The following is a 56,706-nucleotide window of genomic DNA, read 5'->3' on the forward strand; positions in this document are numbered from 1 at the left end:
CAGCAGGTTCGGGGGCAGGGCGGGGGCGGGGTCTCCGCCGGTGCGCCGCGCGTCCCCGGGGACGTCGTGGGTCATGGGACGAGTGAACGTGGCGGGTGTGTCCGGGTCGTGAACGCGCACGGGCGCGGGACGGATCGTCCCGCGGGTCGGGACGCGGGCCGACGCGCGCGCCGGGCGGCCCGGGCCTACCGTGGCAGGCATGATCTCGTGGGACCTCGCGCTCGCCCTGCGCGACGCGGGCGTGCGGTGGTCCCCCGCGTCGGGCGACCGCTTCCGCCTCCTGGCCACGGGCCGTGACGGCGACGTCTTCACCGTGAGCGACATGACGATCGAGCCCCACGAGTTCGACACGGGCGTCGTGCTCGGGTTCAACGGGACGACCGAGTGGGCGCTCGACTCGGTCGCCCTCGAGGACGCCCTGTGGCACCCGCTCGAGGGCCAGCTCCGGGAGCTGCTCGGCGGCACGTTCCGGCGGCTCGAGCGGACGACGGGCGGGTACGTCGTCGGCACCGAGGTGCTCGACGACGTCGGGACCTTCGCCGCGGCGGACGCCTCCGACGCCTACGCGCGCGCCGTGCTCGCGCTCGTCGCGGCGAGCGCGGAGGGCACGCCCTGACCCGGCGGCGGCACGCGAGCTGGCTCGACGACGTGCGCCGCGCCCCGTCCGTCGTGCGACGCGTGCTGCGCGCGCTGGGCGACGAGCCGCCTCCCGCCGTCGACCCCGAGCCGCCCGAGGTGTCGCCCGACCTCGTCCCCCTCCTGCGCGAGCTCGGGACCGCGCTGCTCGACTCCGGGCGCTCCGTGACCGACGTCGAGGACGACCTGGAGGCCGTCGCCCGGCGCTCGGGCGCGTCGACCGTGGGCACGCTCGTCCTCCCGACGGGCGTCTTCGTCCGGGTCAGCACGGCGGGCGGCACGGTCGCCGACTTCGCCGCCGCCGCCGCGAGCGGCCTCAACCTCGACCAGATCGGGGCGCTCACGACCCTCGTGCGGCGCCTGCGGACGACCGACGTCCCGCTCGCCGACGCGCGCGCCGAGCTGCGCGCGATCGTCGAGCGCCCGCCGCGGTTCGGCGCGGTGCTCACGGTCGTGGGCCACGGGCTGCTCACGGTGGGGTTCGGCCTCGTGCTCAACCCGACCGCGCGGCTCCTGCCGGTCTACCTCGTGCTCGGGATCCTCGTGGGCGCCCTGCGCTGGCTCGGGACCCGGTGGCCGACGCTCGCGACCGCCCTGCCCGTCGTCGCGGCGTTCGTCGTCACCCTCCTGGCGATCGACGTCGTCCACCCCTGGCTCGGCGACGACCCGCTCAGCGTGCTCGTGCCGCCGCTCGTGTCGTTCCTGCCGGGCTCGGTGCTCACGGTCGCCGCGATCGAGCTGACGAGCAACCAGATCGTCGCCGGCGCGAGCCGGCTCGTCTACGGGGTCGCGCAGCTCCTGCTGCTCGTGTTCGGTGTCGTCGCGGGAGCCGCGGTGGCAGGCCCGCTCGTCGCCGCCCCCGCCGCGGACCAGCTCGGCTGGTGGGCGCCGTGGGTGGGGATCCTCGCGGTCGGGCTCGGGCAGATGTACTTCGCGTCGTCGCCGCGCGGCTCGCTCCCCTGGGTGCTGCTCGTCCTGCTCGGCGCGTACGCGGCCCAGCTCGTCGGGGCGCTCGCCGCGGCGCCGCTCGCGGGGTTCGTGGGCGCCCTCGTCATCGCGCCGCTCGCCGCGCTCGTGGAGCGGACGCCGCACGGACCTCCCGCCGCCGTCACGACCCTCCCGGCGTTCTGGCTCCTCGTGCCCGGGGCGCTCAGCCTGCTGGGCCTCTCCGACCTGGTGAACGGCGGCCCGGAAGCCGCCCAGGAGATCGCGAACGCGGTCGTCGCCGTCTTCGGGATCGCCCTCGGCACCCTCGTCGGCTCGGCGGTCACCCGGGACGCAGGACGCGTGACACGTACCCTCTTCACATCCTGACCACACGGTCGGCACGTCATTCCCGAGGCTTCCCCCCGTCACGGCACCCCGCTGGACACGTGTCTAGTTGAAGATGGAACAGCCGACAGGCCTCCTGGGTCCACCTTGCGACCAGGCCTGCCGGCGTCGTGGTGAGAGGGCGCGCGTGCGTCCCGCCCCGACCGCACGCCGTCGTGGTCACCCAGCGCTCCGTCCTGCGCAGGTGCACCAGGGATGGGAGCGCTTCCGTGCTCGACCGCCCGCGACCACGGCCCGATGATCGGATCGTTCGCTTGACCACTGCACAGCACCGCACGACCGCCCGCACCACGACCAGCACGACCGGCGCGCGAGCCGCCGCCCGCGGCGAGGCGCGCTAGATGGGCCGCCACACCGCGAGCCGGGCCTCGCTCACCGCCGCCCTCGCCTCCGCCGCGCGCCGCGGCGCGCACGGCGCTGCCCGCGTCGCGCCCCGCCGCCGCACGCTCGGTGCCGGCGCCGCGGTGGCCGCCGTCGCGCTCACGGCGAGCACCGCCGCGGCGGCCTTCGGGAGCGGCACCGCGCCGTCGGCCGCCGGGACCGGCACCACGGCGGACGCGACCCCGGCCTCCGGCGAGACCGCCGCGAGCGCCACGCCCGCGTCCGCCACGATCGGTACCGTCGCCGCAGACCCGGAGACGGTCGAGGCTGCGGGCGACGCGCTCCAGCGCGCGCAGTTCCTCACCGGGGAGGGCGCCGCGGGGCTCACCCCCGAGCAGGTCGCCCAGATCGAGGACGCCCGCACGCGCCTCAGCGAGGCCGTCACCGAGGTGTCCTCCGCCGACCGGACGCCCAGCCTCTCCGGCCTCCCGGCCGTCTCGGTCGGGACGCAGCCCGCGGACCCCGACGCCCCGTCGAGCGCCACGCCCGACGAGCAAGAGGCCGAGGCGGACGACGCCCCCTCCGCGGTGGACGTCCTCGCCGAGAGCGTGCCCGCGCTCGACGAGCGCGGCAGCGACCGCGCGAGCCGCACCTCGGCGCGCACCCCGCTCGGAGAGCTTGCCGCCGCGGCGCCCGCGCTCGACGCGGCGCTGCCCGACCTCACCGCGTCCGACGAGCCGGCGACGTCCTTGTCGGCCGAGAGCGCTGCTGACCCCGACGACGCCGCTCCTGACGCCTCCGCGTCCGCCGAGACCGCGACCGAGTCTCCCGAGGAGGACGCCGCGGCCGCCGACACGGCCACCGCGTCGCCCGACCTCGCGACCGGCTCCACCGACGACGCCGCGACCACGCCGGCCGGCGACGCGTCCCCCACCGGCGTGCCGACCTCCGAGGAGATCGCCTCCCTGACCACCGAGCTGTCGACGCTGCTCGACGCGGCCGGGTCGGGCGTGACCGTCGAGGTCGTGCCCGGACCGCCGTCGGCCGCGGAGATCGCCGCACAGCTCGACAAGTGGGCGACCTCCACGGCGGGCTACGGCAACGGGCAGATCCCCGCGAGCGCCCTGTGCGAGCTGTCGTTCGCGCCGGGCGAGCAGCTCCGCTGCGACGCGGCGCACCAGATCGAGGCGCTCAACGAGAAGTTCCGCGAAGCGTTCGGCGTGAACCTCTCCGTGACGGACTCCTACCGCTCCTACGCCTCGCAGGTCGCCGTCAAGGCGTCGCGCGGCTACTTCGCCGCGCCCCCCGGCATGTCGAACCACGGCTGGGCGCTCGCGCTCGACCTGGGCGGCGGCATCCAGGGCTACGGCACCGCGCAGTACGAGTGGATGCGCGCCAACGCGCCGGCCTACGGCTGGGACAACCCCGAGTGGGCCCGCGCCGGCGGCTCGAAGAACGAGCCCTGGCACTGGGAGTACGGCGACCTCTCCTGAGGCCCCCGCTCCCCCGACCACGGCCCCGGCACCGCGACGACCTCGCGGACCGGGGCCGTCGTCGTCCCTCCCGCGACGCGCCCTGCGCCGCACCCGCGGTCGAGCCCGGCGGTCAGGCGAGCGCGGTCACGATGAGGAGCATCGTCACGAGGAAGCCCGTGACGAGGTTGAGCCACATGAACGTGCGCCACCCGGCGTTCGCGCGCTCGCAGTCGTCGTCGCGCACGTGGCGGAACCGCAGCACGTTGGCCGCGTACGGGAGCGGCAGCAGGGCGGCGAGGACACCGGGCCACGGCAGGACGGCGAGGACTGCCGCGGCCGCGACGTACGCCCCGGCTGCGCCGAGCACGGTCGCGTGGGCGCCGACCGCCGTCGCGACGGACGCGATGCCGCCCTCGCGGTCCGCGCGCACGTCCTGCACCGCACCGAACGCGTGCGACGCCATCCCCCACAGGACGAACCCCACGAGCACGGGCCACACGGACCGCGCCGACAGGTCAGCGTCCACGAGGACGAGCGCGTAGAGCAGCGGCCCGGCGAAGTGCATCGCGGACGTGAACGAGTCGAGGAACGGGCGCTCCTTGAACCGCAGTCCCGGGGCGGAGTACGCGACGACGCCGAACACGACGAGCGCGAGGACGACGGCGGCGAGCGGGTCGCCCAGCAGAAGCAGGGCGACCAGGAACGGCACGTTCGTCACCACGCACGCGCGCAGGATGCGCCGGTGGGTCGCGCGCGCGGTCGCCGGGTCGGCGAGCGCCCCCTCGATCCCGCCCTTGCGCGGGTTGCGCAGGTCGCTGGCGTAGTCGAAGACGTCGTTCACGCCGTACATGAGCAGGTTGTACGGCACGAGGAAGTAGAGCGTCCCGACGACGAGCGCGAGGTCGACCCGGCCACCGGTCGCGACGAGGTAGCCCGCGGCGAACGGGTAGGCGGTGTTGATCCACGAGAAGGGCCGCGACGCGGCCAGCACGTCCTTCACCGGGCACCCTCGTCCGCGCGGCCGTCGGAGGCCTGGCCGGGAACGGCACGGTCGTCGGCGGCGCGGTCGCGACCGCGCGCCCCGAGCGCCGTCCAGAGCACCGGCATGCCGAGCGCCGCGGCGAGCGCGTAAGCGAAGTCCTCGAGCGGGGCGCCCCAGAGGTACACGCCGAGGATCTTGTCCGGGTCGTAGACATAGAGGTCGGCGGCGATCATGAGCGTGTCGAAGACGAGCGTGAGCACGCACATCACGACGGCGGTCCACACGAGCGGGCCGGGTCGCAGGCGCCGCAGCACGCGCCACGACACCACGACGAGCACCACCAGGACGATCACGTTGAGCACGATGTTCGTCATGCGTCGCCCTCCGCCCGGGCACGGCGGGCGGCGAGCACGCGCTCGGCACCTCGCCAGACGAGCAGCGCGTTGTAGCACAGGAGCGTCAGGAAGACCGCCTCCTCCACGGGAAGGTCGGGCGCGAGCAGGAGCCCGGTCATCCAGGGGCTCTCGCCCCGCGCGAAGATGCCGAGCACGAGGCCCGCGACGTCCCAGAGGAGGAACCCGACGACGCCCAGCCCCACGGTGAGCGCGGCGCGGCGCCAGTCCGCCCAGAACGCGAGGCGGAAGCGCCGGTCGAGCACCGCGAGGCCCCCGAGCGAGACCGCGAGCGCCCCGAGGTAGACCAGACCCGTCACCGGCGGACCTCGACCGGCTGACCCCCCACGGGTCGCAGACGCTCCGGCCTCCGGCTCGCCGCCAGGAACCCGGAGCGCAGCGGCACGGGCAACGGGCGCGACGACGTCTCGCCGAGCAGCCGCTTCGCGACGAGCTCGGCGCTGATGAGGCACATCGGCAGTCCCACGCCCGGGATCGTGCCACCTCCCGCGTGGTACAGCCCGTCGACACGGCGGGAGACGTTGCCCGGCCGCCACAGCGCGGACTGCCGCAGCGTGTGCTCCATGCCGAGCGCGCCCCCGCGCCACGAGGAGAGCTCGGTCGAGAAGTGGGCGGGCCCGAGCACGCGCCGCGTGACGACCCGGCCCGGGAGGTCCTCGATCCCCGCCCAGCGCCCGACCTGCGCGAGGTAGCGGTCCGCGAGCGCGTCGAGCGTGCGCTGCGACGGGGCGTCGGCGCCGAGGCTCGGGTCGGCGGGGAACGGGACGAGGAGGAAGAGGTTCTCGTGGCCGGGCGGGGCCGCGGGGGCGCCCGACGACGGCCCGTCGGTCGCGGACGTGCGCGACACGTAGAGCGAGGCCGGGTCGGGGACGCGCAGCCCGCGCGGGTCGCTGCGGCGGTCGGTGCCGAGCACGGCGTCGAAGTTCGCGGGCCAGTCGCGCGTGAAGAAGAGCGAGTGGTGCGCGAGCTCGGGCAGCTCGCCCCGGACCCCGGCGAGCACGAGCAGGGCGGAGATTCCCGGCCCCTTCTCCTCCCACGCCGCGGCGGGCAGGTCGGCCCAGCGGGGCTCGAGGAGTGCGGTCTCGGTGTGGTGCCGGTCGGCGGCCGACACGACGACGTCCGCCTCCACGATCTCGCCCGAGGCGAGGCGGACGCCCGTGACGCGCCCGCGCCGCCCGGCTCCTCCGGCGACCTCGATGCCCGCGACGTCGGCCCCGGTGCGCAGCTCCGCACCCTCGTCCTGCGCGAGCCGCGCGACGGCCTCGATCAGCCTGTACATCCCGCCGCGGGGGTACTGGACGCCGTCGACGAGGTCGAGGTGGCTCATGAGGGAGTAGAGCGCGGGCGCGCGGTACGGCGACGAGCCGAGGAAGACGGCGTGGTATCCGAGGAGCTGGCGCAGTCGCGGGTCCTCGACGGCGCGCGCCGCGCGGTCGGCGAGCGACTCGCGCAGCAGCGCGGCGAGGCGCGGCAGCCGCCGCAGCACCGCGGGCGAGAGCGCCCGGTCCGGACGCTCGAACGTGGTGTACAGGAAGTGGTCGAGAGCGAGCCCGTACGCCTCGCTCGCCTCCGCGGCGTAGGCCGCGAGACGTCCGCCGGCGCCGGGCTCGACCGCGTCGAACCGGGACCGGTTCACGCCCGGGCTCGCCGAGAGCTCGAACGTGGACGTGGCGTCGGTACCGTCCGGCTCGAAGAAGACGCGGTAGGCCGGGTCGAGCGGGACGAGGTCGAGGTGGTCCTCGACGCGCGTGCCGAGCAGTGCGAAGAAGTGCTCGAACACCTCCGGCATGAAGTACCAGGACGGGCCGGTGTCGAAGCGGAACCCGTCGAGCTCGAGGGTGCCGGCCCGGCCGCCCAGAGCCTCGTGGCGCTCCAGCAGCGTGACGCGCGCGCCCCCGCGCGCGAGCAGCGCCGCGGTCGCGAGCCCCGAGATCCCGCCCCCGACGACGACGACGCGCGGTGCCCTCACGCGAGCACCTTCCGCGGGCGCGGGGACCGACCGGACGCCACCTGGCCGAGGAGCTGACCGCCGGCGGCGCGGGCCGCGAGCGCGACCTTGACGGTGTCCGGGACACGCACGCGCGCCCGCAGGATGTCCTCCGGAGGCGTCGCCGCGAGGCGGGCGAGCAGCCGCTCGTAGACGGCGACCGTCGCCGCGACGGCGATCCGCGGCCGCACCGGCAACCCGGGGAGCGCGGCGCGCGCCGCGGCGAGGTCCTCCTCGACCTCGCGGCAGAAAGCCTCGACGTCGCGCCGCCGCAGGCGGCCGGGGACGACGCCGGGCAGGTACGCCCGCCCGAGCTCGTCGTGGTCCGTGCGCAGGTCGCGCAGGAAGTTGATCTTCTGGAACGCCGCGCCGAGCGCTCGCGCGCCCCGCACGAGCACGGGGTCGGGCACCCGGAGCGGCTCGCCCGGGCGACGCCGCGCGTTGAGGAAGACCGCGAGACACATGAGGCCGACGACCTCCGCCGAGCCGTAGACGTACCGCTCGTAGCTCTCGCGGTCGTGCACGCGCACGGTGAGGTCGGTCCGCATCGACGCGAAGAAGGGATCGACCTCGGCGCGGCCGAAGCCGCAGCGGCGCGCCGCGAGCGCGAACGAGTGCACGACGAGGTTCGTCGACCACCCGCGCTCGAGCGCCCTCGCCGTCTCGGCCTCGAGCTCGTCGAGGAGGTCGGCGGCGCCGTCCCCGCGCCGCGTGTCGACGACCTCGTCGGCGATGCGGACGAGGCCGTAGACGGCGTCGATCCCGTCGCGCGTCGGCGCGTCGAGCAGGCGTGCGCCGAGCCCGAACGAGGTCGAGTAGGACGCGAGCACGACCCGGCTCGTGCGCGCTGCGGTCAGGTCGTACAGCCGTGCCGGGTCGTTCTCGTCGCCCACGTGCTGGTCCCGTCGTCCGTCGCCGGGGCACCTCCCCGGTCATTCCTCAGCATGCTGAGGAATAGAGGATCGCACGAGACGCCGTCGTTCACACCTCGGCAACGCCCTCGGCACCGCCGGACGCGGCGACCTCGATGCGGCGGGGGCCGGCCTGCCAGGCGTCCCAGGCCGAGGAGATGATCTCGGGCAGCCCCTTGGTCGCCGTCCAGCCGAACAGCTCGTTGATCCGGCGCGGGTCACCGACGAGCTGCGGCGGGTCGCCCGCACGGCGCGGGAGGACCTCCGGCGTGACGTCGAGCCCGCTGACGCGCCCGATCTCGTCGATCACCTCCCGCACCGACGACCCCTGACCGGTCCCGACGTTGAACACGTCGAACGGGCGCTCGTCGACGTCGAGGTACCCGAGCGCCGCGAGGTGCGCGTGCGCGAGGTCGAGGACGTGGATGTAGTCGCGGATGCACGTGCCGTCCGGCGTCGGGTAGTCGTCGCCGAAGATCTTGGGCTGCTCGCCGCGCTCCAGACGGTCGAGCACCATGGGGACGAGGTTGAGCACGGCGGGGTCGCCGAGCTCCGGCCAGCCGGCGCCGGCCACGTTGAAGTAGCGCAGCGCGACGAACCGCAGGCCCCACGCGCGACCGGCCGCGCGACCGAGCCACTCGCCGACGAGCTTGGTCTCGCCGTAGGGGTTGATCGGCTCGGCGTGCAGCTTCTCCTCGACGAGGGAGACCGACGGCATGCCGTACGTCGCCGCGGACGACGAGAAGACGAGCCGGTCCACGCCCGCCGCCTGCATCGCGGTGACGAGGTTCGTGAAGCCGCCGACGTTCTGCTGGTAGTACCAGGCCGGCTTCTCGACCGACTCCCCCACCTGCTTGCGCGCCGCGAAGTGGATGACCGCGCGCACGTCGTGCTCGGCGAGCGCGCGCGTCAGCACGTCCACGGCCTCGGGCGCCGCGACGTCGACCTCGACGAGCGTCGCGCCGCCGACGCGCTCCGCGCGACCGGTGCTGAGGTCGTCGACCACGACCACCTTCTCGCCGCGCTCCTGGAGAAGGCGCACCACGTGCGCGCCGATGTACCCGGCTCCGCCGGTCACGAGGATCGTCATGAGACCCACCCTAGTGGGGCCGCGCACCACCCCCGCGGCGTCGAATCCGTGGTCGTCGCCGGGCTCGGGCGGCGAGCCCGAGGTCGTCGCCGGGCTCGGCACGTCGTGCCACGCCCTCAGGCGTGGCCGTGCGCCTCGCGGTCGCGCAGGGCGGCCGTCTCGAGCTGGAACGTCGAGTGCTCGACCGAGACCGGGAAGTGGTGCGCGACGCACGCGCGGACCCGCTCGGTAATCTCGAGCGCGTGCCCGTCCCGGAAGCACGCGTCGTCGACGACGACGTGCGCCGAGATGGTCGGCAGTCCCGTCGCGACGGTGGACGCGTGGAGGTCGTGCACGTCCTCGACGTGGTCGAGCGAGAGGATGTGCGCCCGGACGTCGTCGAGGTCCAGCCCTTCCGGCGTGAACTCCATGAGCACGGCCGTCGCCTCGCGCAGGAGGCGGAAGGCTCGGGGGACGATGAGGAGCGCGATGAACAGGCCGGCGATCGCGTCCGCCTGCTGGTACCCGGTCGTCGCGATGACGACGGCGGCCACGATCACCCCGACCGACCCCAGGGCGTCGTTGACGACCTCCAGGAACGCCGCGCGCAGGTTGAGGTTCGCCCGACGTCCGGACGCGAGGACGGCGATCGCGACGACGTTGCCGACGAGGCCGACGATCCCGAAGACGAGGAGCTCCGACGAGGGCACGTCCGGCGGCGAGAACAGCCGCCGGACACCCTCGACGACGGCGTACGCGCCGACCGCGAGGAGGAGCGCGGCCTGCGCGAGGGCCGCGAGCACCTCGACGCGGCGAAAGCCCCAGGTCCGCCGCTTGGTCGCCGGCCGGAGCGCGAGCGACGCGGCGACGAGCGCCACAGCCAGCCCCGTCGCGTCGGTGAGCATGTGCGCCGTGTCCGTGAGGAGCGCGAGGCTCCCCGTGAGGACCGCTCCGACGGCCTGCGCGACGAGGATCGTCGCAGTGATCCCGAAGGCGACCGCGAGCCGCGCGCGGTGGTCGGGCGCCGCACCCCCCGCGCCGTGGTCGTGCCCGGCTCCCATGACCCCTCCATTCATCGTTCAATGGCGATGATATCGGTGATCGACGATGAATGCCAGGCCGGCTGCACCGCGGGGCGCGTCACCGCGCGAGGTCAGGGAGCGAGCGCGACGTGCTCCGCGTCGGCGAGCAGGTGCGCCACCTCCGGACGCACGAGCCGGTACCACGACGAGCGCCCCTCGCGCCGGACGGCGACCACGCCCACCTCGCGCAGGGTCGTCAGGTGCGCGGAGACCGTCGACTGCGCGAGCCCGAGCTCGCGCGTGAGGTCGACGACGCGCCGCTCGGCGCCGGTGAGCAGGTGCACGATCGCGAGCCGGCTCGGGTCGGCGAGCGCGTGGAGCAGGCGCGCGACGGCCTCGTGGTCGTGCGCGCCGTCGTGCCGGGGGTCGCTCGCGGCGCTCGTCGTCACCACCCGATCGTAGCGAGCGGCACCCGCGCGCCGCCCAGGCTCAGTCCCAGCCGAGCTCGTGCAACCGGTCGTCGTCGATGCCGAAGTGGTGCGCGATCTCGTGGACGACCGTCACCGCCACCTCCTCGACCACGTCCTCGCGCGTGTCGCAGATCGCGAGCGTCGGGTTGCGGAAGATCGTGATGCGGTCGGGCAGGGCGCCCGCCGCCCACATGTGGTCCCGCTCGGTGAGGGGGACGCCCTCGTAGAGCCCCAGGAGGTCGGGGTCGTCGGCGGGCGCGTCGTCCTCGACGAGCACCACGACGTTGTCCATCTGCGCCGCGAGGTCCTCGGGGACGAGGTCGAGCCCGTCCCGCACGGCGTCCTCGAACTCGGCCCGCGTCATCTCCACCACGCGACCATCCTCCCCCGTCCCCGGCACGGGCAGCGGCACCGTCCCGGCAGCGGGTGCGGCGCCGCCCCGGCCGCGACGCCGACCGGGAAGCCACGGCCCCGCCGCTGTACACTGGCGCACGTTCCTGAGCCCCCATCGTCTAGCGGCCTAGGACCCCGCCCTTTCACGGCGGTAGCACGGGTTCGAATCCCGTTGGGGGTACGCGAGATCGCGCCGGGACCGGCGGCCACCAGCGGATTTACGGATCGGCTCATCGGTACGGTACGATCCTCTCGGTTCGAAAGCGGGCCACCACACCACCAGGTTCACTGGTGAAAACCACCGGGTCCTCTGGTGTTAAGGTGTGTCTCGCGAAGAACAGCAAGGCCCTGTAGCGCAGTTGGTTAGCGCGCCGCCCTGTCACGGCGGAGGTCGCGGGTTCAAGTCCCGTCAGGGTCGCGTGAGGCGAAGAGCCCGGTCGGCATCGGCCGGCCGGGCTCTTCCCCCATGGCTCTGTAGCTCAGTTGGTAGAGCGTTCGACTGAAAATCGAAAGGTCACCGGATCGACGCCGGTCGGAGCCACCGAAGAGACCCCCGCCCGGGATCCGGGCGGGGGTCTTCTGCATCCCCGCGACGACGTCGCACGGCTCCCCCTCCGCGCCCGGACCGGCCCGCGGAAAGTTGCGCGCCGCCCCGGGTGCCGGTTGAGTGGTGGGGTCACCTGCGGAAAGGCGGAGAGATGAGCGACTGGATCGACGGGCGCATCCCGCCCGAGGAGCAGAAGCCGACGGTCGGGCAGCTCGTGGAGCGCTTGTCCGAGCAGGCGACGCGCCTCGTCCGCTCCGAGATCGCGCTCGCGAAGGCCGAGCTCACCACGAAGGCCAAGCACGCCGGCATCGGCATCGGCCTGCTCGTCGTGGGCGGGGTGCTCGTCCTCTACGGCCTCGGCTTCCTCCTCCACTCGGCGATGGAGGGTCTCGCGACCGCCATGCCGCTGTGGCTCGCCGCACTGATCGTCGGCCTGGTGCTCGTGCTCGTCGCCGGTACGCTCGCGTTCGTCGGCGTCAAGCAGCTCCAGCGCGGCGTCCCGCCGACCCCGACCGGAGCGGTCGACAGCATCAAGGAAGACGTGGCCACCATCAAGGAAGGACTGCGCCCGTGAGCGAAACCGACGGGGCCTCGGCGCCCCCGCTGTCCCAGTCCCAGCTCGAGGACGAGATCGCGCGCACGCGCGCCGAGCTCGCCGGGACGATCGACGAGCTCACGACCCGCCTGGACCCGCGCGTCCAGGCGAAGGCGGCGGCCCAGCAGGCGAAGCAGGCGGCCTCGGACACGGGTGCGTTCCTCACCGGTGGCGGGTTGCCGGAGGAGGACCCCGACCGGTCGCGCAACGTCAAGCTGCTGCTGGGTGCCGTGGTGGCCGGCGTCGCGCTCGTCACGGCGGCCATCCTGCGCCGGCGCTCGTAGCCTCCGACGAGCGCTCGCCCCGGTGCATGCGCGCCGGGGCGTTCGTTCTGTCTGCCGATCCGACGCGCCGGCCGTGCCGGCGGCGCGGCGCGCGGTCGGCTCAGGACTTGTCGGTGCCCTCCGCGGGCTCGCTGGCGGCGCCGAGCAGCGCCCGCACCTCGGACTCGCGGTAACGGCGGTGCCCGCCGAGCGTACGGATCGACGAGAGCTTGCCCGCCTTCGCCCAGCGGGTGACCGTCTTGGGGTCGACGCGGAACAGGCTGGCGACCTCGGCGGGCGTGAGCAGAACCTCGGACTCTCCGTGCATGGACATCACGACACCTCCTCCTGGTACGCGCTGGTCCGGCAGATACCCCGGATCACGACGACAGCACGACGCCAGTACCCTCCATTGTCGCAGCATGCGGATTTCGGGCGACTTGACGGACGGGTGAATTAGGCCGCCTATGGTCGGATCGGCCGGATAGGCGCTCGTGCGGCTTACGAGGCGTGCGGGCCGGGCTCCTCGGCCACGCAACGCACCTCGCCCGACGCGGACCCGCTCGCCCGCACGTGGAGACTGTGTGACGGTAGGCACGTCCTCGGCCTGCCACGGTCTTCTGAGTGGATGGAATAGGCCCCGAGCATGTACCGTTGGACCCTGAACAGACGAAACTACACCCCGGGGCCGCACGTCTGAGTACGTAGCCGCCCCGCTTCTACGTTGAGGGGGTCGGAGCCATGGGCCGCGGCCGTCAGAAGGCAAAGCAGACCAAGGTCGCTCGCGCGCTGAAGTACTACAGCCCCGAGACGAACTACAGTGCGCTCGAGCAGGAGCTCACCGGTCACAGCCACACGGAGGTCGTGACGGACTCGCGCTTCGGCGCCGAGTCGTCGGACGACCTCGAGCGCTACGACCAGCGCTACAACGACTGGTCCGACGACCGCTGACGGTCGTCGACCACCTCTAGTCGCCGCGGTCTGCCGCGGAAGCGTCTCGACCTCGACTGCGCCGTCGCCTGCCCCCGGTAGGCGACGGCGCGGTCGTCGTTCGTGACCCGGGGACCCTCCGCGCACCGGCCCGCCGTGGCCGTGCTCGCCCCGAGGTCGTGGCGCTGCGCCCCTGGTCCGGTCTCCGCACCGCACCCCTCGTCGTGCCCTGACGTCGTCGTGCTCGGCCGCGGGTGCGCCTCCCGGGCGGGGGCGGCAACCGCTCACCCGCCCGGGAACACCGGAGGTCAGGCCCGGTAGTCACCGACGAGGCGCACGGCGCCCGCCTGGACGCCCTTGGTGCCCGCGACGAGGTCACCGTCCGCGACGTCGGTGACCGCCGTCGGGTCGAAGGCCTCGACCGTGCCGAGCACCCACGCGGGGACACCGAGCGCGGCGCAGCGCGCGAGCGCGGCGTCGACGCCGTCGGCACCGACCACCGCGACCATGCCGACGCCGAGGTTGAGCGTGTGCTCGAGGTCGCCGCGCGGCACACCGCCCAGCTCGCGCACGAGGCGGAAGACCGGCGGGACGTCCCAGCTCGCGCGGTCCACGACCCCGACGAGCCCGGCGGGCAGGACGCGCGCGAGGTTCGCGGCGAGCCCGCCGCCCGTGACGTGCGTGAACGCGTGGACCTGCGCGGCGTCGTCGGCGGCCAGCGCGAGGCAGTCGCTCGCGTACACGCGCGTGGGCTCGAGGAGCTCCTCGCCGACCGTGCGCCCGAGCTCGTCCACGTGGCGCTCGAGGCCCCAGCCCGCGTGCTTGAGCACGGCCCGCACGAGCGAGTACCCGTTCGAGTGCAGACCCGACGAGGCCATGGCGACGAGCACGTCGCCCTCGCGCACGCGGTCCGGGCCCAGCAGCCGGTCGGCCTCGACGACCCCCGTGGCGGCACCGGCGACGTCGTACTCGTCCTCGCCGAGCAGACCCGGGTGCTCGGCCGTCTCGCCGCCCACGAGTGCGGTGCCCGCGACCTCGCAGGCCGCCGCGATGCCGCGGACGATGCCCGCGATGCGCTCGGGCACGACCTTGCCGCACGCGATGTAGTCCGTCATGAACAGCGGCTTGGCGCCGACCACGACGATGTCGTCCACGACCATGCCCACGAGGTCGAACCCGATGGTGTCGTGGACGTCGAGGGCCTGGGCGATCGCGACCTTGGTGCCCACGCCGTCGGTCGACGTCGCGAGCAGGGGGCGGCGGTAGGTCGCGACCTCGGAGAAGTCGTAGAGCCCCGCGAAGCCGCCCACGCCGCCGAGGACCTGCGGGCCTTGGGTGCGACGCACGGCGTCCTTCATGAGCTCGACGGCCTTGTCACCGGCCTCGGTGTCGACGCCCGCGGCGGCGTAGGTGAGGCCCGTCTGGGGCGAGTCGGCAGTCACGGTGTCGGCTCCAAGGAGGTCTCGCGGCGCACGCGCCGGTGGTGCTGGTGGTCTCGGGTCGGGTGCGGGGACGAGCTCACGGGTGCTGGAGCGCGCCGGCCCCGCCGGCGGTCACCGACAGGCTGCGCAGCCCGTCCTCGGGCGCGCCGAGCGGGAGCTCGGCCTGCTCGAGGAGGTGCTTGCCGAGCTGGTCGTCGGGCGGCAGCTCGATGGGGTACTTCCCCGTGAAGCACGCCGTGCAGAGCTGCGACGACGGCTGCTCGGTCGCCGCGATCATGCCCTCGGTCGAGATGTAGCCCAGGCTGTCGGCGCCGAGCGACTGCCCGATCTCGTCGGGCGAGAGGCCGTTGGCGATGAGCTCGGCGCGGGAGGCGAAGTCGATGCCGTAGAAGCACGGCCACTTCACGGGGGGCGAGCTGATGCGCACGTGCACCTCGGCCGCCCCGGCCTCGCGCAGCATGCGGATGAGCGCGCGCTGCGTGTTGCCGCGCACGATCGAGTCGTCGACGACGACGAGGCGCTTGCCGCGGATGACGTCGCGCAGCGGGTTGAGCTTGAGCCGGATGCCGAGCTGGCGCAGCGTGTCCGACGGCTGGATGAACGTGCGGCCGACGTAGGCGTTCTTGGTCAGCCCCTGGCCGAACGGGATGCCCGACTCGGCGGCGTAGCCCACGGCGGCGGGTGTGCCGGACTCCGGGACGGGGATGACGAGGTCGGCCTCGACGGAGTGCTCGCGCGCGAGCTGGCGGCCCATCTCGACGCGGGCGGCGTGCACGGAGCGGCCGTTGATCGACGTGTCGGGGCGCGCGAGGTAGACGTACTCGAAGACGCAGCCCGCGCGCTCGGCGGGCGCGAAGCGCTGGGAGCGCAGGCCGTCCGCGTCGATCGCGATGAGCTCTCCCGGCTCGACCTCGCGCACGAACGACGCTCCGACGATGTCGAGCGCCGGGGTCTCGCTCGCCACGACCCAGCCGCGCTCGAGCCGACCGAGGACGAGCGGGCGCACGCCCTGCGGGTCGCGCGCCGCGTAGAGAGTGCGCTCGTCCATGAAGACGAGGGAGAAGGCGCCGCGCAGACGTGGGAGGACCTCGAGCGCCGTGGCCTCGAGCGTGTGGTCGGCGTCGCCCGCGAGGAGCGCGGTGACGAGCGCGGTATCCGTGGTGTTGCCGCGCGCGAGCTCGCCGCGGCGCTGGTTCCCGTACCGCTCCGCGACGAGGTTGACGAGCTCTGCGGAGTTGGTGAGGTTGCCGTTGTGCCCGAGCGCGACGGTCCCGGACGCGGTGGCGCCGAGCGTCGGCTGGGCGTTCTCCCACGTCACACCGCCCGTGGTCGAGTACCGGCAGTGCCCGACGGCGATGTGCCCCGTCAGGGCGTTGAGCGCCGTCTCGTCGAACACCTGGGAGACGAGTCCCATGTCCTTGTAGACCAGGATCTGCTCACCGTTGCTGGTGGCGATGCCGGCCGACTCCTGGCCTCGGTGCTGCAACGCGTACAGCCCGAAGTAGGCGAGCTTGGCGACCTCTTCGCCGGGCGCCCAGACACCGAAGACGCCACAGGCGTCCTGGGGGCCTTTCTCGCCGGGCATGAGGTCGTGGTTGAGAAGTCCATCTCCGCGGGGGGCCACGTACCTCAGTGTCCCACAGCAGGCGCGTCCGGACCGAAGCGCGAGGTCATGCGGACGGGGGCCGGCGCGCGCGACCACGACGCCGTCGAGACAGCCGTTCACGATGGCGTTACGTCGTCCCACCTGTCGGTCAGGGGTTTCGCTGCGTGGGAACGCCGCGCTTGAATCTCGACTTACCCGATCGCGGCAGTCCAGTATCACGCCGGCTGCCCCGGCCGCCCCGCTCGATCGCTCGATCGATCACCCGCTCCCGGCCTCCGGGACCCCGACGAAGGACGACACCATGCGACGCCTCCGGACGACGATCACCCTCGCGGCTGCCGCGGCAGCCACCGCCCTGGTCCTCACCGCCTGCGCGCCGACCGCCGTCGACGGGTCGGGCGGGGGCGACGACAGCGGCGACGCGGGCTCCGACGTCGAGCCCACGACGCTCTCCCTCGTCGGCTTCGCCGTGCCCAAGGCGGGCAACGACGCCGCGCAGGAGCTGTGGGGCGAGACCGAGGACGGCCAGGGCGTCACGTGGGAGACGTCGTACGGCGCCTCCGGCGACCAGAGCCGCGCCGTCGCCGACGGCCTGGAGGCCGACTACGTGCACTTCTCGCTCGAGGGCGACGTCACGCGCCTCGTCGACGCGGGCCTCGTCGCCGAGGACTGGAACGCGGGCGACAACAAGGGCATCGTCAGCCAGTCCGTCGTCGTGCTCGTGGTGCGCGAGGGCAACCCGAAGAACATCCAGAGCTGGGAGGACATCGTCCAGCCCGGCGTCGAGATCGTCACCCCGAACCCCGGCTCGTCGGGCTCGGCCCGCTGGAACATCCTCGCCGGGTGGGGCAGCGTCATCGCGAACGGGGGCTCGGAGGAGGACGCGACCGAGTACCTGCGGAAGTTCTTCACCAACGCCGTCGCGCTCCCGGGCAGCGGCCGCGACGCGACGACCGCCTTCACGTCCGGCACCGGCGACGTCCTGCTGTCGTACGAGAACGAGGCGATCCTCGCGCGGCAGAACGGCGAGACGTTCGACTACGTGGTCCCCGACCAGACGCTCCTCATCGAGAACCCGGCCGCGGTGACGGTCGACGCCGACCCCAAGGCCCAGAGCTACCTCGACTTCGTCCTCACGCCCGAGGGCCAGGAGGCGTTCGCGCACGTGGGCTTCCGGCCCCTGACCGGGGACGTCGACTTCGAGGTCGAGGGTGCCAACGACCCGAGCGACCCGTTCCCCACCGTCCCGACGCTCCTCACCATCGCCGACGACTTCGGCGGCTGGTCCGCGACCAACGACAAGTTCTTCGGTGACGAGGGCCTCGTGACGAAGATCCAGGCCGAGACCGGGAAGCAGTGACCCGTGTCCTCGACCCTCGCTGAACGACCGGGCCGGGCGGCGCGCGAGCGCCGCCCGGCTCCGGCCGCGTCCCGGCCGCGCCGGGTCCGCCGGGCACGCCGGACGCCCAACGGCCCCTACCGCCTGACCGCGGCCTCGGGCCTCGGGCTCGGCGTCGCGCTCGTGTGGTTCTCGGCGCTCGCGCTCGTCCCGCTGGTCGCCGTGCTCGTCGAGACGTCGGTCGGCGGCTGGCCCGCCTTCGTCGCCGCCGTCACGCAGCCGCAGACCGCCGCGGCGCTGACGCTCACGGTCACGCAGGCGCTCGCCGTGACCGCCGTGAACGTCGTCATGGGCACGCTCATCGCGTGGGTCCTCGTGCGCGACCGGTTCCCCGGCAAGCGGCTCCTCGAGGTCCTCATCGACATCCCGTTCGCGCTCCCGACGATCGTGGCCGGCCTCGTGCTGCTCGCCCTGTACGGGCCGTCGGGACCGCTCGGGATCGACGTCGCGAACACGCGCGCCGCCGTCTTCCTCGCGTTCCTCTTCGTCACGCTGCCCTTCGTGGTGCGCAGCGTGCAGCCCGTGCTCGCCGAGCTCGACCGTGACGTCGAGGAGGCGGCCGCGTCGCTCGGCGCGACCCGGCTCACGACCTTCCGTCGCGTGATCCTCCCCGCGCTCGCCCCGGCGATCACCGCGGGCGCCGCGTTGTCGTTCGCCCGCGCGATCAGCGAGTACGGCGCGCTCGTCCTCCTCTCCGGGAACCTGCCGATGCGCACGGAGGTCGGCTCGGTCCGCATCCTCAGCTACCTGGAGAACGGCCAGCCGGAGCAGGCGGCGGCGGTCGCCTCGGTGCTCCTGCTCGTGTCCCTCCTCGTCATCGCCACGATCCAGCTCCTCCAGCGAAGGGTGGCCCGCCGTGGATAGCTCCCCCTGGGTGCGGCGCACGCTGCGCACCGTCGTGGTCGTCTACCTCGTGCTGCTCGTCGGGTGGCCGGTCTCGCTCGTCGTGCGCGGCGCGTTCGCGGACGGGCTCGAGACGTTCCAGCGGGCACTGTCCGATCCGTCCGTCGTCTTCGCGCTCCAGCTCACCGCGGCGGTCGCGGTGCAGGTCGTGCTGATCAACACGGTCTTCGGCGTCGGGATCTCGATGCTCATCGTGCGCTACGACTTCCCGGGCAAGGCCCTGCTCAACGCCCTGCTCGACCTCCCGCTCTCGGTCTCGCCGATCGTCGTCGGGCTCTCGCTCGTCCTCGTGTACGGCAAGAACGGCTGGTTCGGGGGCGCGCTCGAGGACGCCGGGTTCCAGGTGATCTTCGCGCCGCCCGGCATCGTGCTCGCGACGGCGTTCGTGTGCCTCCCGCTCGTGATCCGCGAGGTCGTGCCCGTGCTCACCGAGCTCGGTACCGACGAAGAGCTGGCCGCGACGAGCCTCGGGGCGAGCTGGTTCCAGACCTTCCGGCGCATCACCCTGCCCGCCATCAAGTGGGCGGTGGTCTACGGCGTCGTGCTCACGCTCGCCCGGGCGCTCGGCGAGTTCGGTGCCGTGAAGGTGGTGTCCGGCAACTTCGAGGGTCGCACCCAGACGTCCACGCTCCTCGTCGAGCAGCGCTACCAGGACTTCGAGCAGGGCACGGCCTACGCGGTCGCGTTCCTCCTCGCGTCCGTGTCCGTCGCGTGCATCGTCGCGGTGACCTTCCTGCGCTCCGACGACGCCGCCGGGCCCCGCACCCGCCGCACCGCCCGCCCCTCCCCTCGCACCGCCGCCCCCACGGAGGCCGACGCATGAGCATCGAGATCCGCAACGTCCGCAAGACCTTCGGCGACTTCGTCGCGCTCGACGACGTCTCCGTGTCCGTCCCCACCGGGCGCCTCACCGCGCTGCTCGGCCCGAGCGGCGGCGGCAAGTCGACGCTCCTGCGCGTCGTCGCCGGGCTCGAGGTGCCCGACTCCGGCGAGATCGAGATCGAGGGCCGCGACGCGACGAACCTGCCGGCCCGACGCCGCAACGTGGGCTTCGTCTTCCAGCACTACGCGGCGTTCAAGCACCTGAGCGTCGCGCGGAACGTCGCGTTCGGGCTCGAGATCCGGCGCACGCCGAAGGCCGAGATCGCCGAGCGCGTCGACGAGCTCCTGCGCCTCGTGCACCTCGAGAGCTTCGCGCACCGCCTGCCGTCCCAGCTCTCCGGCGGGCAGCGCCAGCGCATGGCGCTCGCGCGCGCCCTCGCGATCCGGCCGAGCGTCCTCCTGCTCGACGAGCCGTTCGGCGCGCTCGACGCCAAGGTCCGCAAGGAGCTGCGCGACTGGCTGCGCCGCCTGCACGACGAGATCCCCGTGACCACGGTGTTCGTCACGCACGACCAGGAGGAGGCGCTGGAGGTCGCCGACGAGATCGTCGTCGTCAACGAGGGGCGCATCGAGCAGGTCGGCACGCCCGACGACCTCTACGACCGCCCCGCGAACGACTTCGTCATGAGCTTCCTCGGGCCGGTGACGCGCCTCGGGGGTGTGCTCGTGCGACCGCACGACGTGCACGTCGAGGTGCTGCCCGCCGACGCCCCGGACGGCACCGTGGACGGCGCGACGCCGTCACGCGCGGGCGGGCCGGTGCCCGGCGTGGTGACCCGCACGACGCGAGTGGGCTTCGAGGTACGCGCCGAGGTGACCACCGAGGACGAGGTGGTGTCCGTCGTCGTGACCCGCGCGGAGGCCAGGTCGCTGGGGCTCGCGCCGGGGGTCGCCGTGCGGCTCGCCCCGGCGGAGGGCGCGCCGACGTCCGCCGCTCCCCGGCCGGTCGGTGCCCCGGTCCCCGGCTGACCCGGCGCCGCCCCCACCGCGCCGCCCCGACGACGACGCCCCGACCGCGGACGACCGCTCGCTATCCTGCCCGCGTGGCTCCCTCCCGCGTCGACCGCTCCCCCAGGGACCGCGACGACCGTGCCCGCGACGACCGACCGCGGCACCGCCGCGAGCGGGCGGCCTACCGGTTCGTGGAGGTCCGCGCCGCCGCAGGCCCGGCCCGGCTCGACGGACTCGTGGCGGGCGGCGGGGCGTTCCTCGTCGGCACGGTCCTGGGCTTCCTCGTCCTCCTCGGGCTCGGGCTCGTCGGCGGTGAGCTGGTCTCCGGCGGGAGGTACGACGCCGACGAGGTCCTGCGCTCGACGCTCGGCTGGTGGATCCTGACGCTCGCGGTCGCCGTGCCGGTCTTCGTGCCGGCGCACGCCGCGGCGACGCTCGCCGTCACCGGCGCCCTGCTGGCCGAGGGCCGGCCGCGCACCGACGTCCCGCCGCACTCGGTGCGGAAGCGCGTCGCGGAGTCGAGCCCGGCGGGAGCGCTCGCCGGGCTCACCTGGACGTACCTCGTGCTCGCGCTCCTCGCCGGGGCGGTCGGGCTCTTCACGATGGACCGCGACGACGCCGAGCGCACCCCGACCGTCGCGGTCTCCGCCGTCGTCGGGGTGGTCACCGCGGTCGGCCTGCTGCTCCTGCCCGGGCTGCGCGCGCGCTGGTCCGCCTGGCAGGACGTCGTGCGCACGACGTGGGGGCCGAACGAGGTGCGCTTCGCCGAGGAGGCGGAACGGCGGCGGCGCGCGGCGCTCGGCCCGTCCGCGCCCTCGCGGACCGACCGGCGGGCCGCGCTCCGGAACGACCGGGTGGCGGCCGTGCTGGGCGGCGTCGGCATGGTCGGCCTCGTCCTGTTCCTGATCGGCCTGTGGATGCGTCACCCGCGCAAGTTCGGCCCGGACCGGTACTACGGGCCGGTGGGCGAGGTGTCGATCGACGTCCTCGTCGGCGTCGGCGGTGCGCTCGTCGGGGCGGCGCTGCTCCTCGGCGCGGTGTGGCTCCTGCTCCCGGTGTCACGACAGGGACGGCAGCGCCGGGCAGGGCTCGCGCTCCTGCGCTCCCCCGAGCCGTCCGCACCGCCCGCCGACGACGTCGTCCGGGAGCTGCTGTCCCCCTGGTCGGCGTCCACGACGTTCGCCCTCGTGCTCCTGGCCGGCTCCGGGATGCTCGCGCCGTCCGTGCTGGCCGGCCTGGCGGGCGGTGGCGTCGCGCTCCTGGTCGACGGGGTGCCGTTCGCCGCCACGGCGGCGGTCCTGGCCGTCGGGACCCTCGCGGCGCTGTGCGTCGTGGTGGTCGGCGTGACCCGGTCGGCGCGGTACCGCACCCTCGTGCGCGAGCGCTGGCACATGGGCGACGACGGACCCGCCTGAGGGGTCAGAGCGTGCGATGCATGATGTGCAGGCCGACGAGGCCGGCGGTGGGATGGTCGAACGCCTCAGGAACCGTGGCCAGGATGGTGAATCCGAGGGACTGCCACAGACGGACGGCACGGTCGTTGGTCTCGACGACGGCGTTGAACTGCATGGCGCGGTAGCCGTCTGCACGCGCGCCGTCGAGCACCGCCCGGGCGAGCACGCGACCGACTCCGCGACCGCTCGCCTCGGGGTCGACGACGAAGCTGGCGTTGGCGACGTGGGCTCCGGCGCCCGGGTGGTTGGGGAGGTACTTCGCGGTGCCGAGCACCGCTCCGTCGATGGGGTCGACGGCGACGAGCACGCGCGCGGCCGGAGACTCGGTCCACGCGGCGCGCGCCTGGTTCTCGGTGATGTCGCGCGGGTACGTGTAGGTCTCCCCGGCACGCAGCACCGGTTCGAGCGTGTGCCACATCCCCGGCCAGTCCTCACGGGTCGCTGGTCGCACGGTGACCTGGTCGCTCATGGGGCGAGGGTAGCCCGGCGGCGACCCGACGTCTGGCCCGTCGCTGAACGCGCGCGTCCCGCGACCGGTGACGGCGTGTCAGCGGCGCCCGCGCAGGCTCCGCCGGTCAGCGACGACGGCCCACAGCCCGGCGACGGCGGCGCCCAGAGCGGCGCACGTGACGAGGATGACGGTGAAGTAGACCCCCGGCTTGAAGACCGGCTCCGAGACCTCCGACTGGAGCCACGCACCACCGACCCCGAGCCCGAGCACCGCGCCGAGCACGATCCCGACCGCGAAGAACCTGCCGTAGCGCGGCGCACGGCGGACCGTCGCGGGGTCGACGACGTCCTCAATCTCGACCTCGTCAGCGGCCGGTGCGGTGGCGTCGGCCTCAGGCGCCTCAGCCGCCTCGGCCGCTGGGGTCTCGTGGCCGTGGGCGACAGACGTGTCGGGGGTGTCGTCGTCGGGCACGGGGGACTGCTCGGAGCTCACGACCACGACCCTACCCGCGGTTGCTGGGAGCTCCGTGCCCCGGGAGCGCGACGGCGGACCCCGGCGTCGGCCCCGCACGCACCGCGACCCGGGCCCGTCGGACGGGACCCGGGTCGCGGGACGCGGCGCCGCCTCGTCGGCGGCGCCGCACGGCGTCAGCGAGGCGTCAGCCGCAGTTCTGGCCCTCGAACGGGACCTCGTACTCCTGCGTCACGCCGTCGAGCGTGGCGGTGACGGTGACCGTCCCGCCCTCGACCGACGTGGCCCGGGTGTTGAACGACTGGTACGCGTTCTTGCCCGGCTGGAGGTTCGGGAACCGCTTGGAGCCGAAGGGCGTCTCGACGACGACCTCGACCGGGACGTCCTCGCCGTTGGTCGCCCGGACCGCGACGTGGACGAACTTGCCCATGCAGCGGGCAGAGGCCTCGAGGTTCTCGAGCACCACCGTCGGGGTGGCGGCCTCGACCGTGACCGGGATCCGGGCGGTCGTGCCGCTCGGCGACGCCACGACCCAGAGGTCGTAGTCGCCCGCCGCAGCGTCGGCCGGGACCGACGCCGTCAGCGTCGCGGCCCCGCCCGTCACCGTGGCGGTGCCCGCCGGGGTGCCCGGGTTCGCCGGGTCGAACGTGGCGTCCGCCGCGACGAGGTAGCCGTCCACCGAGGTGTTCAGCGGGGAGCCGAGCGAGGTGAGGTCGAGATGCGAGAGCCCCACGCTCACGTCGGAGCCCGCGGTCACGGTGCCGGGGAGCGAGTCCACCACCACGCGCGAGCGGTCGAACGACGGCGACACCGGCGAGCTGTCCTTCAGGTACGCGATCCACGCGTCCCGGTCGACCAGACCGGAGTCGCGCGGGTCCGTGCCCTCGGTGAACACGCGGAAGTTGTCACCGCCGGTGGCGAGGAAGGAGAACGTCGCCACGCGGTACTCGCCCGCGAGGTCGATCGGCTCCCCGTTGATCGTCACCGACGAGACGTTGCTCCCCGGGGCCGCGTTCGGGTCGGCGGTCTCCGCCGTCCACGACACGTTGTCCGAGAGCCCCAGGGCGAGGTACGGGCGCGACGGGCGGTTGCCGTTCGCGTCCGTCTGCCACTGCTGCTCGAGCATCTCGACGACCTGCTCGCCCGTGAGGGTCACGGTCCACAGGTTGTTGACGAACGGCAGGACGGCGTTGGCCTCGGCGTACGTGATGACGCCGTCACCGTTGTGGAACAGCTCGCTGCGCAGCCCGCCCGGGTTGACGACACCGATGTCCGCACCGCCGCGCGCCGGGTCGGACAGCGTCGCGAGGAGCGAGTCGGCGACGAGGTTGCCGAGCGTCGACTCCGACGCGCGGTCGTCACGACCGGACGTCGGGTTCGGGCCGGGGCCCACGTACGTCCCGCCGGGACCCGTGTACGCGCCGCCCGCGAACGCGGTCGTGATGTCCGCGGTGACCTCGCCGATCGGCTGCGCGCCGATGATCTCGGCCTGCTGGAGCGCCGCGTCGACGATCGTCTTGACCTCCGCGACGCGCGGGTACGTCGCGACCAGGGTCGCGTCCTCCGCCGTCGTGCGGGCCACGTTCTGCGCCGTGTACGCCGTGACCTCGTGGGTCGCGGTGTCCACGGTGAGCGACACGTGCCCGATGAACTCGCCGTAGTTGCCGGTCTGGACGATCGGGCGGGTCTTGCCCGGGACGCCCGGGACGGGCGCGTCCCACGCGTACTGCTTGTGGGTGTGGCCCGTGAAGATCGCCGCGACGCGCGCGTCGGTCTCGTTGACGATGTCCGCGAAGGCGCCGCCCGCGGCGACCTCCTCCTCGAGCGTCGCGCCGTCCGGCGTGCCCGCCGACGCGCCCTCGTGGACGAGGCCCACGACCACGTCGGCCTCGCCGTTCGCCGGGTCGCCGTCCTGGAGCTGGGCGGTGACGCGGTTGAGCGCCTCGACCGGGTCCCCGAAGTCGAGGTCCGCGATGCCCGACGGCGTGACCAGCGTCGGGGTCTCTTCGGTCACGACGCCCACGAAGCCGACGTCGAGGCCGTCGATCTCGACCACCTGGTACTCCGGCAGGGCCGGGTTCGTCGTGCCCTTGTCGTAGACGTTCGCCCCCAGGTAGGCCCAGTCCGCCTCGTCGGACACGCGGCCCGTGAGGTCGTCCATGCCCTGGTCGAACTCGTGGTTGCCCACGGCCGAGGCCGCGAGGTCGAGCGCGTTCAGCACGTCGATCGTCGGCTGGTCCTCCTGGAGCGCCGACGCGAACAGCGACGCGCCGATGTTGTCGCCCGCGGAGACGAACGCCGTCCCCTCGGGGTTCGCCGCGCGCAGCTGCTCGATCGTGCCCGCGAACTTCACGGTGTTGGCGTCGATGCGACCGTGGAAGTCGTTGATCGCCAGCAGGTCGAGCTGCGTCGTCCCCGGCGTGGCGTCGCCGAGCTGCAGGCCGACGAGCACCGGGTCGTGGTCGGAGGACCGGAACGGCGTCGTGTCGTAGAGGATCGACGCGTTGTAGTTGTACCGGCTGTACTCGTTGGCGATGGGCTCGACCGAGTTGATGTTCCACACGTCCGTGCCGGTGACGGCGCCGGCCGCCCCGGCCGAGGCGAACACGTGGTCGAGCGAGCCGACGTACCCGTCGAAGAGGTAGGTGTGCTCGCCGGTCGTCTCGCCGAGGTCCGTGTAGCCCGCGTCCTTGAGGACCTCGAGCGGGTCCTCCTGGGAGTACGAGTTGAAGTCGCCCGCGAGCAGGACCTTGTCCGTGCCCGCGTCCGCCGCGACGTCCTCGGCGAAGCCGACTAGCGCCGTCGCCTGCGCGACGCGCGACGCGTTGAACGCGCCCTGGCCGTCGCCCGAGTCCTCGTCGCCGGGCAGCACGGGCGTGCCGGAGCCCTTCGACTTGAGGTGGTTCGCGACGACGAGCACGTCGTCGCTCGCGGCGTCGTCACCCTCAGAGACCCCGCCTGCCGGCTGGAACACCTGCGCGAGGGGCTCGCGCGCGTTGACGAACGCCGGGTCGTCGAGCAGGATCCGCGAGTCCCCGACCGGCTCGGCCGCGTCCACCTGGTAGATGTACGCGAGCCGGATCACGTCCTCCTCGTCCGGCAGCGCGGCCGGCGACGGGACGAAGGCCCACTCGTCGGCACCTGCGGCGTCGTTGAGCGCGTCGACGAGGTCGGAGAGCGCCTGGTCGCGGTCCTTGCCGAACGGCGTCGAGTTCTCGATCTCCATGAGCGCGACGACGTCGGCGTCGAGCGCGTCGATCGCGGCGACGATCTTGGTCTCCTGGCGCTCGAGGTTCTCCGCGTTCGCCGCGCCGCGGGCGTCGCAGCCACGGTTGACCGTGATCGGGTTGCCCGCGCGGTCCGTGTAGTACGTGCAGCCCGTGAGCTGGTCGCCGGTCGTCGTGAAGTAGTTGAGCACGTTGAACGTCGCGACCGACAGGTCGCCCCCGACCTCGGCCGGGGCGTCCTCGCGCGTGTCCGCGAACGTGGCCGGCTGCACCGTGGCGGCGTTCCCGCCGTCGCCGGCGGTGAGCTGCGTCAGCGGCTGGAACGTCCACGCGTCGAACCGGTAGTCGAGGATGACGGGCGTCGTGAAGGACACACCGGCGCCGACCCGCGCGGGCGCCCCGCCCGTGAGGTACGGGAGCGGGATGCCCTTGTTCGCCGTGTTGTTGAAGTTGGTCGTCGCCCCGTCGTCGAGCACGACGGCCCGCGCCGCACGGTCCGTGACCGCGGCGGCGGCCTCCGCGCTGCCCGGGCGCCCGGCCGACGTCGGCTGGACGAACGGGTCCGTGCCCGCCGCGAGCAGGAACGAGCCGTAGAAGTTGGTGTCGTAGTTGTCCGCGACGACGTAGTCGCCCGCGGGCTGCACGAGCATGCCCTCGAGCACCTCGCGCGCGGCGTCGGTCGCGGGGAACGCGACGTTCGCCGGCTTGACCGCCTCGGCCGCCTCGTCGAGGACCGTCCAGCCACCCGCCGCGGGCGTGATCTGGGTCAGCGTGAAGTACTCGGACACCGCGCCGGTGACCTCGACGTGGTCGCCGACCTGCACGGCCGCGGCGCCCGCCTTGGAGTAGACGAAGATCGCGTCCGACGCCGTGTGCGAGGCGTCGAGGTCGCCGCCCGTGCCCTCGGTCTGGAGGTAGAAGCCGTCGTAGCCGCCCGTGGGGTAGGTCGCCGTGACGACGCCGCGCGTCGTGACGGTCTGGCCGACGAGCGGGCTCGCCGCGCCCGTGCCCTGGATCTCGGCGATGGGGACGACCTCGCCCGGCTCGGGGTCGGGGCCACCGCCGTCGTCGCCGCTGTTCTGCGGGGTGACGGTGCTCGAGAGCGAGAAGTCCTTGCTGTTGTCGTCGGTGTCCGCGAACCCGGTCCGGTTGATCGAGGCCGGCACGTTGTTGGCCGACGGCGCGGGGCTGACGGCGGTCTCGAACGTGTTCGACGTCCCGTACCCGACGAGGTCCACGACGTTCGCGGCGCCCGCGGCGTTGCCCGCGGGCAGCGTGACGGCCGAGGTGGAGCGCACGAGCGCGAGGGTGCCCGTCGTGCCCGACGGGTTGAGGCCCCCGGTCGCGTCGGGCGTCGGCAGCGCCGCGCCGGTCGACCCGTTGGAGCCGCCCTGCACGAGGAAGTAGCCCCCGGGCGCGACCGTGCCGGTCAGCGGCGTGACGCCGGTGAAGGCGCCCGTCCCCGTCGCCGAGCGGTACTGGAGCGACATGCCGGAGAGGTCGATCGCCGCCTGCGTGGGGTTGTACAGCTCGACGAACTTGTGGGTGTAGGGGGCGTTGGCGCTGCCGCCGCTCAGGTAGGCCTCGTTGATGACGAGGCCCGACCCGTCGGGCGCCGCGCTCGCGGCGGTGGCCGCCGCGACGGAGAGCGGCGCGGCGAGGGCCACGGTCAACGTGCCCGCCACCACCCTCCGTCGCCGCAGGTGCTGGTGGTCGGTCACGCTGACTCCTTCATCTCGTGCGGACGGCCGGGCAGCAGCCGCTCACGTCCACGAGTCGGACGGGTCGACGCCCTGCCTCCGCAGGACATCGCACCCCACCTGGATGAACGGGCGGTTGCTGCCACGTCACCGCCGCGAGAACGTCGCCGCACGTCGTCGTGCCGCGAGCGCCCGCACGGACGGCGGCCGATCATCATCGGACGCTAGCCCTCCGCGTCCCGCGCCGCCAGACCTGGGGGCGAGAACGTTACGCACCGGTAACACGCCCGTCCCGGACGCCCGGTCCGGAGCGCGACCTCAGCGGGGACGCGCCGCCTGGAGCGGCAGGAGCCACGAGATGTCGGAGCGCTCGCCCGAGGCCCGGACACGGCCGGCCGCGACGGCGTCGGCCCACGCGAGCGTGCCGGTCACGAGACCGAGCCACGTCTGGGGGTCCGTCTCCACGACGTTGGGCGGCGTCCCGCGCGTGTGCCGGGGGCCCTCGACCGCCTGCACCGCCCCCGCGGGCGGCACGCGCACCTCGACCGTGTGCCCGGGCGCGACGTCCGCGAGCTCCTCGAGCGTGAACCGCACCGCGGTCGTCACGGCCGTGCGGTCGGTGGGGTCGTCGCGCCACGCCGCCAGGGCGAGGCGGCCGGCGGCCGGGTCGGTACGTCGTCGAGCAGGCACGAGGACCAGCCTAGGTCGCCCCGCCCACCCTCAGCCGACGGTGAACCGGACGCGGCGCTCCGCCACCGACGCCTCGCGCAGCGTCGCGCGGACGGGGTCGCCGAGCGGGAGGTCGGCGCCCTCGGTGCCCTCGACCGGCGCGCGGACCGCGGGGTCGGTGAGCACCACCTGGCCGCGTCGCCCGCCCGACGCGTCGCCGCCCTCGCGCTCGAGGCGCCGGCCGCGCTCGCGGTCGTCCTCGACGTCGACGACGACGCCGTCGAACTCCTCCCCCTCGCGCCCGCTCAGCAGCGCCGCCTCGACGACGTCGACGATCGCGCGCTCGTACGACCCCGCGCGCTGACCCGTCCGCGCCATCGTGCGCGGCAGTCCGGGCAGCGCGTCGAGCACCCAGCGCGGCACCTCCTCGCCCGCGCACAGCGCGAGGCACACCTCCGTGCCGTAGCGGTCCACGAGCCGCCGCAGCGGCGCCGTGACGTGCGCGTACTCGGCACCGATCGCCGCGTGGGCGGCGTCGTCGGGCACGCCGGGCTCCTGCCCCGTCCCCCCGAACGCCTCGTAGGACGCGCCGCGGAAGAGCGATGTCGCCTCGTTGAGGAAGGCCGCGTGGCGCGGGACGCGCGAGTCGAGTGTCGGCACGAGGTCGGCGTACGCCGTCTCGCGTGGCCAGTCGATGCCGAGGGCGCGCGCGGTGCGCCGCAGGCGCGCGAGGTCGCGCGGGTCGGCCTCGGGCAGCGCGCGGAAGACGCCGACCCCGCCCGCCCGCATGAGGCGCGCCGCCGCGATCCCCGTGAGCAGCGAGATCTGGGCGTTCCACCCCTCCGCCGGGAGGGTCGAGCGGAACGCGAGACCGAACGTGCCGTCGTCGCGCGGCACGATCTCCTGCTCGGGGACCTCGAGCGACACTCCCCCACGCTCGCGCTCGCGCGCGAGCCGCAGCTCGCCGACCTCCCGGAGCAGCAGGAGCGCGGCCCCGCCCGCGCCCTCGGAGGCGCCCGCGTCGATCGCGGCCTGGGCCTCGTCGTACGTGAGTCGCCGCGTCGAGCGCACGACGGCGCGGCGGACCGTCGCGTCGAGGATCTCGCCCCGCGCGTCGAGCACGACGCGCCACGCCGCCGCTGGGCGCTCCTCGTCCGGCAGGAGGCTCGCCGCCCCCTCGGAGAGCACGGCGGGGTGGAGCGGGGTGCGACCGTCGGGCGCGTACAGGGTCGTCCCACGCTCGTGCACCTCGGCGTCGATCGCCCCGCCCGGCGCGACGAACGCGCCGACGTCCGCGATGGCGTAGTGCACGACGAACGCCGCACCCTCAGGACCAGACGGGTCGTGCTCCGCGCGCTCGAGGTGGAGCGCCTGGTCGAGATCCATCGACCCGGGCGGGTCGATCGTCACGAACGGGACGTCGCGCAGGTCGACACGGCCGTCGCCGATGACGTCACCGTCGCGGACGACGGCCTCCGCCTCGGCGAGCACCGCGGCGGGGAACGACTCCGGGATCTCCATCTCACGGCGCAGCGCCGCGAGCGCGCCGGTCACGGTGGCGGCCGGGTCCACGGTGGGCCTGGGCGCAGGGGACTCGGCGGGGCGGGCGAGGCGCAGATGACGGGCAGGCACGAGCCCGACCCTACCCACCCGCCGCCCGGCGGTCTGCCGCGCGGTCGTCTCCGCGGCCGCCACGAACTCCGGATCAGGGACGACGGCGCGCGCAGGAGGGCGCGCGGGCCAGGGCGTCCGACAGACCTGGCCCGCGCGGCGGGTACGCGCCACCACCGACGCGTACGGCTGGAGGCACACCCGCCGCCCGGATCGAGCGGGCGGCGGGTGCGCCGGTCTCACATGCCGCGCGTGCCGAACCGGTCGCGGTCGGCGTCGCCGCCCGACCCCGCCGCGGCCGCCGCGAGCTCGCGGCGCACCTCCTCGCGCAGCTTCCCGTGGTTCTGCGGCTCGGGCGCCGCACCGAGGAGCAGCTTGGTGTAGTCGTGCTGCGGGTCGAGGATCACCTGGTCCGACGGGCCGCGCTCGACGACGTTCCCGCGGAACATCACGAGGATCTCGTCGCTGAAGTGCCGCGCGGTCGCGAGGTCGTGCGTGATGTAGAGGACCCCGAGGTTCTCCTCCCGCTGGAGCCGGGCCAGCAGGTTGAGCACCCCCAGCCGGATCGACACGTCGAGCATCGACACCGGCTCGTCGGCCACGAGGAAGCGCGCACCCGGCGCGAGCGCCCGGGCGATCGCGACGCGCTGCCGCTGTCCGCCCGACATCTCGTGCGGCTGCTTGGCCGCGAACACGGGCGCCGGCGTGAGGTTCACCCGCTCGAGGAGCTCGTGGACCCGCGCGTCGAGCGCCTGGCGCCCGCGCGCGACCTTGTGCAGGCGCAGCGGCCGCTCGAGGTGGTGGCCCACGGTGTGGAACGGGTTGAGCGACGCGAACGGGTCCTGGAACACCATCTGCACGTCGTGCCGGTAGGCGTCCAGGCCGCGGCCGCGGCGCGCGGACGGCTTGCCGTCCAGCAGGATCTCGCCCGACGTCGGCGTCTCGAGCTGGGCGATCATGCGCGCCACCGTCGACTTGCCCGAGCCGGACTCGCCGACGACCGCGATCGTCTTGCCGGGCTCCAGCGTGAACGACACGTCGTTCGCGGCGCGCAGGCGCGTGCGCCGCAGGCCCTTGCGGATCGAGAAGTCCTTGACCAGGTTGCGGACCTCGAGGGTGCTCATGCGTGCGGTCCTTCCTGGCTCTCGCCGGTGCCCTCGCCCGTGCGGACGAACGAGCCGCGGTCGCCGGTGAGGCTCGGGAACGAGCCCAGCAGACGGCGCGTGTACGGGTGCTGGGCGCCCTCGAAGATCGACTCCGCCGTGTCGATCTCGACGATCTCGCCGCGGAGCATCACGGCGATGCGGTCGCTGATCTCCAGCAGGAGCGGGAGGTCGTGCGTGATGAACACGACGGCGAACCCGAGCTGCTCGCGCAGCCGCATGATCTCGCGCAGGATCCCGCGCTGGACGACGACGTCGAGGGCCGTCGTCGGCTCGTCCATGATCATGACCTGCGGGTTGAGCGCGAGCGCCATCGCGATCATGACGCGCTGCCGCATGCCGCCCGACAGCTCGTGCGCGTAGCTGTCGAGGCGCAGCGGGTCGACGCCCACGAGCTCGAGGAGCTCCGCGGACCGGGTCGCCCGGTCCTTGCGCGACATCCCGGGCCGGTGGGTCTTGAGGACGTCCCCGAGCTGGTCACGCACGCTGATCACCGGGTTGAGCGAGTTCATCGCGCCCTGGAACACCATGGAGACCTTGTCCCACCGGAACGCGCGCAGGGCGTCACCGGAGAGCGCGACGACGTCGACGTCGTCGCCGTCCTGGTCGTGGAACGTCACCGTGCCGGACGTCAGGAGCGCCGGGGGCTTGAGGAGGCGGTTGATCCCGTACGCGAGCGTCGTCTTGCCGCAGCCCGACTCGCCCGCGAGGCCGAGGATCTCGCCACGGTGCAGCGTGAGGGACACGTCCTTGACGGCGTGGACGACCGGCTCGACCTCGTAGTCGATCGAGACGTGCCGCGCGGTGAGCACCGGCTCCTTGCCGACGAGGTAGGCGGCGTGGCCCTCGCTGGTCAGCGGCCCGGTGGCCGTGGTCGTGGCGGTCATGCGCCCACCGTCTCCTTCGCGTCGTCGGCGTCGGTGTCCGTACCGTCGGGGTCGTTGCCGTCGGCGCCCGACCCCGCGCCGTCAGGATCCGCGTCCACGGCGAGGCCGGCCTTGCGGGCCTTGCGCACGCTCTTGACCGCGGCCGGGCCCAGTCGCAGCCGGGGGTTGATGATCTCGTCCAGGCTGAAGTTGATGAGCGCGAGCCCGCAGCCGAAGAGCGCGATGAGGAGGCCCGGCGGGACGAACCACCACCACATGCCGAGGCTCAGCGCGTTGTTGGCGCTCGCCTGGTTGAGGATCGTGCCCCAGGTGATCGAGCCCGACGGACCGAGCCCGAGGAACGACAGCCCCGCCTCGGCGAGGATCGCGAGGAGCACCGCGCCGAGGAACTGCGCCGTGAGGAGCGGCAGGAGGTTGGGGAAGATCTCCACGAGGATGATCCGCGGCGTCTTCTCGCCCGCCACGCGCGCGGCGGACACGTAGTCGCGCGCACGCAGCGACTTGGCCTGCATGCGGAGCACGATCGCCGCACCGGGCCAGGCCGTGAGCCCCAGGATCACCGCGACGATGACCAGGGACCGCGTCTGGAGGTAGGCCGAGATGACGATGATCAGCGGCAGGCCCGGGATGACGAGCATGATGTTCGTGACGAGCGAGAGGGCCTCGTCGGTGAACCGCCCCCGGTAGCCCGCGACGATGCCGAACACGATCGACAGCACGAGCGCGATCGCGCCGGCGATGAGACCCACCATCAGGGAGCCCTGCCCGCCGTACGCGACCTGGGCGAAGATGTCGTTCCCGATGTGGTTGGTGCCGAGCAGGTGCTCGGCGCTCGGCGGCAGGAACCGGGCGTTCGCCGTGGAGCGCGGGTCCTGGGTGAAGAACGGCGCGACGAACGTGAACAGCAGGATGCCGACCACGAGGACGATCCCGGCGGTGAGCTTGCCGGACCGGCGCGGGAGCATCGCGCGCAGGCCACGGCGGGCGGGCGCGGCGGGGGCGCCCTGGTCGAGCGCCGCGGGGACGTCGCGGACGTCGGGGACGATCCCCTCGGTGGTCGTCGCCGGGGCGAGCCCGTCGACCACGACCGTGGCGGCGGGGGCCGCGTCGGCGGCGGGTGTCACGATCTCCGTCTCGCGGGTGTTGTCAGACATTGGCGCGCGCCCTCGGGTCGATGAATCCGTAGATGATGTCCATGAGGAAGTTCGCCGCGAGCACGGCGAGCGTGATCACGAGGAACGTGCCCTGCATGAGCGCGAAGTCGCTCGCCTGGACCGCGTTGAACAGGAGCTTGCCCAGACCCGGGTAGCTGAAGACCTGCTCCATGACGACCGACCCGGCCACGACGAAACCGAGCGCGACGCCGAACCCGGCGAACGACGGGAGCGCGGCGTTGCGGGTCGCGTACGTGATCGCGACGCGCATCCGGCGCAGGCCCTTGGCCTCGGCCGTCGTGACGTAGTCCTCGGACAGCGTGGACACCATCATGTTGCGCATGCCGAGCAGCCAGCCGCCCACCGACGAGAGCACGATCGTCAGCGCGGGCAGGAACCCGTGGTAGATCACGCTGCCGACGAACGCCCACGACCACTCGGGGCCGTTGTCGAAGCCGAAGATGTCGTAGCTGCCGATCCGCGGGAACCACCCGGTCGAGACCGAGAAGACCGAGACGAGGATGAGGGCGAGCCAGAAGTAGGGCACCGCCTGGAGGAGCGTCGACGCGGGGATGATGCTGTCCACCCACGTGCCGCGCTTCCAGCCGGCCCACGCCCCCAGCCCGACACCCAGGACGAACGAGATGATCGTCGCGAGTCCCACGAGCCCGACCGTCCAGGGGAGGGCCTGGCCGATCAGCTCGGTGACGGGCTGGGGGTAGTACGTGATGGAGATCCCGAGATCTCCCTGGAACAGACGCCCCCAGTAGTCCACGTACTGGTCCCACAGGGAGGCGTCGCCGTCCGCGCCGAAGAGGAGGTCGATGCTGTTCTGCATCTGGGGCGTCAGCTCGCCGCCCTTGCGCAGGAACTTGTCGATGAAGATCTGCTTGGGGTCACCCGGCATGAGCTTCGGGATGAGGAAGTTCAGCGAGACCGCTGCCCAGAGGGTGATCACGTAGAACGTGATCCGTCGTGCGTAGTACCTCATGATGCGTGTCCCTCGTTCCCCGGTCCTCCTCCTCGGCGCGGTCGCATCAGCTCGTCGGCTCGAGCTTCGAGAGCACGACGCCCAGCGAGACCGTGCTCCACGACGGCGGGAAGGCGTAGAGGTCGTCCTCGGTCGGCCAGCCCGTGAAGTCCTTCGTGTCCATGAACGTCTGCGACGCGTTGACGACCACCGGGATGTAGGGCAGGTCGCGGGCGATCTCCCCCTGGATGACCGCGTACTGCTCCTGCTTCGCGGCCTCGTCGTTCGTCGAGGCGGCCGCATCGACCGCGGCGTCGACCGTCGGGTTGGTGTAGCGCACGTAGTTGAAGAGGCCGGACTCCATGACCTCACCGACGGGTCGCGTGTAGTCCGTCGTCATCCACTGGCGGTAGATGCTGAACGGGTCGTCGAGCGACGGAGCCGTGATGCCGCCGACCATGAGCTGGTAGGTGCCCGCGACGCGCGCGTCCGACATCTCCTGCTGCGTGAGCTTGTTGTGGACGATCGAGATGCCGGCAGCCTTCGCCTGCTCGACGAGCAGGTCGCCCACCGCGTTGTAGTCGTTCCAGCCGTCGACCGTGATGAGGGTCATCTCGACCTTCTGGCCGTCCTTCTCGTAGATGCCGTCCGCACCCTTGGTGTAGCCGGCGTCCTCGAGGACCTTCGACGCGGCCGCGGCGTCGGCCGTCTGCGGGCTCTCCGCCTCGACGTCGGGCGAGATCCAGCGGTCGTCGCGACCGAGCAGCGCGAACGTCGGGGACGCGGTCGCGGCGAGGCCGGCGAACGCCTTGTCGTTGATCTCGGTGCGGTCCATGGCGAGGTTGATCGCCTGACGCACCGCGACGTCGGTCTGCGGGCCGGTGCAGCCGAGGTCGACCGACACGCACGTGTAGATCGTCGTCGGGTCCTGCGGCGTGTTGATCATGCTCAGGCGCCCGTCCGCGGTGATGCGGTCGGGGTCGGCCACGAACATGGCCGTCCAGTCGACCTTGCCCGTGGTCATGAGGTCCTCGGCGCTCTGGTTCTGGTCGATGCCCAGGTAGCGGACCTTCTTGACCTGGGGCGCGCCGGCCCAGTAGTCCTCGTTCGCGACGACCGTGTAGGCCGCCTCCGTGACGGCGTCGGCCTTGTACGGGCCGGTGCCGACCGGGTTCTCGTTCGCGAACGTCACGAGGTCGTCGACCTCGGACCAGATGTGCTCCGGCACGACGAGCGAGGTGCCGAGGAGCTGGACCTCGGAGGTGAACTGCGGGGAGTCGAACGTCCACTTCACGGTGTACGGGTCGACGGCCTCGACCGAGACCACGAAGTCGCGCTTGGCGGCCTCGTTGGTGTGCGAGAAGACGACGTCGTCGGCGTCGAAGTCCTCGCCGTCGGTCCACTTGACGCCCTCGCGGAGCTTCACCGTGAGCTCGGTGCCGTCCTCGGACCACTCGAAGGACTCGCCCAGCCGAGGCTCGGGGTCGCTGGCCTGGGCCTTGTTGTAGTAGAAGAGCGGCTCGTAGATCGCGCCGTTCGCCGCGTGCAGCGGGTTCGGCGAGTACGGGTTGAAGTTCGCGACGATCGGCGTCTGCGTCCCGGCCCACACGTTGAGCGTGCGTCCCCCGCTCGCGCCCTCGTCGCCGTCACCGTTGCTGCCGCCACCGGAGCAGCCCGCGGCCAGGAGAGTCACGCCGGTCACGAGCGCAACCGCCGTGAGCAGACGCTTGCGCGCCGTGCTTCGAATCATCATCGGTCCTTTCGCATGGACGACGCGTCCTCGCGTCGTTCGTCGTGCGCCCTGGGGCGTGTGGCAGGAACACTAACTAATCGATACGGGGTCGCCGAGGAATACGACAGGAAAGTTACCTAACTGAGACATGACCGACGGCGATCGTGCCGGCAGAGGGCGACGGCCGGCCCCCGCGTGGCGGGGACCGGCCGGTCAGGCGATGTCGAGACGTGGCGTCGCGAGCGCGTCACGAGCGCACGCGCGCGGAGGGGTCAGCGCTACGGGGCGGCGCGGAGGGCCGCGCTCGCCGCCGCGGCGACCTCGGGGTCCGTGACCTCGTAGCCGGCGTCCCCACCACCGCCGGGACCGGCGTCATCCGCGACGACGCGCTTCGCGGAGAGGTGCACGGCGTCCACGCCGGCGGCCACGAGCGCGCCGACGTCCCGGGGCTGCACTCCCCCACCGGCCATGACCTGGACGCGGCCGCCCAGGGGTCCGCGGGCGTACGCCGACATGGCGCGCAGGCGCTCGACGCCGTCGATGCTGCGGGCGGCTCCCCCCGACGTCAGCACGCGCACCACGCCCGCTCCGGCGAGCGCGTCGAGGGCCGCGAGCGGGTCCGCGACGACGTCGACCGCGCGGTGGAACGTCACCTCGCGCCCGTCGGCCGCCTCGACGAGGGCGCGCACGGCGGCGACGTCCACGACACCGTCCAGCGTCAGGGCGCCGACCACGACGCCCGCCGCACCCGCCGCGACCGCGGCCCGGACGTCGCGGACCTGCACGTCGAGGTCGGCGGCCGAGAGGACGAACCCTCCCGGGCGCGGCCGCACCAGGACGTGGACCTCGACGGCAGGTGCACGGCTCGCGGCGTCGGCAGCCGCGACGACGGCCGCCTCCACCAGACCCGCGCTCGGCGTGAGCCCGCCCGTCGCGCCCAGTCCGACGCACAGCTCGACCCGCCGGGCGCCCACGGAGGCGGCCACCCGGACGCCGTCCGGGTCCTGCACCGCGAGCTCGAGCACGACGTCGCGGCCCGCGCGCACGACGGGGCCCTCGGGGTCGGTGGTCGTCACTGCGTTCTCCCGTCGTCCGGTCCGGCGGCCGTCACGTCGCGCGGCGTGCGCGACGGCGGCCGTCGGCCAGGGTAGACGACGGTCAGATGACGCCGAGCGCGAGGATCGCGTCGGCGACCTTGGTGAAGCCCGCGATGTTGGCGCCGAGCACGTAGTTGCCGGGCGTCCCGTACTCGTCGGCCGTCTCGACGCACCGGTCGTGGATGCCCGCCATGATCTGCGCGAGCCTCTCCTCCGTGTACTCGAACGACCACGAGTCGCGCGACGCGTTCTGCTGCATCTCGAGCGCCGAGGTCGCGACGCCGCCGGCGTTCGCGGCCTTGCCGGGAGCGAACAGCACGCCCGCCTCCTGGAGGAGCGCGACGGCGGAGGGCGTCGTCGGCATGTTGGCGCCCTCGGCGACCGCGACGACGCCGTTCGCCACGAGCTGCTTGGCCGCGCTCTCGTCGAGCTCGTTCTGCGTCGCGCACGGCAGCGCGACGTCGCACGGCACGTCCCAGATGGAGCCGTCGGTGACGACGCGCGCCCCCGGGCGACGGGCCGCGTAGTCGGCGACGCGGCCGCGCTCGACCTCCTTGATCTGACGCAGCAGGTCGAGGTCGACGCCGGCCTCGTCCACGACGTAGCCGGAGGAGTCGGAGAAGGCGACGACGTTCGCGCCGAGCTGCTGGGCCTTGGCGGTCGCGTAGATCGCGACGTTGCCCGAGCCGGAGACCACGACGCGCCGGCCGTCGAGCTCCTGCCCGCGCGTCTCGAGCATGCTCTGCGCGAAGAGCACGGTGCCGTACCCCGTCGCCTCGGTGCGCACGAGCGAGCCGCCCCACGAGATCCCCTTGCCCGTGAGGACGCCGGACTCGTAGCGGTTGGTGATCCGCTTGTACTGGCCGAACAGGTAGCCGATCTCGCGGCCGCCCACGCCGATGTCACCGGCCGGGACGTCGGTGTTCTCGCCGATGTGCCGGTACAGCTCGGTCATGAACGACTGGCAGAACCGCATGACCTCGCCGTCGGAGCGGCCGCGGGGGTCGAAGTCCGACCCGCCCTTGCCGCCGCCGATCGGCATGCCGGTGAGCGAGTTCTTGAAGATCTGCTCGAAGCCGAGGAACTTGACGATCCCGAGGTAGACCGACGGGTGGAACCGCAGGCCGCCCTTGTACGGACCGAGCGCCGAGTTGAACTCGACCCGGAAGCCGCGGTTGATCTGCACGCGGCCCGTGTCGTCCACCCACGGGACGCGGAAGATGATCTGGCGCTCGGGCTCGCACACGCGCTCGAGGACGGCCGCCTCGACGTAGCGCGGGTGCTTGCGCAGCACGGGGCCGAGCGAGTCGAAGACCTCGCGCACGGCCTGGTGGAACTCGGCCTCGCCGGGGTTGCGACGCAGGACCTCGTCGTAGACGGACTGCAGTCGGCTGTCCATGGGTACTCCTCGTCTGGGCGGAAACTCCTGCTGACGGTACGCCTGTGCCAGAAGTTCCCGTACCGCCGTCTCACTCCCTGCGCACCCGGAGACGTCGCGCAGGGCCCCCGGGAAGGACACAACCGTCCACCCACTGAGAAACCCGATCGATCTGGTGCGGTTTTCGTGGAGCCGTTGCTATACCCGTCCCCAAGGTCACGAGCACCAGTGCCAAGCCCCGGCTCGCTGGTCGGCAACCCCCTGTCACGGCGGGGTGCTCCGGGAGATGACCAGGCCGCGCGCGACCGGCCCCGCACCCGCGGGACGGCCGCGCGGCAAGCGTGATCGACGACTACTGCGAGGTACACATGACCCACCGCTCCCTCTCCCCGACGGTCCTCGCCGTCTCCGGCAACCCGCGCCCCGGCTCGCGGACGCTCGGCGCCGCCGAGTCCGTGGCGCACCGCGTCGCCGCCCTCCTCGGCACGGCCGACGTCTCGACGATCGACCTCGCGACGTTCGCCACCGAGATCCTCGCCCCCGAGCGCCCCGCAGCGGACGCCGCGCGCGACCGGCTCGCCGCGGCGACCGTCGCCGTCGTGGCGACGCCGGTCTACAAGGCGTCGTACACCGGGCTCCTCAAGGCGTTCCTCGACCTCTACGGCCCGGACGGGCTCGCGGGCGTCGTCGTCGTGCCGCTCGTCGTGTCGGGCAACCCCGCCCACGCGCTCGTCGGCGAGGTGCACCTGCGGCCCGTGCTCGTCGAGCTGGGCGCCGTCGTCCCGACCCGCTCCCTCACGGTCACCGAGCCGCAGCTCGCGGACCTGGGCCCCGTCGTGGACGCGTGGCTCGCCCGTGAGGGCGACGCGCTGCGCCGCGCCGCGACGCCGCTCCCCGGGGTGGACGGCGGCGACCCGCCGCACGCCGACCAGGCCGTCGCCGACGCGTTCGCGGGGGTGGCCCGATGACCGCCGAGCTCACCCACCTGGAGGCCCTCCTGGCAGAGCAGGACGAGCCGCAGCTCTCCCCCGACGAGTACAAGTCCGTGTTCCGCGGCCACCCGGCCGGGGTCGCCGTGATCGCGCTCGAGCACGACGGCCGTCTCGTCGGGTTCACCGCGACGTCGGTCATCTCCGTCTCGGCCGCACCCCCGCTGCTCGCGTTCTCGCTCGCGTCGACGTCGTCGTCGTGGCCCGCGGTCTCCGCCGCGCGCACGCTCACGGTGAGCTTCCTCGCCGACCACCAGGACGACGTCTCGGCACGCTTCGCCACGAGCGGCATCGACCGGTTCGCCGACGGCGGCTGGTCGCGCCTCGGCACCGGCGAACCCGTCATCGACGGGGCCCTCTCGTGGGTCCGGGGCCGCGTGGTCCAGCGCACGCCGGTGGGTGACTCCTACCTCGTGTCGCTGCGCGCGCTCGCGTCGAGCGTCGGCGCGGGCGCGGACCCGCGGCGCGACGAGGCGGTCGGCACGCCGTCGCCCCTCGTGTACCACGATCGCACCTACCACCGGATCGGGGACCACTCGGCGCTCTGACCCGCACGCTGGGGGACACCACGGGCGAGGGGCCCGACGGCGGACGTACCGCCGTCGGGCCCCTCGCCCGTCCCGCGCCGCCCCTCACGGGTGGACCGGTCACCAGCTCCAGCCGCGCGCGCTCAGCTCGAGCTCCTCGCGGAACCGCTCGTCGTCGCCCGTGCGGAACCCGGCCCGCAGCGGCGCGTCCTCGACCGAGAGCCCGGTGAGCCGGCACGCCTCGCGCAGCAGCGCGTCGTAGGCGCCCTGGACCGCGAGATAGTGGTGGGCGCGGGCGAAGACCTCCGGGTCCGCCTCGATGCGCCGCATCTCCGCCGCGAGCTCGCTGAGCCGCACCTGGAGCGCGAGCGTCGCGAGCGGGTCGGGGGTCGGCGGGCGCCGCCGCAGGAAGCCGGGCCGGCCGTCCGTCCGGTGGCTCGGGGGCCGCCCGGCGCGGCGCAGCACCCACCACGCGGCGGCGGCCGTGCACGCCGTCGCGCACCAGATCATGAGCAGCCACGACATCGGAGCCGACCTCTGCGCGGGGAGACCCACAGGACTCCTCCAGTCTAGGTCCGCGCACCGCGGCGAGCCATGGCTTTCCCGTCCTGCGGGTCCGGCGCACCGGGAGCGCGGGCGGGGTCGGGAAGCGGGTCAGAACGGCACGGCGTGGGTGCGCGATGCGCCGCCGCCGGCACGCGCGACGGGAGCGGTGAGGCCGCGCGCGTCGAGCAGCGGTCGGACGCCCTCCGCGAACCAGTACGCCTCCTCGAGGTGCGGGTAGCCCGAGAGCACGAGCTCGTCGAAACCGGCCGCGCGGTACTCCTCGATCAGGTCGGCGACCTCCTCGTGGCTGCCGACGAGCGCCGTCCCGGCGCCACCGCGCACGAGCCCGACGCCTGCCCACAGCCCGGGGTGGATCTCGAGGTCCCGCGCGCGCCGGGTGGCCGCGAGGTCGCCGCCGCCGTGGAGCGCGACCATGCGCTGCTGCCCGACCGACCCGGACGAGCCGAGGAGCCGCTGGGCGCCCGCGATCTGCTCGGGCGTGAGGTCGTCGAGGAACCGCTGCGCGACGTCCCACGCGTCGGCCGACCGGTCGCGCGTGATGACGTGCAGGCGCACCCCGAAGCGGATCGTGCGCCCCTGCGCGGCGGCGAGCTCGCGCACGCGCTCGATCTTCTCGCGCGCCTGCGCGGGCGGCTCCCCCCACGTGAGGTAGACGTCGGCCTGGGCCGCCGCGACGGGCAGCGCGGCCTCCGACGATCCGCCGAAGAAGATCTCGGGGCGCGGGTCCGGCGGCGCGGACGTCCGGGCGTCGGCGATCCGGTAGTGCGTGCCCTCGTAGGAGAGCGGCGCCTCGTCCCACACGCCGCGCACGACCTCGAGGAACTCGCGCGTGCGGTCGTACCGCTCGTCGTGCTCGAGCCAGTCGCCGAACCGGCGCATCTCGTTCTCGTCGCCGCCCGTGACGACGTTGAGGAGCAGCCGCCCCCCGGACAGGCGCTGGAACGTCGCGGCCATCTGCGCGGCGAGCGTCGGCGAGACGAGGCCCGGGCGGAACGCGACGAGGAACTTCAGCCGCTCCGTGCTGCGGATCAGCGCGGACGTGACCAGCCACGCGTCCTCGCACCACGTCCCCGTCGGTGTGAGCACGCCCTCGTAGCCGAGGCGGTCGGCAGCGACCGCGACCTGCTCCAGGTAGTCGAGCGACGGCGCGCGGAACCCGGTCGCCCGGCCAGGAGTGTCCTTCGCGTGCGCGCCGTCCACGATCCCGCGCGCGTCGCCCGACGTCGGCAGGAACCAGTGCACGGCGAGCGGGCGGCGAGCGGCCGCCTCGTCGGGCGGGGGCGCGGGTGTCGCGGGCACGGCCGCTGCGTCGGCGCTCATCCCGCGAGCAGGTCCGGCTGCGGGTGACGGACGCCCTGCACGGCCCCGCGCGGGATGGCCGCTCCGATCGCCGCGACGTCGTCCGAGGTGAGCTCGATCGAGGCGGCCGCGACGTTCTGCTCCAGGTACGCGAGGCGCTTCGTCCCGGGGATCGGGACGATGTCGTCACCCTGGGCGAGGAGCCACGCGAGGGCGAGCTGCGCCGTCGTGACGCCGCGCTCGGCCGCGAGCTGCTCGAGCGACCGGACCAGGCCGCGGTTGTGCTCGAACGCCTCACCCGCGTAGCGGGCGTGGGAGCGCCGCACGTCGTCCTCGGCGAAACCGTCCGTCGCGTCGACGGTGCCCGTGAGGATGCCGCGACCGAGCGGCGAGAACGGGACGAACCCGATACCGAGCTCGCGCAGCGTCGGCAGGACCTCGTCCTCCGGGTCGCGCGTCCACAGCGAGTACTCGCTCTGGACGGCGGTGACCGGGTGGACGGCGTGCGCGCGGCGCACGGTGGCCGCCGACGGCTCCGAGAGCCCGATCGTCCGGACCTTGCCGGCCTCGACCAGCTCGGCGAGCGCCCCGATGGTCTCCTCGATCGGGACCTGCGGGTCGATGCGGTGCAGGTAGTACAGGTCGAGCCGGTCGGTACCGAGGCGGCGCAGGCTCGCGTCGATCGCGGAGCGGACGTACTCGGGGCGCCCGTCGACGCGACGGCCGTCGGAGTGGCCGCCGGCCGGGGGAAGCCCGAACTTCGACGCGAGGACGATCTGGTCGCGGTGGGCGCCCAGCACCCGGCCGATGAGCTCCTCGTTGCGGCCGTGCCCGTAGACGTCCGCCGTGTCGATGAGCGTGACCCCGAGCTCGACCGCCCGGCGCAGCACGGCCTCCGCCTCGACGGCGTCCGCCGGTCCGTAGGCGTCCGTGACGGACATGCCGCCGAACCCGAGGGCGGAGACGGTGAGCGCGGCGTCGCCCGTACCGAGCGTGCGCGCGGCCGGGCGTGCGAGGGCGGGAGGAGCGGCGGGGGTACGGTCATCGGTCATGCCGCCAGCGGACCACCGCGAGCGCCCCGCGGCAAGAGCGAGGGCCGGTCCTCTCACCTGGCGAGAGAACGTGACGGGTCTCGTCGCGGCAGGTGCCGCCGGCGCGTCACCGCAGGTCAGGCACGCCTGCCCTTGCTGGCGGGGACGGGGAATGGTGCCTAGTCTGGAATCGTTCAAGAGAACGAGTCACGAGTCGGCACCGACGGAAGCCGGGTGACCGCCGCACGTTCCGGGAGACCCCCGAGAGAGCGAGGAGCACCATGTCCGCACCCACCATCCACCGGGCCACCGCCCGCTTCGAGGCGTCGGAGGCGCTCCGCTCGCACCTCCAGCGCGTGCTCGTCGCGCTCGTCGACCTGCACGTCCAGGGCAAGCAGGCCCACTGGAACGTCACGGGCCGCGGGTTCCGCGACCTGCACCTCCAGCTCGACGACGTCGTGGACGCCGCGCGCGAGCACAGCGACACCGTCGCCGAGCGCATGCGCGCGCTCCAGGTCGTGCCGGACGGCCGCACCGAGACCGTCGCCACGACGACCGACCTCTCGCCGTACCCGGCAGGCCTCGTCTCCGTCGGCGACACGGTCGACGCCATCGTCGAGCGCCTCGCCCAGACGGTCGAGGTCGTGCGGGAGGTCCACGACGGCGTCGACGCCGAGGACCCGACGAGCGCCGACATCCTGCACGAGATCATCGCCGACCTGGAGAAGCAGGCCTGGTTCCTCTCGTCGGAGAACCGCGAGGCCTGACCAGCCCGGCCCCGCGAGGTAGAGCCGCCGGTCGCGAGGTAGAACACCTGGTGCTCTACCTCGCGACCGGCGGTTCTACCTCGGCGAGGGACGGGCGAGCCGTTCGTCGAGCAGGGACGCCGCCCACGCGACGAGCGCCAGTGCCGCGACGGCGGCGCTCACGACGACGAGCCCGTCGCGGTGCGCGTCGAGGACGCCCGGGACCGCGACGCCGGTCCGCGCCACGAACGCGCCCGTCATCGCGGCGATGCAGACCGTCGCGGCGACGCGCTGCACGAGCTGGAGCGCCGCGCCGGCGACGCCGCGCTCCGTGCCGGGGGCGCCCTCGAGCGTGAGCGTCTGGTTGGGCGAGATCGTCAGCCCCGCGACGACACCCGTCAGCACCTGCGACAGGACGAGCACGGCGACCACCGTCGACGTGGGCGCGACCGCCACCGCGAGGGCCGTGGCCGCGGCCACGAGCGCCTTCGCGCCGACGGCCACGGTCACGCCGCGGCGGCCGAACCGGCGGAACAGCCGCCACGAGAGGTTCGCCGCCACGACCGAGGCGATCGCGCCCGGCGTCGTGACCAGGCCTGCCTGGACCGGGCTGAGGCCCGCGCCGTCCTGGAGGAACAGCATGAGGACGGCGGAGTATCCGAGCGCGGCACCGAAGCTGAACGCCGCGACGACGCAGCCCAGCACGTAGGTCGGGGAACGCAGGAGGACGGGCGCGAGAACCGGTGTCCGACCGCGCCGTGCGTAGCGCGGCTCCCACGCGACGAGCGCCCCGGCGGCGGCCACGACCACCCCGAGCGACAGCGGCAGCACGACGGCGCGCGGCCCCTCGGCGACGAACGGGACGAGCAGCCCGAGCGTCACGAGCGTCACGAGCACCAGCCCGACGGCGTCGAACCCGCCGCCGACGCGACCACCGGGCGGTGTCCCGCGCCCCGCGCCCGTCGAGCCGCGGCGCAGCACGCGCAGGGCGACGACGGCCACGGCGAGCCCCAGGGGCGCGGCGAGCCCGACGGCGGCGCGCCACCCCGCTGCCGGCCCGAGGAGGGACAGGATCCCGCCGCCGACGAGCGGGGACACGACCATGGCGAACGCGCCCGTCGAGGCGTACGCCCCGAGCGCACGCGCGCGGGCCGGCCCGGCGTAGTGGTCCTGGAGCAGGCCGATGACCTGCGGGTTCGCAGTCCCGGCGCCGACGCCCTGGAGCAGTCGCGCGGTGACGAGCACGTCGGCGTCGGAGGCCGTCGCGCCGACGAGGCTCCCCACGGCGAACAGGGCGAGCCCGACGGCCAGCGGGCCACCACGCCCGAGCCGGTCGCCGAGGCGGCCCGCCGGGACGAGCGCGAGCCCGAACGTCAGCGAGTACCCGGCGAGGATCCACTGGAGCTGCGCGGTCGTCGCCCCGAGCTCGCTGCGGAGCGCGGGTGCCGCGACGGTGAGGATCGCCGAGTCCAGCAGCGTGACGAACCCGGTCGCGAGGCAGACCCGCAGCACGGCCCGCGACGCCCGACCGTCCGTCGTCACCGCCACGGCCGGCCGTCACCCGGATGACCGCTCACCCGAGGTAGCTCGTCACGACGTCGTGCAGCGCGGTGGCCGTGAGCCCCAGCGACTCGACGTCGACGCGCTCGTCGTTCCCGTGGAAGAGGGAACGGAAGACCCCGGGGTCCCACTGCTCGCTGAGCAGCCCGAACCCGTAGGCCGGCACGCCGCGGCGGCGGAAGAAGCGCCCGTCCGTGCCGCCGGTCCCGAGGACCGGCACGACGTCGGCGCCCGCGTGCGCGCGCACGGCCCGCTCGATCGCCGCGTACGCCGCGCCGTCGGTGGGCGACTGCGAGGCCTCGCCGAACCAGTCCCCCTCGACGTGCACGTGCTCGCGCAGGTCGCCGAGCGCGTCGTCGAGCAGGTCGGCCACGTCCTGCGGGGTCGCGCCCGGGAGGACGCGGATGTCGAGCGTGACCTCGGCGAGCCCGGGGATGACGTTGGGCTTCGAGCCGGCGTGCAGCACGGTCGGCGCGACGGTCGTGTGCGTCGTGGCGTGCGCGACCGACGCGAGCGCACCGAGCTCGGGCAGCGCGTCGTCGATCCGGGCGGGGTCGAGCAGCGCGGCCCGCACGTCGGGCGCGAGGTCGAGCGCGTCGACGTAGCGGCGCCACAGGTCGCCGATGACGACCGGCCCGCGGTGCGCGGTGATCCGCCGCACGGCCTCGGCCGCGAGCACGATCGCGTTGAGCGACCCGTACGGCCCCGACCCGTGCCCGGGCCGCCCGAAGACCCGCAGCCGGCGCCCGGCGCCGCCCTTCTCCCCGACCGCGATCGTGCGGCTCCCCCGGGACCCCACCGGCACCCCGCCCGACTCCGTGAGGACCGCGTCGACGTCCACGAGGTCGTACCGGTGCTGCGTGATCCAGTCGACGCCCCACGTGCTGCCGTGCTCCTCGTCGGCGACGGCGGCGAGCACGAGGTCGCCGCGCAGCCGCCGCCCGCTCTCCGCGACCGCGCGCATGACGACCGTGAACGCGGACGTGAGTCCCAGCATGTCGATCGCACCCCGGCCCCAGACCCAGCCGTCGACCAGCTCGCCGCCGAACGGGTCGCGCGTCCACCCCTCCGGCTCGACGGGGACGACGTCGGTGTGCCCGACGAGCGCGAGCGACGGCGCCTCCGGGTCGGTGCCGCGCAGGCGCGCGACGAGCGACGTGCGGCCGGGGCGCGGCTCGACCCACTCGACCTCGAGGTCGAGGCCGTCGAGCGCGTCGGCGACGGCGCGCGCGTTGCGCGCCTCGTGCCCCGAGCCGACGGTGCCGTCGTTGACGCACGCGTTGCGGATCATCGCCTGGAGCAGCTCGGTGGTGCGGCCGGCGAGCCCGGTGCGCGACGGCGCGGGGGCGGGGTCGGCGAGGACGCGCGGCGCTGCGCTCGGTCGGGTGCGGAGCTCTGCGGCTCGCGCGGCGGCGACGGTCATCGTGCGCTCCCTGCGGTCGTGGACGACGCCCGGGACGCGTCCTGGAGCGCGCGTCGGCCGGGGATGGCCGCCACGAGCTCGCGCGTGTACTCCTCCTGCGGGTCGAGCAGGATCTGCTCGGCCGCCCCCTGCTCGACGACGCGCCCGCGGTGCATGACGCCGACGTGGTCGGACACCTGGCGCACGACCGCGAGGTCGTGCGAGATGAACAGGTATGCGAGCCCGTGCTCGGCCTGCAGCCGCACGAGCAGCTCGAGGATCTGGGCCTGCACGGACACGTCGAGCGCCGAGACGGGCTCGTCGAGCACGACGAGCGCCGGGTTCAGGGCGAGCGCCCTCGCGATGGCGACACGCTGGCGCTGGCCGCCCGAGAGCTCGCGCGGTCCCCGCCGGAGCACGTCGGGCGGGAGCGCGACGTCCTCGACGAGCGCACGCGCCCGGTCGGCACGCTCGGACGGCGACCCGACCCGGTACGCCCGCAGCGGCTCGGTGACGATCTGCTCGACGGTGAACCGCGGGTCGAGCGACGCGTACGGGGACTGGTAGACCACCTGGAAGCCACGGCGCAGCGACCGCAGCCGCTCGCCGCGCGCCGTCGTGATGTCCTCGCCCGCGAACTCGACCGTGCCCGCGGTGGGCCGCTCGAGCCGGAGGGCGAGCCGCGCCGTCGTGCTCTTGCCGGAGCCGGACTCCCCCACGAGCGCGTACGTCTCGCCCCGCCCGACCGCGAGGCTCACGCCGTCCACGGCGACGAGCGTCCGGTGCGCGGCGCCCCGCGGCAGCGTGAACTCCTTGCGCAGGTCCCGCACCGCGAGGACGGGCGCGCTCGCGGTGTCCGGACCGGCGCCGTCGGGCACCGTGATCCCCTGACCGTCGGCGCGGCTCGCGACCGCGGCGCGGCTCGCGTCGGCGCGCGGGACGACGCCGTCGCCCGGCGTCGTCTCCGGGGTGCCGCCCGCGACCAGGCGCGAGCTCGCGAGGCTCGGCGCCGCCGCGATGAGCTGCTGGGTGTACGGGTGGCGCGGGTCGTGCAGCACCTGGTCCGCGGTGCCCTCCTCGACGACGACGCCGCGCTCGAGCACGACGATCCGGTCGGCGCGGTCCGCCGCGACCCCGAGGTCGTGCGTGATGAGCAGGACGGCGGTGCCGAGGTCGCGCACGAGGCCGTCCAGGTGGTCGAGGATGCGGCGCTGGACGGTCACGTCCAGCGCGCTCGTCGGCTCGTCCGCGACGACGAGCCTCGGGCGCGCGGCGACCGCGATCGCGATGAGCACGCGCTGGCGCATGCCCCCGGAGAGCTGCGACGGGTACTGCCGCGCGCGGGCCTCCGGGTCGTCGATCCCGGCCTGGCGCAGCAGCTCGACCGCCCGCTCGCGCGCCTCCTTGCGCCGCGCGAGCCCGTGGATGACGAGCACCTCCGCGACCTGGTCGCCCACGCGCGTGACGGGGTTGAGCGAGACCGTCGGGTCCTGCGGCACGAGGCCGACGTCGCGGCCCCGCACCTGCTGCCACTCCTTCTCGGAGAGGTCGCCGACGTCGCGTCCGCCGAGCCGGATGGTCCCGGCCGTCACCGCTCCCCCGCGCGAGAGAAGGTGCAGCGCCGCGTGGGCCGTCGTGCTCTTGCCCGAGCCGGACTCGCCCACGAGCGCCACGACCTCGCCCGCGCCGACCGTGAGGTCGACGCCGCGGACGGCCGCGTACGAGCCGCCGTCGCGCGTGCGGTAGGCGACCTCGAGCCCGCGGATCTCGAGCGCGGGCACCTCGTCCGACGTCGTGCCGGGACGCTCCTGGGTGGTCGGCGTCGTGGCGGTCATGCGTCCCCTCCGGTCCGTTCCAGGGCCCGCGCGATGCGGTTCGCCGACAGCACGACGGCGACGATCACGAGGCCCGGCATGGTCGTGAGCCACCACGCGGTGGCCAGGTAGTCGCGCCCGCCCGAGACGAGCGACCCCCACTCCGGTGCGGGCGGCGGCGTCCCGTAGCCGAGGAAGCTCAGGGCCGAGATGGCGAGCACCGCCGTGCCGAGCTCGAGCGCGACGAGCGCGAGCACCGGTCCCGTCGAGTTGGGCAGCACGTGACGCCCCAGCACGCCGTACCAGCGCACCCCCGACGCGCGGGCCGCCTCGACGTACACCGACGTCGAGGTGCGCAGGACCTCGGCCCGCATGACGCGCGCGAACGTCGCGACGCTCGTGATGCCGACGGCGATCGCGACCTTGACCGTCCCGAACCCGAGCGCCGTGATGATCGCGAGCGAGAGCAGGATGCTCGGGATCGCGAGCAGCACGTCGACGAACCGGCCGACGACGTCGTCCACCCACCCGCGCACGAACCCCGCGAGCAGGCCGAGCAGCGACCCGGCGACGAGCCCGACGGCGACCGCGATGACGGTCGCGCTCAGCGACGCGGACGCGCCGTGGACGACGCGCGCGTACACGTCTCGCCCCAGGTGGTCGGTGCCGAACAGGTGCGCGCCCGACGGCGGCTGGAGCCGGTCCGCGGGCACGCCCGTCAGCGGGTCGTACGCCGTGAAGAGCTGCGGGACGACCGCCCACGCCGTGACGAGCAGGACGACGAGCACGGCGACGACCAGACCAGGACGCCGCACGGCGTACCGCACCCCGCGGCGCCACCGGCCCGCCGTGCCGACGCCGCGGACCCGCCCGTACCGGATGATCGCGCGCGCGTCCTCGCGGTCCGCGACCTCGATCTCCTCGGGCGTGCGCACCTCGGGCGCGTCGGCGGGCGGGGAGTCGGGGACGAGCGGGCCCGACGGCGGCGCGTCGGCCACCGCGGCACGGTCCGCGACCCGGACCTCGTCCCGGAGCACGATGCGCACTCCCGGCCTCGTGCTCATGCGGCCACCGCCTTCTGTCGTGCGTCGATCCGGGGGTCGAGCAGGGGGTAGAGCAGGTCGACCAGGAGCGTGACGACCACGAACACGAGCGCCGAGAGGACGACCACCGCCTGCACCACGGGGATGTCCTGCGCGTCCACCGACGTGACCGTCAGTCGCCCGAGGCCCGCGCGCGAGAACACCGTCTCCGTGACGACCGTGCCGCCGAGCAGCCCGCCGACGAGGACCCCGAGCACGGTCAGCGCGGGGATCGCGGCGTTGCGCAGCGCGTGGCCGAAGTGCACGCGCGCCCGGCTCGCGCCCTTCGCGCGCGCCGTCTCGACGTACGGCTCGGCGAGCGTCCCGCGCAGGCTCTGCGCGAGCACCTGCGCGAGCGCGGCGCTCGCCGGCACGGCGAGCGTGATCGCCGGCAGCACGAGGCTGATCGCGCCCTCGTTGCCGATCGCGGGGAACACCGGGAGCTGGAAGGAGAACCACTGGAGGAGCAGCAGGCCCAGGCAGAACGGCGGCAGCGCGACGCCGAGCGGCGGCAGCGACGCGAGCGCGTGGCGCAACCAGGCCGCGCGCGGGAACGTGCTCGCGATGGCGATGCCTGCGCCTGCGACGACGGCGAGGACGAGAGCCGCGGCCGTGAGCCGGAGCGTCTCGGGGAGCGCCTGGAGCACGAGCTGGGTCGCGGGGGCGCCCGACGAGTACGACGTGCCGAAGTCGAGGCGCAGCGCGTGCCACAGCGCGTCGGCGTACTGCACCAGCACGGGTCGGTCGAGGCCGTACTGCGCGCGGAGCGCGTCGAGCAGCGCGGGGTCCACCTGGTCCGCCTCGCCGCCGCCGCTCGCCATGAGCGCGGCCGGGTCGCTGGGCAGCAGGTAGAGGACGAAGAACGAGATCGTGAACGCCGCCCAGAGCACGAACAGCCCCTGCCCGGCGCGACGCAGGACGTACCGGCCCATGGGTCGGTCCTCCTTCCGTGGGGGACGGTCCGCCTGCCCGACGCCGCGACGTCGGGCAGGCGGACCCGTCGGGTCAGCCCTGGGTGACCCAGGCGTCGTAGAAGTCGAGGCGCGACGACGCCTCGAACGTCAGGCCGTGGACCGTGTCGGCCGCCGCGATGGTCGTCGACAGCTCGTAGACCGGGATCGCGTGCCCCTTCTGGACGAGGAGGCGCGACGCCTCCGTGACGAGCTCCTGGCGCTCGGCCGGGTCGGTCGCCGCGGCCGACGCGTCGAGGAGGTCGTCGACCTCCTCCGCGTCACGCTGGTTGATGTTGCGCGCGTTGGCAGAGAAGATCGTCCGCAGCACGTCCGGGTCGGAGCGCGTGAGGTTGTAGTAGTCGAAGTCGAAGTCGCCGCTCTCCTTGATGGCCTGCGACTCCGCGACGGTCACGTGCTGGAGCTGGAGGTCGACGCCGATCTGCGCGAGCTGCTGCTGGACCAGCTCGAGCGGCTCCGGTACCTGCCAGAACGTCACGGTCGTCGAGAGCTTCTGGCCGTCCTTCTCCCGGACGCCGTCGGCGCCCTCGACCCAGCCCGCGTCGTCGAGGATCTTCTTCGCGCCCTCGGGGTCGTAGGCGAGCTCGTCCGCGACGCTCTCGTAGAGCGGCGTCGAGTGCGACAGGACGCTCGTGGCCGGCTCGTCCTGCTCGCTGAGCACGGTGTCCGCGATCTGCTCGCGGTCGATGCCCTTGAGGATCGCCGTCCGCACGGCCTCGTCGCCCGCGAGCGGGCTCGACTCGTTGGGGAAGAGGTTGAACACGACGCCCGGGTTCGCGCGGTACTCGAGCCAGAACCCGTTCCCGTCGAACTGCGGGAGGTCGACGGTCGAGATCGCGGCCGTGGCGTCGATCTGGCCGGAGACCAGGCTGCCGCTGCGCACGCTCGCCTCGGGGATGACCTTGAACGTCACGGTGTCGAGGTAGGCCTCGCCCTGGTGGTCGTTGGCCTCCGAGCCCCATGCGTAGCCCGCGACCTTCTCGAGCACGATCTCCTGGTCCTGCGTGTAGGACTTCACGGAGAACGGCCCGGAGCCGACGAACTTGCCGGCGCAACGGTCCTCGACGCTCAGGTCGGCCGACGACGGCGCGAGCAGGCCGAGCGAGAACGTCGAGGTGGCCTGGAGGAACTGGGCGCTCGGCGCCGCGAAGTCGACCGTGAGGGTCTGCGGGTCCGTGACGGTCGTGCCCTCGTAACCGACGAGGTACTGCGACCCGAGCGACGCCGTCGCGCCGAGCGCGACGATCGCGTCGAAGTTCGTCTTGACCGACTCGGCGTCGATCGGCGTGCCGTCGGCGTAGGTCGCGTCGTCGCGCAGGTGGAACGTGTAGCTCGACGCGTCGTCGTTCACCTCCCAGCTCTCCGCGAGCCACGGCAGGATCTCGCCCGACTCCGGGTCCTGCGCCGTGAGCGACGCGACGGTCTGGCGGGCCGCGGCGATGGCGTCGTTGTTGCCGACCTGCTGCGGGTCGATGCAGTGCGAGTCGACCGTGATCGCGAAGGTCAGGTCGCCGCCCGCCACGGGCTCGCCGGACGGGCTCGGCGACCCGTCGTCGTCGGACGCGCCCGAGCCGCCGCCCGCGCACGCGCTGAGCAGGAGGCCCGTCGCGGCGGCCGCCGCGGCGACGGTCAGGGACCGGCGTCGGTGAGGTGTGGGGATCATGTCGTGCTGCTCTCCTCGTGTGCCGGCTGAGGACCGGCGATCGTCCGGCGCCGGTGGTCGTCCGCGCCGGGCCGAGGGCCGGCGCGGCGGGGAACCCACCGGGGTGCCGTGCTTACCGCGCGGCGGAAGCCACGCGGTCAGGTCGTTCCCGGAGCACCCCGTCACGTCGAAGGGTTGCTGGTCAGCGAGCCGGGCCTGCGTGCTGACGCTCGTCACCTGGGAGCAGGAAAGACAATCCCGACCGGTTGAGTCAAGTTTCGAGACGGGCGTCCCGCCAGGCGGACGGATGTTTCCTGCTGCGCAGCGTCGTGGGCCGTCGCGGGGCCACCACGAGCGCGGGAAGGGCCCGCCTCGCGAGGCGAGACGGGCCCTGTCCTGCTCCGGTCCGGCGGCCCGGTCAGGCCGCGGTGAACCCCGCCGCGCGGCGCGCGTCGGCCGCGCTCCACAGGTCGGTCTTCACCTCGGCCTTCACGACCGGGACCACCTCCTCCGCGAACCGGCGCAGGACGTCCTCCTGCTGCGAGGCGGGGATCAGGTGGTTCACCGAGACGGACTGGAGGTCGTGCCCGTACGAGGCGTGGTAGTCGAGGATCTTCTCGGCCACGCGCTCCGGCGACCCCACCAGCGCCGGGCCCCGCTCGACCGCGTCCTCGACCGTCCGGAAGCTCGGCGCCTTCCCGACGGCGTCCGGCCCGTATCCCCGGCGTGCCGCCGCCGCGACCTGACCCTCGTAGATCGGGCGGTACTGCTCGATCGCCTCCTCCGTCGTGTCCGCGAGGAACAGGCCCCCCGAGCCCGACCCCACGAACCCGTACGCCGGGTCGTGCCCGTGCTCCGCGTACTGCTCGCGGTAGCGGTCGATGAGCACCTGGTAGTTCTCGCGCGGCTGGAGGGCGTTGGCGCTCACGATCGGGTCCCCGTACCGCGCCGCGAGATCGACCGCGAACTGCGACGTCGCCGACCCGTGCCAGATGCGGAACGGCCCCGCGAACGGACGCGGCAGCGTCGTCGCGTGCTCCAGGGCGTGCCGGTGCCGCCCGGTCCAGCTCACGTCCTCCTCGGACAGCAGCAGCCGCAGGAGCTCGTAGTTCTCCTGGAGGTACTCGTACTGCTTGTCGATGTCCAGCCCCAGCAGCGGGTACTGGAGCACCTCGTTGCCCTTGCCGATGACGATCTCCAGCCGCCCCCGGCTCAGCTGGTCCACCGTCGCGAGGTCCTCGGCGACGCGGATCGGGTCGAGCAGCGACAGCACCGTCACGCCGGTGCTCAGGAGGATCCGCGACGTCCGCGCCGCGACCGCACCGAGGATCACCGTCGGTGCCGACGACAGCACCTCCCCCGCGTGCCGCTCCCCCACCGCGAACGAGTCGAACCCGAGCTCCTCCGCCAGCACCGCCGTCTCCACGACCCGGTTCAGCCGGTCGGACGGCGCGACCGCCTCCCCGGTCACCGGATGGGGCGGGTTGAACACGATGTCGAGTACCTGGAAACGCACGGTCCTGCTCCTTGTCGTCGTCGTTCGTGGTCGGGCCGGGCGGGCGCGCCACCGAGATCGGCAGCACCGGTCGAGGTCGGCAGGTGCACGTGCCGACCTCGGCCGGGGCTGCCGATCTCGTCCTTCTCTGCCGATCTCGGTCGCGGACCGTCAGGCCGCGGCGGCCTCCGCGGTCGCGGCGTCGCGCTTCGCGACCTCCTCGCGGACGATCGGGATGACGTAGCGGCCGAAGTCGATCGCGTCGTCGAGCAGGTCGTAGCCGCGGGCGGAGATGACGCGGACGCCGAGGTCGTAGTACGCGAGGAGGGCCTCGGCGACCTGCTCGGGCGTGCCGACGAGCGCGTTGGAGTTGCCGGCGCCGCCGGTGGCCTTGGCCGTCGCGGTCCACAGGGCGGTGTCGAAGCGCTCGCCCTGCGCGGCGATCTCGAGGAGTCGCTGCGAGCCCGCGTTCTCGGGCTTGTCGATCGGGTGCCGACGGCTGAGCTGCCCGCCCGCGGCCGCCTTGCGCGCCTCGATCCGGTCGAGGATGCGGTGCGCCTTCTCCCACGCGAGCTCCTCGGTCGGGGCGACGATCGGCCGGAACGCCGCGTGGATGCGGGGCGGCGTCGCGCGGCCCGCGGCGGCGGCCTCGGCGTGCACGCGCGCGATCTGCTCGGCGGTGCGGTCGAGGGGCTCGCCCCAGACGGCGTAGATGTCGGCCTCGGCCGCGCCGACGCGGAACGCGGCGTCGGACGACCCGCCGAACGAGATGGTCGGGGTGCGTCCCTCGAACGGCTTGGCGTCGAGCACGAAGTCGTCGAAGTCGTAGAACGGGCCGTGGTGGTCGAACGGCTCGGAGCTCGCCCAGGCCTGCTTGACGATCTGGATGTACTCGTGGGTGCGCGCGTACCGCTCGTCCTTGGTCAGCGTGTCACCCTCACGGCCCTGCTCGTGGTCGTTGCCGCCCGTGATGAAGTGGACGGAGAGCCGCCCGCCGGAGAGCTGGTCGAGCGTCGCGAACGTCTTGGCGGCGTACGTCGGGTAGGACACGTTGGGCCGGTGCGCGAGGAGCAGCTCGATCGAGTCGAGGCGCGCCGCGGTGTACGCGGCGAGGGCGGCGGGCTCGGGGCCGGAGGAGCCGTAGGCGAAGAGCACGCGCGTCCACCCGTTGTCCTCGTGCGCGCGGACGATGCGCTCGAGGTAGGCGGGGTCGAACGCGGCGGTCGTGCGCTCGGTGGTCTCCGAGGCGTCGTTGGTCGTGGCGATGCCGAGGAACTCGACGGGCATGAGGGTCTCCGTGGGTGTGGGTGCGGGTGGTTCGCGGTACGGGTCGGACGCCGGCTCAGGGCCGGGCGGGCGCCGTCGGCTCCGGGGACGCCGTCGGCTCGGGGGACGTCGCGGGCGCCTCGACCGGGTCGGACGCCGGGAGGCCGGCGTCCTTCCAGGCCGGGAAGCCGCCGTCGACGTGCGAGACGTGCGTGTACCCGCGCTGGGCGAGCGCCTCGGCGACGGGGCCGGAGCCGTTCGGCGACCCGCACACGACGACGACGGGCGTGTCGAGCGAGATCGCCGGGTTGTCGGCAGGGCCGAACAGCGCGTCGAGGTCGTGGCGGTCGGCGAGGGTCGCGCCGGGGATCTCGCCGTGCGCGGCGCGACCGCCGGCCGAGCGCACGTCGATCAGCAGCGCGCCGTCGGCGACCTTGGCCGCGGCGTCGGCGGCGGCCTGGAGGGGCGGGGTCGTGGTCATGGGTCTCTCCTTCGGGTGAGGTCGCCAGATCGACCCGCACGCCTGAGATCGACCTTCAGGAGGTCGATCTGGCGACGCGCGGGTCGATCTCGCGTCAGGGGGTGGTGGCGAGCGCGGGTGCGACGCCGGTGGCGGCGGGTGTCGCCGCGGCGTCGAGAGCGAGGTCTGCCGCGAACCAGTGCTCGGCGAGCAGCTCGAACGAGCGGCGGGCGTCGTCGGCGTCGTGGGTCGCGGTGGTGACGAGCAGCTCGTCGGCGCCGGTCGCGCGGCGCAGCGTCTCGAGCCGCTGCACGACCGTCTCCGGGTCGCCGACGATCCGCGTGTCGACGCGGTCCGCGACGAGCGCGCGCTCGGCCTCCGGGCGCTCCTCCCACGCGGGCGAGGTGCCCGGCTCGGGGTACGCGATCGCGCCGTCGACGCCGCTGCGGATGGAGAGCACCCAGTCGGCGAACGGCGTCGCGAGCTCGCGCGCCCGCTCGATCGTGTCGGCGACGAGCACGTCGGCGGACACGACGACGTACGGCTCGTCGAGCACGCCCGGACGGAACGCCTCGCGGTAGGCGGCGACCGTGTCGATCGTCGCCGACGGCGCCACGTGGTAGTTCGCGGCGATCGGCAGCCCCAGCTCGCCCGCGACGCGCGCGCTCTCGCCGGGGCTCGACGCGAGGACCCACAGGTCCCAGTCGGCGCCCTCGACGGGCGGGCTCACGTAGGGCGTCCCGTGCTCGTCGCGGTACGTCCCGGCGCGCAGGCCGAGCACGAGGTCGAGCTCGTCGCGAAAGCTGACCGGCGTGCGCGAGGCCCCGACGATCCGCTTCTGGGCGAGGATCCGCTCGCGCAGCACGGAGTCGTTGACGTTCGACGGCGGAGCTCCCGGGACGTAGAGCCCCTCGACGACGCGCGGCCCGGTCGCGCCGGACCGGGCCGCCCGCTGCGGCGCGGCCTTCGCGCTCTTCTCCCCCGTCGGCGGCGTGAACGCCCGGCCGAGCCCGAGGTCGACCCGGCCGGGGTGCAGCGCGGCGATCGTCCCGAACTGCTCGGCGGCGACGAGCGGGCTCGTCGTGCTGAGCAGCACGGCACCGCTGCCGACGCGGATGCGCTCGGTCCGGGCCGCGACGGCGGCGGCGAGCACGGCGGGCGAGGCGGAGCCGACGCCCGGCGACAGGTGGTGCTCGGCGTACCAGACGCGGTGGTACCCGAGCCGGTCGAGGTCGCGCGCGAGCCCGACGGCGCGGCGCACCGCGTCCTGTCCCGTCGCCCCCTCGGGCACGATCGCGAGGTCGAGGACGGACAGCGGGACGCGGCCGGACGCCGGTCGCGGCCCGCCGGGAGTGGCGGTCT

General features: G+C 73.9%; 51 protein-coding genes, 3 tRNA genes and 2 riboswitches (1 of these 56 only partly in view). Of the genes, 17 read left to right on the top strand and 37 right to left on the bottom strand.

Features of this window, described 5'->3' with window-relative positions:
- Window positions 1-199 precede the first annotated feature (199 nt).
- The 3 genes from A0J59_RS01540 to A0J59_RS01550 all read left to right on the top strand — a co-directional run bounded on the left by A0J59_RS01540 (window position 200) and on the right by A0J59_RS01550 (window position 3,782).
- Window positions 200-616 (top strand): hypothetical protein, encoded by a 417-nt coding sequence (locus tag A0J59_RS01540; RefSeq protein ID WP_047231374.1) that lies wholly within the window; start codon window positions 200-202, stop codon window positions 614-616.
- Window positions 617-648: 32 nt separating this feature from the next.
- Window positions 649-1,950, top strand: a complete 1,302-nt coding sequence (locus A0J59_RS01545) for a threonine/serine exporter ThrE family protein (protein WP_053369419.1) — start codon at window positions 649-651, stop codon at window positions 1,948-1,950.
- Window positions 1,951-2,309: 359 nt separating this feature from the next.
- On the top strand, window positions 2,310-3,782 hold the full coding sequence (locus A0J59_RS01550) for a D-alanyl-D-alanine carboxypeptidase family protein (protein WP_064315006.1): 1,473 nt from the start codon (window positions 2,310-2,312) through the stop codon (window positions 3,780-3,782).
- Window positions 3,783-3,894: 112 nt separating this feature from the next.
- On the opposite strand, the gene A0J59_RS01555 is transcribed toward A0J59_RS01550, so the two are convergent.
- From A0J59_RS01555 to A0J59_RS01595, 9 genes are all read right to left on the bottom strand, one after another.
- Complete coding sequence (locus A0J59_RS01555) at window positions 3,895-4,764, bottom strand: prenyltransferase (protein WP_064315007.1); 870 nt, start codon at window positions 4,762-4,764, stop codon at window positions 3,895-3,897.
- Window positions 4,761-5,120: a lycopene cyclase domain-containing protein gene (locus A0J59_RS01560; RefSeq protein WP_064315008.1), complete on the bottom strand. Its 360-nt coding sequence runs from the start codon at window positions 5,118-5,120 to the stop codon at window positions 4,761-4,763. The genes A0J59_RS01555 and A0J59_RS01560 overlap by 4 nt, the downstream gene beginning before the upstream one ends.
- Window positions 5,117-5,458: a lycopene cyclase domain-containing protein gene (locus tag A0J59_RS01565; RefSeq protein WP_053369415.1), complete on the bottom strand. Its 342-nt coding sequence runs from the start codon at window positions 5,456-5,458 to the stop codon at window positions 5,117-5,119. Before A0J59_RS01565 ends, A0J59_RS01560 begins: the two co-directional genes overlap by 4 nt.
- Complete coding sequence (crtI, locus tag A0J59_RS22195) at window positions 5,455-7,128, bottom strand: phytoene desaturase family protein (protein ID WP_064315009.1); 1,674 nt, start codon at window positions 7,126-7,128, stop codon at window positions 5,455-5,457. The genes A0J59_RS01565 and crtI overlap by 4 nt, the downstream gene beginning before the upstream one ends.
- Window positions 7,125-8,039, bottom strand: coding sequence for a squalene/phytoene synthase family protein (locus tag A0J59_RS22200; protein ID WP_053369413.1), 915 nt, complete (start codon window positions 8,037-8,039; stop codon window positions 7,125-7,127). The genes crtI and A0J59_RS22200 overlap by 4 nt, the downstream gene beginning before the upstream one ends.
- A gap of 88 nt (window positions 8,040-8,127) precedes the next feature.
- Entirely contained in the window at window positions 8,128-9,147 is a 1,020-nt protein-coding gene (gene galE / locus A0J59_RS01580; RefSeq protein WP_064315061.1) for a UDP-glucose 4-epimerase GalE, read from the bottom strand.
- A 116-nt stretch (window positions 9,148-9,263) separates the two neighbouring features.
- A complete protein-coding gene (locus tag A0J59_RS01585) occupies window positions 9,264-10,187 on the bottom strand; it encodes a cation diffusion facilitator family transporter (protein ID WP_064315010.1) in 924 nt (307 codons plus the stop codon).
- Between the two features lie 92 nt (window positions 10,188-10,279).
- Complete coding sequence (locus A0J59_RS01590) at window positions 10,280-10,597, bottom strand: helix-turn-helix transcriptional regulator (RefSeq protein WP_064315011.1); 318 nt, start codon at window positions 10,595-10,597, stop codon at window positions 10,280-10,282.
- 40 nt (window positions 10,598-10,637) lie between these two features.
- Window positions 10,638-10,982: a metallopeptidase family protein gene (locus tag A0J59_RS01595; RefSeq protein WP_172819993.1), complete on the bottom strand. Its 345-nt coding sequence runs from the start codon at window positions 10,980-10,982 to the stop codon at window positions 10,638-10,640.
- Window positions 10,983-11,119: 137 nt separating this feature from the next.
- On the opposite strand from A0J59_RS01595, the gene A0J59_RS01600 reads away from it, so the two are divergent.
- From A0J59_RS01600 to A0J59_RS01620, 5 genes are all read left to right on the top strand, one after another.
- Window positions 11,120-11,192: transfer RNA gene (locus tag A0J59_RS01600), tRNA-Glu, on the top strand.
- Between the two features lie 163 nt (window positions 11,193-11,355).
- Window positions 11,356-11,429 (top strand) — tRNA-Asp (locus tag A0J59_RS01605).
- Between the two features lie 50 nt (window positions 11,430-11,479).
- A tRNA-Phe gene (locus tag A0J59_RS01610) sits at window positions 11,480-11,552 on the top strand.
- Window positions 11,553-11,709: 157 nt separating this feature from the next.
- A complete protein-coding gene (locus A0J59_RS01615) occupies window positions 11,710-12,132 on the top strand; it encodes a phage holin family protein (protein ID WP_064315012.1) in 423 nt (140 codons plus the stop codon).
- Window positions 12,129-12,437: a DUF3618 domain-containing protein gene (locus A0J59_RS01620; protein WP_064315013.1), complete on the top strand. Its 309-nt coding sequence runs from the start codon at window positions 12,129-12,131 to the stop codon at window positions 12,435-12,437. The genes A0J59_RS01615 and A0J59_RS01620 overlap by 4 nt, the downstream gene beginning before the upstream one ends.
- A gap of 100 nt (window positions 12,438-12,537) precedes the next feature.
- Here A0J59_RS01620 and A0J59_RS01625 read toward each other — a convergent pair whose 3' ends face one another.
- On the bottom strand, window positions 12,538-12,750 hold the full coding sequence (locus A0J59_RS01625) for a BldC family transcriptional regulator (protein WP_024839011.1): 213 nt from the start codon (window positions 12,748-12,750) through the stop codon (window positions 12,538-12,540).
- Window positions 12,751-13,157: 407 nt separating this feature from the next.
- Here A0J59_RS01625 and A0J59_RS01630 point away from each other — a divergent pair, with 407 nt between their 5' ends.
- Window positions 13,158-13,367, top strand: coding sequence for a DUF3073 domain-containing protein (locus A0J59_RS01630; RefSeq protein ID WP_064315014.1), 210 nt, complete (start codon window positions 13,158-13,160; stop codon window positions 13,365-13,367).
- Between the two features lie 287 nt (window positions 13,368-13,654).
- Here the strand turns inward: A0J59_RS01630 and purM are convergent, their stop codons facing one another.
- Together purM and purF are read right to left on the bottom strand one after the other, a co-directional pair.
- The gene (purM, locus tag A0J59_RS01635; protein WP_064315015.1) at window positions 13,655-14,788 is read right to left on the bottom strand and encodes a phosphoribosylformylglycinamidine cyclo-ligase; all 1,134 of its coding nucleotides are present in this window, start codon (window positions 14,786-14,788) and stop codon (window positions 13,655-13,657) included.
- A gap of 76 nt (window positions 14,789-14,864) precedes the next feature.
- A complete protein-coding gene (purF, locus tag A0J59_RS01640; RefSeq protein WP_047231361.1) occupies window positions 14,865-16,412 on the bottom strand; it encodes an amidophosphoribosyltransferase in 1,548 nt (515 codons plus the stop codon).
- A gap of 283 nt (window positions 16,413-16,695) precedes the next feature.
- Here purF and A0J59_RS01645 point away from each other — a divergent pair, with 283 nt between their 5' ends.
- The 5 genes from A0J59_RS01645 (at window position 16,696) to A0J59_RS01665 (ending at window position 21,944) form a co-directional block, all read left to right on the top strand.
- Window positions 16,696-17,754, top strand: a complete 1,059-nt coding sequence (locus A0J59_RS01645; RefSeq protein WP_064315016.1) for a sulfate ABC transporter substrate-binding protein — start codon at window positions 16,696-16,698, stop codon at window positions 17,752-17,754.
- A 3-nt stretch (window positions 17,755-17,757) separates the two neighbouring features.
- A complete protein-coding gene (gene cysT, locus A0J59_RS01650) occupies window positions 17,758-18,657 on the top strand; it encodes a sulfate ABC transporter permease subunit CysT (protein WP_082140908.1) in 900 nt (299 codons plus the stop codon).
- Window positions 18,650-19,519 carry a sulfate ABC transporter permease gene (locus A0J59_RS01655; RefSeq protein ID WP_064315017.1) on the top strand — a complete coding sequence of 290 codons (870 nt, stop codon included), beginning with the start codon at window positions 18,650-18,652 and terminating at the stop codon, window positions 19,517-19,519. Before cysT ends, A0J59_RS01655 begins: the two co-directional genes overlap by 8 nt.
- Complete coding sequence (locus A0J59_RS01660) at window positions 19,516-20,547, top strand: sulfate/molybdate ABC transporter ATP-binding protein (RefSeq protein ID WP_064315018.1); 1,032 nt, start codon at window positions 19,516-19,518, stop codon at window positions 20,545-20,547. Before A0J59_RS01655 ends, A0J59_RS01660 begins: the two co-directional genes overlap by 4 nt.
- Window positions 20,548-20,621: 74 nt before the next feature.
- Window positions 20,622-21,944 (top strand): hypothetical protein, encoded by a 1,323-nt coding sequence (locus A0J59_RS01665; protein WP_064315019.1) that lies wholly within the window; start codon window positions 20,622-20,624, stop codon window positions 21,942-21,944.
- Between the two features lie 4 nt (window positions 21,945-21,948).
- Here the strand turns inward: A0J59_RS01665 and A0J59_RS01670 are convergent, their stop codons facing one another.
- The 12 genes from A0J59_RS01670 to gdhA all read right to left on the bottom strand — a co-directional run bounded on the left by A0J59_RS01670 (window position 21,949) and on the right by gdhA (window position 38,514).
- Entirely contained in the window at window positions 21,949-22,452 is a 504-nt protein-coding gene (locus A0J59_RS01670) for a GNAT family N-acetyltransferase (protein ID WP_064315020.1), read from the bottom strand.
- A gap of 78 nt (window positions 22,453-22,530) precedes the next feature.
- A complete protein-coding gene (locus tag A0J59_RS01675) occupies window positions 22,531-22,926 on the bottom strand; it encodes a hypothetical protein (protein ID WP_156532742.1) in 396 nt (131 codons plus the stop codon).
- A 166-nt stretch (window positions 22,927-23,092) separates the two neighbouring features.
- Window positions 23,093-27,853 (bottom strand): ExeM/NucH family extracellular endonuclease, encoded by a 4,761-nt coding sequence (locus A0J59_RS01680; RefSeq protein ID WP_255364874.1) that lies wholly within the window; start codon window positions 27,851-27,853, stop codon window positions 23,093-23,095.
- A gap of 297 nt (window positions 27,854-28,150) precedes the next feature.
- On the bottom strand, window positions 28,151-28,522 hold the full coding sequence (locus tag A0J59_RS01685; protein ID WP_047231355.1) for a sterol carrier family protein: 372 nt from the start codon (window positions 28,520-28,522) through the stop codon (window positions 28,151-28,153).
- Between the two features lie 30 nt (window positions 28,523-28,552).
- On the bottom strand, window positions 28,553-30,133 hold the full coding sequence (locus A0J59_RS01690; RefSeq protein WP_082918665.1) for an RNB domain-containing ribonuclease: 1,581 nt from the start codon (window positions 30,131-30,133) through the stop codon (window positions 28,553-28,555).
- 218 nt (window positions 30,134-30,351) lie between these two features.
- Window positions 30,352-31,236: an ABC transporter ATP-binding protein gene (locus tag A0J59_RS01695; RefSeq protein WP_064315023.1), complete on the bottom strand. Its 885-nt coding sequence runs from the start codon at window positions 31,234-31,236 to the stop codon at window positions 30,352-30,354.
- Complete coding sequence (locus tag A0J59_RS01700) at window positions 31,233-32,162, bottom strand: ABC transporter ATP-binding protein (protein WP_082140907.1); 930 nt, start codon at window positions 32,160-32,162, stop codon at window positions 31,233-31,235. The genes A0J59_RS01695 and A0J59_RS01700 overlap by 4 nt, the downstream gene beginning before the upstream one ends.
- Window positions 32,159-33,316, bottom strand: coding sequence for an ABC transporter permease (locus A0J59_RS01705; protein WP_064315024.1), 1,158 nt, complete (start codon window positions 33,314-33,316; stop codon window positions 32,159-32,161). The genes A0J59_RS01700 and A0J59_RS01705 overlap by 4 nt, the downstream gene beginning before the upstream one ends.
- On the bottom strand, window positions 33,309-34,307 hold the full coding sequence (locus A0J59_RS01710) for an ABC transporter permease (protein ID WP_047231353.1): 999 nt from the start codon (window positions 34,305-34,307) through the stop codon (window positions 33,309-33,311). Before A0J59_RS01710 ends, A0J59_RS01705 begins: the two co-directional genes overlap by 8 nt.
- Before the next feature lie 46 nt (window positions 34,308-34,353).
- A complete protein-coding gene (locus A0J59_RS01715; RefSeq protein ID WP_047231579.1) occupies window positions 34,354-36,036 on the bottom strand; it encodes an ABC transporter substrate-binding protein in 1,683 nt (560 codons plus the stop codon).
- Window positions 36,037-36,296: 260 nt separating this feature from the next.
- Window positions 36,297-37,094: a copper homeostasis protein CutC gene (locus A0J59_RS01720; RefSeq protein ID WP_255364875.1), complete on the bottom strand. Its 798-nt coding sequence runs from the start codon at window positions 37,092-37,094 to the stop codon at window positions 36,297-36,299.
- An 82-nt stretch (window positions 37,095-37,176) separates the two neighbouring features.
- Window positions 37,177-38,514, bottom strand: a complete 1,338-nt coding sequence (gdhA, locus tag A0J59_RS01725; protein WP_047231352.1) for an NADP-specific glutamate dehydrogenase — start codon at window positions 38,512-38,514, stop codon at window positions 37,177-37,179.
- 193 nt (window positions 38,515-38,707) lie between these two features.
- A riboswitch (SAM riboswitch) is annotated at window positions 38,708-38,841 on the top strand.
- A gap of 20 nt (window positions 38,842-38,861) precedes the next feature.
- On the opposite strand from gdhA, the gene A0J59_RS01730 reads away from it, so the two are divergent.
- A complete protein-coding gene (locus A0J59_RS01730) occupies window positions 38,862-39,461 on the top strand; it encodes an NADPH-dependent FMN reductase (protein WP_082918651.1) in 600 nt (199 codons plus the stop codon).
- Window positions 39,458-40,030, top strand: coding sequence for a flavin reductase family protein (locus tag A0J59_RS01735; RefSeq protein WP_064315025.1), 573 nt, complete (start codon window positions 39,458-39,460; stop codon window positions 40,028-40,030). Before A0J59_RS01730 ends, A0J59_RS01735 begins: the two co-directional genes overlap by 4 nt.
- Before the next feature lie 99 nt (window positions 40,031-40,129).
- Here A0J59_RS01735 and A0J59_RS01740 read toward each other — a convergent pair whose 3' ends face one another.
- The 3 genes from A0J59_RS01740 to A0J59_RS01750 all read right to left on the bottom strand — a co-directional run bounded on the left by A0J59_RS01740 (window position 40,130) and on the right by A0J59_RS01750 (window position 42,927).
- Entirely contained in the window at window positions 40,130-40,534 is a 405-nt protein-coding gene (locus A0J59_RS01740; RefSeq protein ID WP_064315026.1) for a hypothetical protein, read from the bottom strand.
- Window positions 40,535-40,663: 129 nt separating this feature from the next.
- On the bottom strand, window positions 40,664-41,896 hold the full coding sequence (locus A0J59_RS01745; RefSeq protein WP_082379511.1) for an LLM class flavin-dependent oxidoreductase: 1,233 nt from the start codon (window positions 41,894-41,896) through the stop codon (window positions 40,664-40,666).
- A complete protein-coding gene (locus A0J59_RS01750) occupies window positions 41,893-42,927 on the bottom strand; it encodes an aldo/keto reductase (protein WP_064315027.1) in 1,035 nt (344 codons plus the stop codon). The genes A0J59_RS01745 and A0J59_RS01750 overlap by 4 nt, the downstream gene beginning before the upstream one ends.
- A 260-nt stretch (window positions 42,928-43,187) precedes the next feature.
- Between A0J59_RS01750 and A0J59_RS01755 the strand changes: the two genes are divergently transcribed.
- Window positions 43,188-43,673 (top strand): Dps family protein, encoded by a 486-nt coding sequence (locus A0J59_RS01755; RefSeq protein ID WP_053369399.1) that lies wholly within the window; start codon window positions 43,188-43,190, stop codon window positions 43,671-43,673.
- Between the two features lie 75 nt (window positions 43,674-43,748).
- On the opposite strand, the gene A0J59_RS01760 is transcribed toward A0J59_RS01755, so the two are convergent.
- From A0J59_RS01760 to A0J59_RS01805, 10 genes are all read right to left on the bottom strand, one after another.
- The gene (locus A0J59_RS01760; RefSeq protein WP_082918652.1) at window positions 43,749-45,200 is read right to left on the bottom strand and encodes an MFS transporter; all 1,452 of its coding nucleotides are present in this window, start codon (window positions 45,198-45,200) and stop codon (window positions 43,749-43,751) included.
- Window positions 45,201-45,225: 25 nt separating this feature from the next.
- Window positions 45,226-46,635, bottom strand: a complete 1,410-nt coding sequence (locus tag A0J59_RS01765) for a M20/M25/M40 family metallo-hydrolase (protein ID WP_082918653.1) — start codon at window positions 46,633-46,635, stop codon at window positions 45,226-45,228.
- Window positions 46,632-48,449, bottom strand: coding sequence for an ABC transporter ATP-binding protein (locus tag A0J59_RS01770; RefSeq protein WP_047231347.1), 1,818 nt, complete (start codon window positions 48,447-48,449; stop codon window positions 46,632-46,634). The genes A0J59_RS01765 and A0J59_RS01770 overlap by 4 nt, the downstream gene beginning before the upstream one ends.
- Window positions 48,446-49,492: an ABC transporter permease gene (locus A0J59_RS01775; RefSeq protein ID WP_082918654.1), complete on the bottom strand. Its 1,047-nt coding sequence runs from the start codon at window positions 49,490-49,492 to the stop codon at window positions 48,446-48,448. Before A0J59_RS01775 ends, A0J59_RS01770 begins: the two co-directional genes overlap by 4 nt.
- Window positions 49,489-50,442, bottom strand: coding sequence for an ABC transporter permease (locus tag A0J59_RS01780; RefSeq protein ID WP_064315028.1), 954 nt, complete (start codon window positions 50,440-50,442; stop codon window positions 49,489-49,491). Before A0J59_RS01780 ends, A0J59_RS01775 begins: the two co-directional genes overlap by 4 nt.
- A gap of 73 nt (window positions 50,443-50,515) precedes the next feature.
- Complete coding sequence (locus A0J59_RS01785; protein WP_064315029.1) at window positions 50,516-52,144, bottom strand: ABC transporter substrate-binding protein; 1,629 nt, start codon at window positions 52,142-52,144, stop codon at window positions 50,516-50,518.
- Between the two features lie 103 nt (window positions 52,145-52,247).
- A riboswitch (SAM riboswitch) is annotated at window positions 52,248-52,361 on the bottom strand.
- A gap of 180 nt (window positions 52,362-52,541) precedes the next feature.
- Window positions 52,542-53,639 (bottom strand): LLM class flavin-dependent oxidoreductase, encoded by a 1,098-nt coding sequence (locus A0J59_RS01790; RefSeq protein ID WP_064315030.1) that lies wholly within the window; start codon window positions 53,637-53,639, stop codon window positions 52,542-52,544.
- 150 nt (window positions 53,640-53,789) lie between these two features.
- Window positions 53,790-54,905 (bottom strand): LLM class flavin-dependent oxidoreductase, encoded by a 1,116-nt coding sequence (locus A0J59_RS01795; protein ID WP_047231344.1) that lies wholly within the window; start codon window positions 54,903-54,905, stop codon window positions 53,790-53,792.
- 55 nt (window positions 54,906-54,960) lie between these two features.
- The gene (locus A0J59_RS01800; protein WP_064315031.1) at window positions 54,961-55,365 is read right to left on the bottom strand and encodes a rhodanese-like domain-containing protein; all 405 of its coding nucleotides are present in this window, start codon (window positions 55,363-55,365) and stop codon (window positions 54,961-54,963) included.
- A gap of 94 nt (window positions 55,366-55,459) precedes the next feature.
- Window positions 55,460-56,706 carry the 3' portion of an LLM class flavin-dependent oxidoreductase gene (locus tag A0J59_RS01805; RefSeq protein WP_082918655.1) on the bottom strand. Its footprint extends 25 nt past the window's final position, so 1,247 of the gene's 1,272 nt are visible here — the last part of the coding sequence; its start codon lies off the right edge, out of view; the stop codon is at window positions 55,460-55,462.

Source organism: Cellulosimicrobium sp. I38E (assembly GCF_001647255.1).
GTDB lineage: Bacteria > Actinomycetota > Actinomycetes > Actinomycetales > Cellulomonadaceae > Cellulosimicrobium > Cellulosimicrobium cellulans_E.

What these genes read in the sequence shown, in the direction of transcription:
- A0J59_RS01770 (WP_047231347.1), bottom strand. Translation starts at nt 48,449, where the DNA reads ATGACCGCCACGACGCCGACCACCCAGGAGCGTCCCGGCACGACGTCG.
- A0J59_RS01615 (WP_064315012.1), top strand. Translation starts at nt 11,710, where the DNA reads ATGAGCGACTGGATCGACGGGCGCATCCCGCCCGAGGAGCAGAAGCCG.
- galE (WP_064315061.1), bottom strand. Translation starts at nt 9,147, where the DNA reads ATGACGATCCTCGTGACCGGCGGAGCCGGGTACATCGGCGCGCACGTG.
- A0J59_RS01735 (WP_064315025.1), top strand. Translation starts at nt 39,458, where the DNA reads ATGACCGCCGAGCTCACCCACCTGGAGGCCCTCCTGGCAGAGCAGGAC.
- A0J59_RS01715 (WP_047231579.1), bottom strand. Translation starts at nt 36,036, where the DNA reads ATGATTCGAAGCACGGCGCGCAAGCGTCTGCTCACGGCGGTTGCGCTC.
- A0J59_RS01745 (WP_082379511.1), bottom strand. Translation starts at nt 41,896, where the DNA reads ATGAGCGCCGACGCAGCGGCCGTGCCCGCGACACCCGCGCCCCCGCCC.
- A0J59_RS01630 (WP_064315014.1), top strand. Translation starts at nt 13,158, where the DNA reads ATGGGCCGCGGCCGTCAGAAGGCAAAGCAGACCAAGGTCGCTCGCGCG.
- A0J59_RS01670 (WP_064315020.1), bottom strand. Translation starts at nt 22,452, where the DNA reads ATGAGCGACCAGGTCACCGTGCGACCAGCGACCCGTGAGGACTGGCCG.
- A0J59_RS01660 (WP_064315018.1), top strand. Translation starts at nt 19,516, where the DNA reads ATGAGCATCGAGATCCGCAACGTCCGCAAGACCTTCGGCGACTTCGTC.
- A0J59_RS01625 (WP_024839011.1), bottom strand. Translation starts at nt 12,750, where the DNA reads ATGTCCATGCACGGAGAGTCCGAGGTTCTGCTCACGCCCGCCGAGGTC.
- A0J59_RS01755 (WP_053369399.1), top strand. Translation starts at nt 43,188, where the DNA reads ATGTCCGCACCCACCATCCACCGGGCCACCGCCCGCTTCGAGGCGTCG.
- A0J59_RS01710 (WP_047231353.1), bottom strand. Translation starts at nt 34,307, where the DNA reads ATGAGGTACTACGCACGACGGATCACGTTCTACGTGATCACCCTCTGG.
- A0J59_RS01780 (WP_064315028.1), bottom strand. Translation starts at nt 50,442, where the DNA reads ATGGGCCGGTACGTCCTGCGTCGCGCCGGGCAGGGGCTGTTCGTGCTC.
- gdhA (WP_047231352.1), bottom strand. Translation starts at nt 38,514, where the DNA reads ATGGACAGCCGACTGCAGTCCGTCTACGACGAGGTCCTGCGTCGCAAC.
- A0J59_RS01775 (WP_082918654.1), bottom strand. Translation starts at nt 49,492, where the DNA reads ATGAGCACGAGGCCGGGAGTGCGCATCGTGCTCCGGGACGAGGTCCGG.
- A0J59_RS01795 (WP_047231344.1), bottom strand. Translation starts at nt 54,905, where the DNA reads ATGCCCGTCGAGTTCCTCGGCATCGCCACGACCAACGACGCCTCGGAG.
- A0J59_RS01645 (WP_064315016.1), top strand. Translation starts at nt 16,696, where the DNA reads ATGCGACGCCTCCGGACGACGATCACCCTCGCGGCTGCCGCGGCAGCC.
- A0J59_RS01740 (WP_064315026.1), bottom strand. Translation starts at nt 40,534, where the DNA reads ATGTCGTGGCTGCTCATGATCTGGTGCGCGACGGCGTGCACGGCCGCC.
- A0J59_RS01730 (WP_082918651.1), top strand. Translation starts at nt 38,862, where the DNA reads ATGACCCACCGCTCCCTCTCCCCGACGGTCCTCGCCGTCTCCGGCAAC.
- A0J59_RS01705 (WP_064315024.1), bottom strand. Translation starts at nt 33,316, where the DNA reads ATGTCTGACAACACCCGCGAGACGGAGATCGTGACACCCGCCGCCGAC.
- A0J59_RS01560 (WP_064315008.1), bottom strand. Translation starts at nt 5,120, where the DNA reads ATGACGAACATCGTGCTCAACGTGATCGTCCTGGTGGTGCTCGTCGTG.
- A0J59_RS01785 (WP_064315029.1), bottom strand. Translation starts at nt 52,144, where the DNA reads ATGATCCCCACACCTCACCGACGCCGGTCCCTGACCGTCGCCGCGGCG.
- A0J59_RS01800 (WP_064315031.1), bottom strand. Translation starts at nt 55,365, where the DNA reads ATGACCACGACCCCGCCCCTCCAGGCCGCCGCCGACGCCGCGGCCAAG.
- A0J59_RS01595 (WP_172819993.1), bottom strand. Translation starts at nt 10,982, where the DNA reads ATGACGCGGGCCGAGTTCGAGGACGCCGTGCGGGACGGGCTCGACCTC.
- A0J59_RS01585 (WP_064315010.1), bottom strand. Translation starts at nt 10,187, where the DNA reads ATGGGAGCCGGGCACGACCACGGCGCGGGGGGTGCGGCGCCCGACCAC.
- A0J59_RS01695 (WP_064315023.1), bottom strand. Translation starts at nt 31,236, where the DNA reads ATGAGCACCCTCGAGGTCCGCAACCTGGTCAAGGACTTCTCGATCCGC.
- A0J59_RS01540 (WP_047231374.1), top strand. Translation starts at nt 200, where the DNA reads ATGATCTCGTGGGACCTCGCGCTCGCCCTGCGCGACGCGGGCGTGCGG.
- A0J59_RS01550 (WP_064315006.1), top strand. Translation starts at nt 2,310, where the DNA reads ATGGGCCGCCACACCGCGAGCCGGGCCTCGCTCACCGCCGCCCTCGCC.
- A0J59_RS01765 (WP_082918653.1), bottom strand. Translation starts at nt 46,635, where the DNA reads ATGACCGTCGCCGCCGCGCGAGCCGCAGAGCTCCGCACCCGACCGAGC.
- A0J59_RS01750 (WP_064315027.1), bottom strand. Translation starts at nt 42,927, where the DNA reads ATGACCGATGACCGTACCCCCGCCGCTCCTCCCGCCCTCGCACGCCCG.
- A0J59_RS01700 (WP_082140907.1), bottom strand. Translation starts at nt 32,162, where the DNA reads ATGACCGCCACGACCACGGCCACCGGGCCGCTGACCAGCGAGGGCCAC.